54 protein-coding genes and 2 pseudogenes (1 of these 56 running past the window's edge) are annotated in these 57,671 nt (G+C 41.1%); 29 read left to right on the plus strand and 27 right to left on the minus strand.

What is annotated here, in order from left to right:
- Positions 1–115 precede the first annotated feature (115 nt).
- From V7K49_RS32625 to V7K49_RS32675, 11 genes are all read right to left on the minus strand, one after another.
- A complete protein-coding gene (locus V7K49_RS32625; RefSeq protein ID WP_335209359.1) occupies positions 116–1,126 on the minus strand; it encodes a flavin monoamine oxidase family protein in 1,011 nt (336 codons plus the stop codon).
- Between the two features lie 108 nt (positions 1,127–1,234).
- Positions 1,235–1,918: a class I SAM-dependent methyltransferase gene (locus V7K49_RS32630; RefSeq protein ID WP_335209361.1), complete on the minus strand. Its 684-nt coding sequence runs from the start codon at positions 1,916–1,918 to the stop codon at positions 1,235–1,237.
- The gene (locus V7K49_RS32635; protein WP_335209362.1) at positions 1,915–2,247 is read right to left on the minus strand and encodes a low molecular weight protein tyrosine phosphatase family protein; all 333 of its coding nucleotides are present in this window, start codon (positions 2,245–2,247) and stop codon (positions 1,915–1,917) included. The genes V7K49_RS32630 and V7K49_RS32635 overlap by 4 nt, the downstream gene beginning before the upstream one ends.
- Before the next feature lie 213 nt (positions 2,248–2,460).
- Positions 2,461–3,153, minus strand: coding sequence for a DUF3800 domain-containing protein (locus V7K49_RS32640; RefSeq protein WP_335209364.1), 693 nt, complete (start codon positions 3,151–3,153; stop codon positions 2,461–2,463).
- A 160-nt stretch (positions 3,154–3,313) separates the two neighbouring features.
- Positions 3,314–3,553, minus strand: coding sequence for a hypothetical protein (locus V7K49_RS32645; protein WP_335209365.1), 240 nt, complete (start codon positions 3,551–3,553; stop codon positions 3,314–3,316).
- Positions 3,554–3,623: 70 nt separating this feature from the next.
- A complete protein-coding gene (locus V7K49_RS32650) occupies positions 3,624–4,172 on the minus strand; it encodes an aspartyl protease (protein WP_335209366.1) in 549 nt (182 codons plus the stop codon).
- 14 nt (positions 4,173–4,186) lie between these two features.
- Positions 4,187–6,979 (minus strand): preprotein translocase subunit SecA, encoded by a 2,793-nt coding sequence (secA, locus tag V7K49_RS32655; RefSeq protein ID WP_335209367.1) that lies wholly within the window; start codon positions 6,977–6,979, stop codon positions 4,187–4,189.
- Between the two features lie 717 nt (positions 6,980–7,696).
- Entirely contained in the window at positions 7,697–8,314 is a 618-nt protein-coding gene (locus V7K49_RS32660) for a cytochrome C (RefSeq protein WP_334867999.1), read from the minus strand.
- A gap of 643 nt (positions 8,315–8,957) precedes the next feature.
- Positions 8,958–9,608, minus strand: coding sequence for a sigma-70 family RNA polymerase sigma factor (locus V7K49_RS32665; RefSeq protein ID WP_335209368.1), 651 nt, complete (start codon positions 9,606–9,608; stop codon positions 8,958–8,960).
- A gap of 101 nt (positions 9,609–9,709) precedes the next feature.
- Entirely contained in the window at positions 9,710–11,086 is a 1,377-nt protein-coding gene (locus V7K49_RS32670) for a DUF2330 domain-containing protein (RefSeq protein ID WP_335209369.1), read from the minus strand.
- A gap of 9 nt (positions 11,087–11,095) precedes the next feature.
- Positions 11,096–11,980, minus strand: a complete 885-nt coding sequence (locus V7K49_RS32675) for an RnfABCDGE type electron transport complex subunit D (protein WP_335209371.1) — start codon at positions 11,978–11,980, stop codon at positions 11,096–11,098.
- 413 nt (positions 11,981–12,393) lie between these two features.
- Here V7K49_RS32675 and V7K49_RS32680 point away from each other — a divergent pair, with 413 nt between their 5' ends.
- From V7K49_RS32680 to V7K49_RS32690, 3 genes are all read left to right on the plus strand, one after another.
- Positions 12,394–13,074 carry a polysaccharide deacetylase family protein gene (locus V7K49_RS32680; RefSeq protein ID WP_335209372.1) on the plus strand — a complete coding sequence of 227 codons (681 nt, stop codon included), beginning with the start codon at positions 12,394–12,396 and terminating at the stop codon, positions 13,072–13,074.
- 64 nt (positions 13,075–13,138) lie between these two features.
- Positions 13,139–14,050, plus strand: coding sequence for a HipA-like protein (locus tag V7K49_RS32685; RefSeq protein WP_335209373.1), 912 nt, complete (start codon positions 13,139–13,141; stop codon positions 14,048–14,050).
- Positions 14,047–14,811 carry an HIRAN domain-containing protein gene (locus V7K49_RS32690; protein ID WP_335209374.1) on the plus strand — a complete coding sequence of 255 codons (765 nt, stop codon included), beginning with the start codon at positions 14,047–14,049 and terminating at the stop codon, positions 14,809–14,811. The genes V7K49_RS32685 and V7K49_RS32690 overlap by 4 nt, the downstream gene beginning before the upstream one ends.
- On the opposite strand, the gene V7K49_RS32695 is transcribed toward V7K49_RS32690, so the two are convergent.
- The gene (locus V7K49_RS32695) at positions 14,808–15,785 is read right to left on the minus strand and encodes a carbohydrate kinase family protein (protein WP_335209375.1); all 978 of its coding nucleotides are present in this window, start codon (positions 15,783–15,785) and stop codon (positions 14,808–14,810) included. The two genes, V7K49_RS32690 and V7K49_RS32695, sit on opposite strands and share 4 nt — an antisense overlap.
- Before the next feature lie 363 nt (positions 15,786–16,148).
- Between V7K49_RS32695 and V7K49_RS32700 the strand changes: the two genes are divergently transcribed.
- From V7K49_RS32700 to rfbB, 5 genes are all read left to right on the plus strand, one after another.
- Positions 16,149–16,412, plus strand: coding sequence for a helix-turn-helix domain-containing protein (locus tag V7K49_RS32700; RefSeq protein WP_273766227.1), 264 nt, complete (start codon positions 16,149–16,151; stop codon positions 16,410–16,412).
- 198 nt (positions 16,413–16,610) lie between these two features.
- Positions 16,611–16,751, plus strand: a complete 141-nt coding sequence (locus tag V7K49_RS32705; RefSeq protein WP_335209376.1) for a hypothetical protein — start codon at positions 16,611–16,613, stop codon at positions 16,749–16,751.
- Positions 16,748–17,449, plus strand: a complete 702-nt coding sequence (locus tag V7K49_RS32710; protein ID WP_335209377.1) for a DUF6391 domain-containing protein — start codon at positions 16,748–16,750, stop codon at positions 17,447–17,449. The genes V7K49_RS32705 and V7K49_RS32710 overlap by 4 nt, the downstream gene beginning before the upstream one ends.
- Positions 17,450–17,718: 269 nt before the next feature.
- Positions 17,719–18,717 carry a glycosyltransferase gene (locus V7K49_RS32715; protein ID WP_335209378.1) on the plus strand — a complete coding sequence of 333 codons (999 nt, stop codon included), beginning with the start codon at positions 17,719–17,721 and terminating at the stop codon, positions 18,715–18,717.
- A gap of 144 nt (positions 18,718–18,861) precedes the next feature.
- Positions 18,862–19,923 (plus strand): dTDP-glucose 4,6-dehydratase, encoded by a 1,062-nt coding sequence (gene rfbB, locus V7K49_RS32720; RefSeq protein WP_335209379.1) that lies wholly within the window; start codon positions 18,862–18,864, stop codon positions 19,921–19,923.
- Positions 19,924–20,263: 340 nt separating this feature from the next.
- On the opposite strand, the gene V7K49_RS32725 is transcribed toward rfbB, so the two are convergent.
- Entirely contained in the window at positions 20,264–20,923 is a 660-nt protein-coding gene (locus V7K49_RS32725) for a hypothetical protein (RefSeq protein ID WP_334868024.1), read from the minus strand.
- 98 nt (positions 20,924–21,021) lie between these two features.
- Positions 21,022–21,228 (minus strand): HigA family addiction module antitoxin, encoded by a 207-nt coding sequence (locus V7K49_RS32730; protein WP_335209447.1) that lies wholly within the window; start codon positions 21,226–21,228, stop codon positions 21,022–21,024.
- A gap of 410 nt (positions 21,229–21,638) precedes the next feature.
- Here V7K49_RS32730 and V7K49_RS32735 point away from each other — a divergent pair, with 410 nt between their 5' ends.
- Entirely contained in the window at positions 21,639–22,832 is a 1,194-nt protein-coding gene (locus V7K49_RS32735; RefSeq protein WP_335209380.1) for a serine/threonine protein kinase, read from the plus strand.
- Between the two features lie 180 nt (positions 22,833–23,012).
- Here V7K49_RS32735 and msrA read toward each other — a convergent pair whose 3' ends face one another.
- Positions 23,013–23,681: a peptide-methionine (S)-S-oxide reductase MsrA gene (gene msrA / locus V7K49_RS32740; protein ID WP_335209381.1), complete on the minus strand. Its 669-nt coding sequence runs from the start codon at positions 23,679–23,681 to the stop codon at positions 23,013–23,015.
- A 184-nt stretch (positions 23,682–23,865) separates the two neighbouring features.
- Here msrA and V7K49_RS32745 point away from each other — a divergent pair.
- Positions 23,866–24,300: pseudogene (locus tag V7K49_RS32745) on the plus strand (YidH family protein); the annotation flags it as partial.
- Positions 24,301–24,601: 301 nt separating this feature from the next.
- Here V7K49_RS32745 and V7K49_RS32750 read toward each other — a convergent pair.
- A complete protein-coding gene (locus tag V7K49_RS32750; protein WP_335209382.1) occupies positions 24,602–25,435 on the minus strand; it encodes a hypothetical protein in 834 nt (277 codons plus the stop codon).
- 215 nt (positions 25,436–25,650) lie between these two features.
- A pseudogene (locus tag V7K49_RS34850) lies at positions 25,651–25,901 on the minus strand (IS4 family transposase); the annotation flags it as partial.
- A 332-nt stretch (positions 25,902–26,233) separates the two neighbouring features.
- Here V7K49_RS34850 and V7K49_RS32755 point away from each other — a divergent pair.
- Positions 26,234–27,139, plus strand: coding sequence for a beta-1,6-N-acetylglucosaminyltransferase (locus V7K49_RS32755; protein WP_335209383.1), 906 nt, complete (start codon positions 26,234–26,236; stop codon positions 27,137–27,139).
- A 440-nt stretch (positions 27,140–27,579) separates the two neighbouring features.
- On the opposite strand, the gene V7K49_RS32760 is transcribed toward V7K49_RS32755, so the two are convergent.
- A complete protein-coding gene (locus V7K49_RS32760; RefSeq protein WP_335209384.1) occupies positions 27,580–29,796 on the minus strand; it encodes a recombinase family protein in 2,217 nt (738 codons plus the stop codon).
- A gap of 78 nt (positions 29,797–29,874) precedes the next feature.
- Between V7K49_RS32760 and V7K49_RS32765 the strand changes: the two genes are divergently transcribed.
- Together V7K49_RS32765 and mltA are read left to right on the plus strand one after the other, a co-directional pair.
- Positions 29,875–31,227: a proton extrusion protein PcxA gene (locus tag V7K49_RS32765; protein WP_335209385.1), complete on the plus strand. Its 1,353-nt coding sequence runs from the start codon at positions 29,875–29,877 to the stop codon at positions 31,225–31,227.
- A 383-nt stretch (positions 31,228–31,610) separates the two neighbouring features.
- Positions 31,611–32,894 carry a murein transglycosylase A gene (gene mltA, locus V7K49_RS32770; protein ID WP_335209386.1) on the plus strand — a complete coding sequence of 428 codons (1,284 nt, stop codon included), beginning with the start codon at positions 31,611–31,613 and terminating at the stop codon, positions 32,892–32,894.
- A gap of 244 nt (positions 32,895–33,138) precedes the next feature.
- On the opposite strand, the gene V7K49_RS32775 is transcribed toward mltA, so the two are convergent.
- The 5 genes from V7K49_RS32775 to V7K49_RS32795 form a co-directional block, all read right to left on the minus strand.
- Positions 33,139–33,372 (minus strand): DUF3134 domain-containing protein, encoded by a 234-nt coding sequence (locus tag V7K49_RS32775; protein WP_179074150.1) that lies wholly within the window; start codon positions 33,370–33,372, stop codon positions 33,139–33,141.
- 202 nt (positions 33,373–33,574) lie between these two features.
- Positions 33,575–34,003 carry a hypothetical protein gene (locus V7K49_RS32780; RefSeq protein ID WP_273766245.1) on the minus strand — a complete coding sequence of 143 codons (429 nt, stop codon included), beginning with the start codon at positions 34,001–34,003 and terminating at the stop codon, positions 33,575–33,577.
- A gap of 684 nt (positions 34,004–34,687) precedes the next feature.
- The gene (locus tag V7K49_RS32785; RefSeq protein ID WP_335209448.1) at positions 34,688–34,897 is read right to left on the minus strand and encodes a DUF4114 domain-containing protein; all 210 of its coding nucleotides are present in this window, start codon (positions 34,895–34,897) and stop codon (positions 34,688–34,690) included.
- Complete coding sequence (locus tag V7K49_RS32790) at positions 34,798–35,076, minus strand: hypothetical protein (RefSeq protein WP_335209387.1); 279 nt, start codon at positions 35,074–35,076, stop codon at positions 34,798–34,800. Before V7K49_RS32790 ends, V7K49_RS32785 begins: the two co-directional genes overlap by 100 nt.
- 933 nt (positions 35,077–36,009) lie before the next feature.
- Complete coding sequence (locus tag V7K49_RS32795) at positions 36,010–37,035, minus strand: substrate-binding domain-containing protein (RefSeq protein WP_335209388.1); 1,026 nt, start codon at positions 37,033–37,035, stop codon at positions 36,010–36,012.
- 1,529 nt (positions 37,036–38,564) lie between these two features.
- On the opposite strand from V7K49_RS32795, the gene V7K49_RS32800 reads away from it, so the two are divergent.
- The 12 genes from V7K49_RS32800 (at position 38,565) to V7K49_RS32855 (ending at position 51,570) form a co-directional block, all read left to right on the plus strand.
- Positions 38,565–39,794 carry a choice-of-anchor tandem repeat GloVer-containing protein gene (locus V7K49_RS32800; protein WP_335209389.1) on the plus strand — a complete coding sequence of 410 codons (1,230 nt, stop codon included), beginning with the start codon at positions 38,565–38,567 and terminating at the stop codon, positions 39,792–39,794.
- 951 nt (positions 39,795–40,745) lie between these two features.
- Complete coding sequence (locus V7K49_RS32805; RefSeq protein WP_334868051.1) at positions 40,746–41,363, plus strand: hypothetical protein; 618 nt, start codon at positions 40,746–40,748, stop codon at positions 41,361–41,363.
- 18 nt (positions 41,364–41,381) lie between these two features.
- Entirely contained in the window at positions 41,382–41,753 is a 372-nt protein-coding gene (locus V7K49_RS32810) for a hypothetical protein (RefSeq protein ID WP_273766249.1), read from the plus strand.
- Complete coding sequence (locus V7K49_RS32815) at positions 41,707–44,454, plus strand: hypothetical protein (protein WP_335209390.1); 2,748 nt, start codon at positions 41,707–41,709, stop codon at positions 44,452–44,454. Before V7K49_RS32810 ends, V7K49_RS32815 begins: the two co-directional genes overlap by 47 nt.
- A gap of 109 nt (positions 44,455–44,563) precedes the next feature.
- Positions 44,564–45,415 carry a hypothetical protein gene (locus tag V7K49_RS32820; protein WP_335209391.1) on the plus strand — a complete coding sequence of 284 codons (852 nt, stop codon included), beginning with the start codon at positions 44,564–44,566 and terminating at the stop codon, positions 45,413–45,415.
- Positions 45,416–45,611: 196 nt separating this feature from the next.
- Complete coding sequence (locus V7K49_RS32825) at positions 45,612–46,673, plus strand: hypothetical protein (RefSeq protein WP_335209393.1); 1,062 nt, start codon at positions 45,612–45,614, stop codon at positions 46,671–46,673.
- 112 nt (positions 46,674–46,785) lie between these two features.
- Complete coding sequence (locus V7K49_RS32830) at positions 46,786–47,610, plus strand: hypothetical protein (protein WP_334868059.1); 825 nt, start codon at positions 46,786–46,788, stop codon at positions 47,608–47,610.
- A 50-nt stretch (positions 47,611–47,660) separates the two neighbouring features.
- The gene (locus V7K49_RS32835; RefSeq protein ID WP_335209395.1) at positions 47,661–48,365 is read left to right on the plus strand and encodes a hypothetical protein; all 705 of its coding nucleotides are present in this window, start codon (positions 47,661–47,663) and stop codon (positions 48,363–48,365) included.
- Positions 48,362–49,969, plus strand: coding sequence for a TrbI/VirB10 family protein (locus V7K49_RS32840; RefSeq protein WP_335209397.1), 1,608 nt, complete (start codon positions 48,362–48,364; stop codon positions 49,967–49,969). Before V7K49_RS32835 ends, V7K49_RS32840 begins: the two co-directional genes overlap by 4 nt.
- A gap of 119 nt (positions 49,970–50,088) precedes the next feature.
- The gene (locus tag V7K49_RS32845; RefSeq protein WP_335209399.1) at positions 50,089–50,661 is read left to right on the plus strand and encodes a hypothetical protein; all 573 of its coding nucleotides are present in this window, start codon (positions 50,089–50,091) and stop codon (positions 50,659–50,661) included.
- Positions 50,662–51,009: 348 nt separating this feature from the next.
- The gene (locus V7K49_RS32850) at positions 51,010–51,249 is read left to right on the plus strand and encodes a hypothetical protein (protein ID WP_334725213.1); all 240 of its coding nucleotides are present in this window, start codon (positions 51,010–51,012) and stop codon (positions 51,247–51,249) included.
- A 63-nt stretch (positions 51,250–51,312) separates the two neighbouring features.
- Positions 51,313–51,570 carry a hypothetical protein gene (locus tag V7K49_RS32855; protein ID WP_298914598.1) on the plus strand — a complete coding sequence of 86 codons (258 nt, stop codon included), beginning with the start codon at positions 51,313–51,315 and terminating at the stop codon, positions 51,568–51,570.
- A gap of 54 nt (positions 51,571–51,624) precedes the next feature.
- On the opposite strand, the gene plsY is transcribed toward V7K49_RS32855, so the two are convergent.
- Together plsY and V7K49_RS32865 are read right to left on the minus strand one after the other, a co-directional pair.
- A complete protein-coding gene (gene plsY, locus V7K49_RS32860) occupies positions 51,625–52,302 on the minus strand; it encodes a glycerol-3-phosphate 1-O-acyltransferase PlsY (protein WP_335209401.1) in 678 nt (225 codons plus the stop codon).
- Between the two features lie 77 nt (positions 52,303–52,379).
- Positions 52,380–53,654: a DUF3086 domain-containing protein gene (locus V7K49_RS32865; protein ID WP_334868070.1), complete on the minus strand. Its 1,275-nt coding sequence runs from the start codon at positions 53,652–53,654 to the stop codon at positions 52,380–52,382.
- Between the two features lie 94 nt (positions 53,655–53,748).
- Here V7K49_RS32865 and V7K49_RS32870 point away from each other — a divergent pair, with 94 nt between their 5' ends.
- Positions 53,749–53,874: a hypothetical protein gene (locus V7K49_RS32870; protein WP_334868072.1), complete on the plus strand. Its 126-nt coding sequence runs from the start codon at positions 53,749–53,751 to the stop codon at positions 53,872–53,874.
- A gap of 12 nt (positions 53,875–53,886) precedes the next feature.
- Here the strand turns inward: V7K49_RS32870 and V7K49_RS32875 are convergent, their stop codons facing one another.
- Together V7K49_RS32875 and V7K49_RS32880 are read right to left on the minus strand one after the other, a co-directional pair.
- Positions 53,887–54,303: a DUF3119 family protein gene (locus tag V7K49_RS32875; protein ID WP_334792739.1), complete on the minus strand. Its 417-nt coding sequence runs from the start codon at positions 54,301–54,303 to the stop codon at positions 53,887–53,889.
- Positions 54,304–54,390: 87 nt separating this feature from the next.
- Positions 54,391–55,188 (minus strand): MlaE family lipid ABC transporter permease subunit, encoded by a 798-nt coding sequence (locus tag V7K49_RS32880; protein WP_334792738.1) that lies wholly within the window; start codon positions 55,186–55,188, stop codon positions 54,391–54,393.
- Between the two features lie 410 nt (positions 55,189–55,598).
- Here V7K49_RS32880 and V7K49_RS32885 point away from each other — a divergent pair, with 410 nt between their 5' ends.
- The 3 genes from V7K49_RS32885 to aroH all read left to right on the plus strand — a co-directional run.
- A complete protein-coding gene (locus V7K49_RS32885) occupies positions 55,599–55,895 on the plus strand; it encodes a hypothetical protein (protein WP_334868074.1) in 297 nt (98 codons plus the stop codon).
- Between the two features lie 545 nt (positions 55,896–56,440).
- Positions 56,441–57,262 carry a signal peptide peptidase SppA gene (gene sppA, locus V7K49_RS32890; protein ID WP_298914614.1) on the plus strand — a complete coding sequence of 274 codons (822 nt, stop codon included), beginning with the start codon at positions 56,441–56,443 and terminating at the stop codon, positions 57,260–57,262.
- 127 nt (positions 57,263–57,389) lie between these two features.
- Positions 57,390–57,671: the 5' portion of a chorismate mutase gene (gene aroH, locus V7K49_RS32895; protein ID WP_335209403.1), read on the plus strand. Its footprint extends 132 nt past the window's final position; 282 of the gene's 414 nt are visible here — the first part of the coding sequence; the start codon lies at positions 57,390–57,392; the stop codon falls past the right edge of the window.

The following is a 57,671-nucleotide window of genomic DNA, read 5'->3' on the forward strand; positions in this document are numbered from 1 at the left end:
TTTAGAAAATGCGACCACTAAAATTCATCTCTGTTTTGTCAGACTTATGCTCCGAAGATTAGCTACTTTATAGATCCCAAATGGGTTCTATATTGATCACTGAGGACTAAGTACTTCACTTTTCGGTGTAATCGTCAGAAAAACGTTCGTCCCTTGGAATCCTGGGATGATGACGATTTAGTTGATTGGTATTAATTAGTTTTTTCTGTTGAACAGGCATATTTCGCCAACCTAAATCTTTGAGGATTCTCTGAGCTGCAACTTCACCTGTTCTACAACCCCCTTCCATATATCCTTGGTAGGAGGGAGAGCAGTGTTCACCAGCAAAAAATAGATTACCTACACGTTCTTGTTCAGATCCACTTATCCCTGTCCATTGTCCGACTAAATAGCAAGCATAGGAGGCTCTTGTGTATTGCTCTCCAGGCCAATAGGCGCGAATGGCTTGACCTTGACGCAGGTTTTTGATTCCGGGGAAAATCTGATTTAATTGTGGTAAAAGTATTTGGGCTTGAGATTCTGCTGAACCTTTGTCTAAAAATAAACCATGTTTACCACCAGTAAAGTTAGTAATCAAACCTTTGGGGCCTTTTTGGTAGCGACTGGGTTCCCAAGTGGTTTGAAAGTCTAAATCGGTAAATGTTGCTGCTGTTGAGTTATATTTAGTACGCCACAATTTTTGTTGATAGGCTGTAATTAATTTGGCATTTGTACTATATCCTAGTTGTGCGTTAGCGAAGCTCACCGAAGGTATCGCCTTCTTTTTAAATGCTGGTAAATTCACATCCAGCTTCACTAAACGCAAAGTGGTAAAGGGTAATGTCAGCAAAATTCTTTCATAAGTGCGATCAAAAGTTTTATAACCAGACCGTAAACTAACTCGATAGCGACCATCGGGACGGATACAGATAGCTTCCAATTCTGTTTCAGTTTGTATAGCATAAGCTAAGGAATTCGCTAGCAGACGGGGTACTTGGTCGTTACCACCACGAATAGTATAATGTTCATCGCTTTCACCGTACAGTGAGAACTTATCAGTGTTAGTACCAATCAAAAACAGTAGATTTAAACAGGATTGTTCTGCTGCTTCTCGGCCATATTCAGTAGTATAAGAAACATACAGCATTTGTTGCAGAATAGGATTAATTTTTGCTTGCTCTAAATACAGGGCATCATTTCAGGTTTTCGGTGCCCTGCGAAAACATCTTCTAATTATTTGTGCCTACTTACTTAGTTAAATAGTTGGTCGATAACCACCAAAAACAGCAAAGCTGAAATTTTTGTACCAGCAATCCACATTTTGAAACCCAGCCGCTTCTAGCCAGTGAAGTTGAATATCAAGGGTTGCCATGCGATCGTATTCCATGCGTTTTTGTGTCGCTTTTAAATCCTTTTCTAAGAGACCCTTACCACGCACACAATCTAGCCAGTGTTTACGGTAAAGTTGTTCTAAATCAGGGGTTTTGCCAAGAACTTGATCGGCGTTGACAAATATCCCTCCAGGATTGAGAACATTATAAATCCGTTGATAAAGAAGTTCTTTGTGAAAATCTGACAGATGATGAATCGATAAGGCAGAGATTATAAGGTCATAGGAACCACCTAAATCAGTCTCAACGTAGTTACCAATTAAGATTTTGGGAGATTTACCCATTTTGCTAAATCTAAACTTAGCTTTCTCTAACATCTCAGGGGCTAAGTCCAGCAAGGTGAACTCTGCATTGGGGAAGACGGACTGAACCATACCTGAGTAAAGTCCAGTACCAGCACCCAAATCTAGAACCTTTAGCGGTACAGTGCAATCGTCTGGTATGATTTCAACGGCTGTTTTGTAAAAATCATCAAAACAGGGAATTAGAATACGACGTAAGTTATCGTAATCGACTGCGGCAGAATTAAAAGCTTCTTGAATATTCATTTTTTAATTTTTAATAGCGTTAGAACTTTCTGTTTTAACAACTCAATTAAAGCTGGCTCCATGTATTCATATTCATCTGGTATATGTAAACAAATAATTTTTTTATCTTTAAGAAATGGCTGAAAATTTTTTGATAGCTTGTTTTTATGTGACTTCTCCATCACAAAGATAATATCAGCCGATGCGATCGCTTCAGTTGATAATGGTACTTGGGCATAGCGATCTAAACCTGCCGAGTCTGTTTCAAGTCCTTTATATTCAGAAAACACAGCCTCGGCGGTGGGGCTTCGTAGTTTATTCTGGCTACAGATGAATAAGAGCTTTTTCATTGGATGTATCCATTTTGCTCTCCTGTGCAGCATCCTAAACTTATTCTAATTGGGCTTAAGGTTAGCGTAGCTTTACAGTTTAACAGTTCAGATAAAGTACTTTACTTTGCGATCGCCCCACAGACAACCCTAAAACTACGCCAAGTATAAGTGATCGTATCTTGTTCACCTTCAGAAAGTTGCACTAGAGTGTGGTGTTAGATAAATATAGTTTTATTGCTGTATGTGTAATCCATGAACTATACCGCCTTCAGAATCAAATCTAGACTGAATGATAGAGAAAAACCTGCTATCTCCCTTTTCAAAATGTCTGAAAATTGCGTAAGCGAGTATATCAGCAAGTTGAATTAGTCTCGAAGCTTTTGAGTCTAAAAATAAAGGTACTTCAGAAAAGTTTCTGATAATACCCCAACTGTACCCAATAGTTCTAAAGTCAGTTGCTAAAGATTGAATTGTTGTCTCGTAAGTAGATTTGTCAAAAATTATGATGCCTCTCTGTGTATTATCATTTTTGTGCAGCCTGATCAAATACCTATCAAACCTACTAGCCAGTTGTTCAAATGCAACTTCAACAGGGTCTTTTGGTGATACTACAGTCTTCTTGATCACACTTGCGAATAGTCGATTAGTTGGGTGTGACTGTAGAAAAACCTGCAAAATATCTTCAATAGCTTTTTCTCTATCGCTCTTAGGATAGCTCCTCCACTTTCCTCTACCACTCAGCATTGGACTACCGTGCAATTCAACTGATACCGGATCAGCGGGATCAAATCTAGCAGCAATTTGGTCAAGCTGATCAGAAATCCAATATCCTTGGCGCTCAAATACACAAAATCCAGCCAGTACAAAATATTGTTGGTTTGAGTCGTGCGTTGTGCCAGACTCATCTGCGTACAGCAAATACATGGCTGTTCTATATTTTTAGACAATAAAAATCAGTCAAGGGAAGACTTAGCTTCCGCGATCTGAAAAGGTCAGACCTCTTGACTGCTATTTATATTGTATCAGCTACTTTATAGGCTAGCTTGTTTCTGGTTCACTAGTTATTAAAGTAAAATAGCTTAGTTTACTCGGTTCGACCAATAGATATACCAATTCCTTGAATCTGGTAGAAACTTTCAGCTTTGATCCTAAGTTTGTTGATAAGCTCGATACCGTCAATGACTTCTTTCTGAGGACGTTCGAGGTAAACATTGCCGTTACTGTCGATAAATCTATCTAAAGTCTGACCTTTTTCCTGTGTTACTACTTTCCAATTAACAATTGTCACTATACTTCCATTAGAGTCTGTGATTCTCGCATACATAAATAATACACCTAAGTCCTAAAAATGAATTTAAAAAAATTGCCCCATATTACTTAGTGTAGAGTAATACTTAATGAATTTTTGCATATCTTCGCTCAGAATTCATCGGCAAAACCCGCAACTTCCGATTTTTAAGGTCTGGTTCTAACCCTAAAACTTCCATAGGCGTCACACCCAAAAGGGCATAGGGTACTTCTGTGAGTTCCAAACAATCAAAAGTTCCTTGACGCTCTGCAATACTAAGTTCAACATCTCGGAAAATTCGCCCCTGCTTTACTCCAGCAGCATTCTCTACCTGGGCTTCTCCACCTTGAACTAAACCTAGTTGACTAATAATGCTAGCAGGTAAACACAGCAAATTTGCACCCATGTCAACTAAAACATCATCCAAAGTATAAGAGCGAACTTCCCCCGAAGAAATAAAGCCTCGTTGAGCCAAAACTTGATCAATTCGATTGGTGAGAGTAAGGGTAACTATTACTTGCTCCATTTGCTTACCCTGAAGATTTGGCAGTACCAGCTTACCCATTTCAGCAAACTCCTGAAAACAAAATATTTTTGAGAGATGCCTTAAAACACAAAGACGCAAAAACGCCTCTGCGCCTTTGCGTCTCTGCATAAGATATTCCTTATCTACACCATCTCTGATTCTGCCTGCATCATCTGCTGAGGCTGCGGTTGGAACATGAACAACGAATAAACCACATCTCGGCGGATGTTGACCATCATATCCAAGAAGAGTTCGTAACCCTCGCTCTTATACTCAATTAGCGGGTCTTTTTGACCGTAACCACGTAATCCCACCGATTCGCGTAAGGCATCCATTTGTTGCAGGTGTTCCCGCCACAGGGTATCAATGCGTTGCAAGATAAAAAAGCGTTCAGCTTGGCGCATCAGTCCGGGCTGAACTTGGTCAATCTGTGCTTCTTTGAGATCGTAAGCAATTCGCACCTGTTCATGGAGGAAAGCTTTAATCTCACTGACTGACATATCCTCTAATTGACTTGGCTGCAAATCCGCTAGCAGATAGACGAATTCTTTGACTTTCTCAACCAACTTTTCTAACTCCCACTCTTCCGAGGGTAAGTCTACGTTGATATAGTAGTCAACGATGTCATCCATCGTTTTTTCAGCGTACTTGATTACCTGTTCTTTCAAATCTTGACCTTCTAACACCCGGCGACGTTCAGCGTAAATAGCACGACGTTGATTATTCATCACCTCGTCATACTCAAATACCTGCTTCCGAATATCGTAGTAGTAGGTTTCAACTTTTTTCTGTGCGCCCTCCAAACTGCGGGTTAGCATCCCAGATTCGATGGGCATATCTTCTTCCACTTGGAAGGCATTCATTAACCCAGCAACGCGATCGCCACCAAAAATCCGCAGTAGGTTATCCTCTAAACTTAGGAAGAATCTCGTGGTTCCAGGGTCACCTTGTCTTCCTGCACGTCCGCGTAACTGGTTGTCAATCCGCCGTGATTCGTGGCGTTCTGTACCAATTACGTGCAAACCGCCGATTTCTACTACCTCATTATGTTCACGGGTAGTAAATTGTTCGTATTCCTGCTTAACGCGGTTGTAAGCTGACCGCAATTTCTGAATCACGGGGTCGTCGATGGGAGCTTTTTCTGCTGCTATAGCTACCTTGTCTTCAGCTTCCAATTCCGGTAAACTGCGATCGCCATACTCACGCACTGCAATTTCTACTGCGTCTTTGAGTAGTTTTTCTGTTTCTTTTGTTAACTGGGTGGGGAAAATTTCTGGTGAAGCCCGCCAAGTTTTGACTTTTTTGCCAGGGACAAAGCCTTGACCACCGCCGTGTCCTGTAGGCAATCCGGCTGGTCTTTGAACGCCAAAGGTGTCTTCATCTTCTGGCATGACGATCCGGGGCATGAAGTATTCCCGCAGCTTCAAACGTGCCATATATTCGGAGTTTCCACCCAGGATGATGTCTGTACCTCTACCAGCCATGTTAGTAGCAATAGTAACAGCACCTTTGCGTCCAGCTTGGGCGACGATTTCTGCCTCACGCTCGACGTTTTCCGGTCGGGCGTTGAGTAATTCGTGGGGAATCTCCAGCTGCTTCAGCAGTCGGCTGAGAAGTTCGGATTTTTCCACACTAGTGGTTCCTACTAATACAGGTCTGCCGAGTTCGTGCATTTCGGCACATTCTTTAGCGATCGCACCCCACTTGCCTGGTTCTGTCTTAAAGACCATATCAGACAAGTCTTCGCGTCTTCTGGTTTGATTGGTGGGAATTACGGCGACTTCCAGTTTGTAAATTTTTTCAAATTCTGGTTCTTCCGTTTTTGCCGTTCCGGTCATTCCACCGAGTTTTGGATACAGCAAAAACATATTTTGATAAGTAATTGTCGCTAGAGTTTGAGTTTCTGGCTGAATTTCTTCGTGTTCTTTGGCTTCAATAGCCTGGTGTAATCCATCACTCCAACGCCGTCCGGGTAGCACCCGACCAGTAAATTCATCCACAATTACCACTTCCCCATTGCGGACGATGTAATTTACGTCCTTGAGAAAAAGTTCTTTGGCTTTAATCGCATTGAAAACGAAGTGCGCCCAAGGATCTTCTGGGTCAAATAAATCTGTGACTCCCAAAAGATTTTCGGCTTCAGCAAAGCCTTCATCTGTCAATAGCACGTTACGAGCTTTTTCATCCACATCGTAATGCTCGTCTTTCTTGAGTGTGAATGCGATTTCAGCAGCTTGGAGATACTTTTCTGTAGGTCTTTCCACCTGCCCAGAAATAATCAGTGGTGTCCGCGCCTCATCAATTAAAATTGAGTCTACCTCGTCAATCACGCAATAATTGAACGGGCGTTGCACCACATCTGCCATTGATGTCGCCATGTTATCCCGCAGGTAGTCAAACCCTACTTCGCTGTTGGTGACATAGGTAATATCGCAATCGTAATTTTTCTGGCGTTCACTGGGAGTCATGCTTGACTGGATTAGCCCCACACTCAGCCCCAAGAACCGATGTACCTGTCCCATCCATTCCGCATCCCGACGAGCCAGGTAATCGTTCACGGTGACGACGTGTACACCTTTACCAGTAAGACCATTTAAATAACTCGGTAAGGTTGCCACGAGCGTTTTTCCCTCACCGGTTTTCATTTCGGCAATTTGCCCTATATGCAAAATGATCCCGCCAACGAGTTGGACATCAAAGTGCCGTAAGCCTAAGACTCGCCGTCCTGCTTCCCGGACAACGGCGTAAGCTTCTGGCAAAAGGTCATCCAGAGTTTCGTCTTTGGCAAGCCGTTGTTTAAATTCAGCGGTTTTACCTTTTAACTCCTCATCGGAAAGAACCTTAATTTCTTCCTCTAAAAGGTTAATTTCAGTAACAGAAGGTTGGTATTTTTTAAGCTTACGAGCGTTGGGGTCGCCCAACAAAAGTTTTAACATGGCAGGTTATAGAACTGAATCAAGGGGGATGGGGATTAAAGGTTCGGTATTGATTATAAACATTTAACCCAACCCAACCGTCTTGGTCGTGGATGGGTGTTAACCGAGAATTAACTCAAAAACAGGAGAAAAACTAGCCAATCATTTAGTAAACTGATTGGTTTTAACTCTTATCTTATATTTAGTCTTTCTTCATAGTATCATTTTGCCCCCAGATAGGGCCAGAGAGGGAGTGGGGGAATAGACTTATAAGATATGAATTATAAAATTTTTCAACTCCTAATACCGTTTCACTTTAATAATTAGGACTTACGCACAGTCCACGAATTCTTCTCTACGAGACGCTGCGCGTTGGCAGTTCGATAAATTAAGCTTTTGGGCGGTTTTCGCGTAAGTCCTAATAATGACACAAGTAGGTTAGTAGAAACACGGCAATGCCCATGCGTGTCAACTTAACGTGAAACCCTTGTCAAGACGTGATATTCAGTTCTCTGGCTTCTCATCACGATCCGTGTCACCCCACCCTAACCCTCCCCGATGGATTGGGGAGGGAACTAAATTTCCTATTTCCCCCCAATCCATCGGGGGGATTCAGGGGGGCAAAACGCCTGTGGGTCATGGATTTCAACTTAAGTTGACACCAATGGGCAATGCCGTGCCCCTACGAGAAATTTATATGTATCAGGGTTTGCGTGAAATACTACAATACCTCACTCTTCACTTCCACTCTGGTGTCAGGCGGCGGAAATTGTAATCACTAGCACTGGGATGACAGCTAACACAACTGCCAAGCTGGACGGGACGTGGTAACTTAACTCCTGGATGTAGAGCTTTGAAATAACGCGAGTTGTTGAGGCGATAGGGTGTTTCTTCGTCGTCTAGCTGCACACGGGAGAAAGTCGAAAGATATTTCCACACCAAGATGCGTGGCGGATCGACTAAAGGCTTTAGTTGTGCGCCGTAGTGCTGCGAGTCTTGCAGGAGATTTTTCCAAGTTTGGGTGGGTAAAACGGCTGGTGGTAAGGCGATGTGGCATGTGGAGCAGTTTTCCAAATACAGTTCTTGCCCTAGTTGGTACTGTGCAGGAACTACGTCAACTGTGCCAATTTCGGCGGGGGGAGTAGCACTGTGGGCATTAGTTGCCAAGGCTAGAAGCCAGCCCATAGCTAGGCTCCACGTTACAATTACCAAAAGTAAACCGAAAAATTGGCGCTTAAATTGGCGTTCGGCGCTTTGCTGTAGCACTTGGCGATCGCTTCGGGCGGGACGTAGCCCATCGCTGTTAGGCATGCGCTTTTCGCCATTGTGGGTTTTGCGCTTAACAAAAATTGACATTCCTCACATTCCCAGATATTTAGAAGTGGCACTAGTGCTAATCATAGGACTTACGCAGTCTTGGCAGTGTTTCACATTTTGCGTAAGTACTTTTAGTAATGTGGCGATGTTTATTGGCAAGCCGCTCTCCATGCATAACAGTAATAAAAATGTCTATTCAGCGCACTACTGATTAGACTCTTGCATAAATCAAAAATAAAAACCCTACCCCGCCAAAGCTACGCTTTGTCTCCCCTAAGAGCTTGGCTTGCTTTTAGGGGTTGGGGGTGGGGTGTTAGGGACTTTTGCAAGAGGTCTATTATTTGAATCACCGTTACGGCGAACTAGTGAAATAAGGCTTTAGGCACTGGGAGTCCCAAAAGGGCATTAGAACAGGGTGGTATGAAATTTTGATTTGACATACCTACGTCACCCAAAATCTCGGTGAAGAGATGACATCCTGACGGAACCAACAAATAGTTATGAGGAGCGAAGTAACCCAACCAATTACTCTCAAAGAGGCGAACACTGCGAGTAGTCAGCTAAGACAAAATATCTGGATAACCAGGTAACGGATAGGGAAGATTGCCTCTGTTGCCAATGACTTACTGTAACGGTGAGGATATGCTGACGGATTCAATCAACCTCTCCCCTTGTTCCTTATTTATAACAATCCCTCCAATTCAGCGAATTTACGCAAACGTGGTAGACACTGGCGCTGATAAAAACTGCTTAATGTCGGAATTGACAGCCCAAATTCCTCAGATAATTCTCTCCAGCTAACTTCCGGGGGTAGGCGGTTGAGAATTAACACCTGACAATTCACATCTGGACGCCCTTTAATGTAAGTACGGCGCAGTTCTCCTTCGGAATCTGTCTTAGCCCATATCTCCAAGTCTTCCAGAATGGGAGGTGCTTGGGGGGTAGCTGGGAGGTTATCTACAGGATCAATGGTTTCCCTGATTCCACCCGATGTAGACTGACGAACCCGAGGAGAGACTGTTGTGGCTTGTTCCCGGTTCTGGTTAGTGTAAAAGTCTTGTAGTCTCCGGTTTAGGTAAGCATTCAGCCAGGTAATGACACTGCCATAGGTGGGGTCATAGATTTTACCTGTCAAACCTTCACAAACATTGCGGCAGAAATATAACCAAGTTTGTTGTAGTGCATCTTGATAGTAGGGAGTACTTTCCCTCCAGAGTCTATTTGCTGTCAAGCGAATAATTTGCGTGAGCAGCTTCTGACGCTGAGGGCTTCCAGGTGGGTGTCCACAGGCTTCGCTAACTAAGCAGCGTAGCTGTTCATCGAATTGAACCATGACAATCTTGGGGCAGAAAGCAAGAATATCTTAGTATTGCTTATAACAACCCCCTAAAAAATTACCTTTAGTCAAGATGCGGTATTTTTTTTCAAATCCTTTCAATATAATCCCAGCCAGGAAAATAAATTTTCCCACCAGGAATATGTCAGATTACCAATACTCAGCTTCATTTTGTTGCGAATGTCTTGGATATTCCAGTTGGTTAGTTTAGCTAGAGTTTGCGCCTCTTGTTCAAAACGCTTGGGCAAAGACTGCTTATATTCTCTACCTGCCTGACATTTGAGTTCCCCTTGGAACGGATGTTGCAAAACATAACGCCCTTGGAAAGATTCACTGTTAGCAGTTTGTTGGAATATCAGGTCTTCAGGGAATTTGTCGCGGGTGTAGCGGACATGCAGCCGGGAGATGAAGACGTTACTTTTAGGAGAGGGACGACGAAAGCTGGGGGATGCTGGCAGATTACTTCCAGAATTATCATCTAGCCAAAATACGCCTGCTTGCTTTAGTTCCTCTTGGGTTAGGGGATCAGCAGAACAAGGATCGCAACTACTCATGTCCCAAGCGTATTCCAAAAAACCAACTTTCCTGTCTTCTTTGGTGTAGACGGTTTGAAACATGGATTTGTAGAATTCACCAAATTCATCTTTGACAAACAAAGGAATGTTCGTGTTAGAAGGGATTTTCACCGTCCGGTAGTTAGTGATTTCTGCCTGTCCTTGGGGCGAGAGGATGTAGACAATCAAATCCTGCTCTGTTGTAGCATTGATCATGCCTAAACGAATTGGCAGCATGAATTTGGGTGACTGGTAGGAAATTTGTAGCGGACGAAGGAACTGGTAGCCAGATTTCTCGAATTTATCCAAGTTGACTTTGGCAACAAAGAATTTCATTGAGGAGCGGATGTAAGGCTTTAGTAACTGTTTCGCACCTCTGGGGATTTTGTAGCCATTGCGTTTGAGCCAAGTTTCTAGTCCCCCAGATTCTTTGGCACTAAGGATCACGATGTCGTATTCGCCGACATTGAAACGTGCTTCGACTGTTACACCCAAACTGCGATCGCTCGTCTTTTCAGGTTCCTCATTGACTGCTCTGCTTCTAGGTGCAGCAGCAGGGCGATTTTCAAAATCAGTGACAGCACAAGGATCTGAGTCAAAATATTCTACTAATCGCGGTGCACTAAAAGCATCTAGGCGTTCGATAATCTTGGGTTCAGTCACATGAACTTGCTCTTTTTGCAGCACCGTTGGCACAGGTACTACTATTGCAAAATCTTTGACTTCGCCTTGAAAGTCGTTTGCCATTGTTAGGACAGTGTGTTCCTCATCCCGTGCTATCACCACCTGAGAAGCTTTGTTATACAGTTTTGTATCAGCCTTGGCTACATAAAATCCACAAAATGCCCAAGCTGCGGGTGCAAGGCATAAAACAGCTACAATTGTCAACAATAATGGCGTTAAGAGTCGAAAAAACTTCATTTTATACCTCTACTTTTTTAGTGCTGAATTAAGAGAGACGCGATTAATCGCGTCTGTACAGGAGTTAGGAGTAAGAAGTTCTCCCCCTGCTTCCCCTGCTCTCTCATCTCCCTCTTGCCAAGCAAACCGTGGAGCTACCCAGAGAATATCTAGCAGAATGGTCAATGGTGCAAGGGCAAACAGTGCCCAGAAAACTGCTGTGGAAATAAAGAAATAATTCCGCAGGATAAAAGTTAATCCGGCGATGCAAACTGCCCAAACTACACGCCCAATCCGAGAATTGGGGATCGATCGCGGATCTGTAATCATAAATAGGGCGAACAGCAGCAAAGACCCGCTCATCAATCGGTGCCAGTAAACATCCCAAGTCCAACCCAGCCAGAGATTGCGAATCGCCTCCAGCAAGGAGTAGCTACCCAAAAAAGCTGCTGTGGTGTCCCAGCGACCAACGCGCTGCAAAATCATGCCACCAGTTCCGGCAAATAATAGCCCATACCACCACTCTTCACCCCATTGTCCCGGTGAAACCCAAGCATCGGGGGTCAGAATCAAGGCAGAAATGATCCCAAAATTGGCGGGATTAAAGAAATGCTTATCACCGACTTGGAAGATAAATTTGCTGGCGATCGCACTTGCTGCGGCTATTGCCATTGTTGTCCAGTGGTCAGCCCGCAACAGCAGGGACAGTCCTAAAGATGTAATTAAAGCACTCCGAAGATTCGTCATTTGTTCTTTGCCAGTAACTAATGACAATATCCATTGGGTTGCAAGACTTGTGGTGATCGCTACCCCAATCAACTCTGGTCGCAGCGTCCAATCTCGTGTACCGATTCCCACGACTAGGAACAAGCCCAGAAATAGAATTTGATAATCTCGTATATCTTTGAGCAACATTACCCTTTCATTCAGGGATTCCCCGTAGATTTGTCACCAATGTAGACGAGTGCTAGCTCAAATAATGTTACTGTTACAGATTTTGTTACAAAATAAAGCGGTAAATCTAAGAACCCCTGAGGATATAGTCAGAGATAGAAATGTATTGAGGGTATGGGAGTAGAAGAAAGAGAGGCTTGGTGTTAGCTTTGTTTTTTCCTTTGTTGACCCTTATACACCCGTAGTCTTGCACCCTTATACCCTGGCTCAACAAAAAATCTTTTTGCGTAAATCCTACCCACTGACCTACCAGATGTAGATTACCATTTAAGCAAATATGCTTCATCGCCAGAAGTTGCAGCTACGCCCGTCGCAGACATCGCAGTTTCACAAGCAACACCGACAAAAAGTTGTCAGCAGCAGATAAACGCAAAATGCAGCTAGCTCCCCTGTTCCCAATTTTATACCGCATTCTCCAGCCAAGTTTTCCCAACTGCCTTTGGGCTGGAAATCCCCATTCTAAAGCGATCGCCCTCACATTCGATGATGGGCCCCATCCGCAATACACACCCGAAGTCTTGGCAGTGTTAGATCGTTACAACATTACAGCTAGTTTTTTTTGGTTGGGTGTTTGCGTCAACCGTTCACCAGCCATTGCTAAAGCCGTTAGCGATCGCGGACACTGGATCGGATTGCATGGCTACGATCATCGCTCTTTTCCAATGCTTTCCCCAAATGACCTGAAAGACAGTTTAGAAAAAACCCAAGCTGCCATCTACAATGCCTGCAACCTGCAACCTGAACAAGTGCGAGATGTCCGCCCCCCCAATGGTTTATTTACACCTGCTACTTTAAAATTATTTTTTCAGTGGAATTACCGGCCAGTTATGTGGAGTGTTGTACCAGAAGACTGGGTGCGACCAGGTGTCACCACCGTGGTAGAGCGAATTATGCAGCAGGTCAAAAATGGTTCAATAATCGTTTTGCATGATGGTGCTTGCGGTGGAGAAGATGTTGCTGCCACAATTCAAATCCTGATTCCGCAACTGCTACAACAAGGCTATGAGTTTGTGACTGTTGATACTCTGTGGCAACGAGCTAAGGCTAACCATTGACTGTTACACATTTAAGGATAGGTGAAGTTAATAATTTGCTTAAAATCAGGATTTCCCATAAATTATGCCAGAGCAATTTCCTATCATTGATGTTCCCCTAGATGCCCCAGAGGCTGATGAAGATTTGGGAACAAAAGAAAAGTTCTGGTTTCGTCATCATGATCTAGGTCGTTGTCTATTCAAGAAAGCTAGACCAAACACAGGAGAAGATTGGGCAGAGAAGATTGCAGCCCAGTTGTGTGAGTTGCTGGGTTTACCCCATGCTGGTTATGAACTAGCGACATTCAATGGGGAAAATGGCATTGTTTCACCCTCATTTTTGCCGCCTCAAGAAGGTGCAATTCTCACCCTTGGTAATGAAATTCTGGCTCGAATAGTATCGGATTATCCACAAGATTCTAAAGACCTATCCCGACACACAATAGATAATGTATTCAATGCTATCGGAGATGCTTCGCTAAATTTGCCCATCAACTGGACAGCACCAGGGGAAATTAGTCATGCGAGGGAAACTTTTGTTGGGTATTTACTCTTGGATGCTTGGATTGGAAATAGCGATCGACACCATGAAAATTGGGCATTCATCAGTTTACAAGAGAAGATTTATCTAGCACCAACTTATGACCACGCCTCTTGTCTCGGTAGGATCGAGTCTGATTTTAATAGGAAAAGCAGGTTAACCACAAAAGATGCTGGCTTTTCTGTCCAAGCCTATGTGCAAAAATGCAATTCTGCGTTGTATGCTAGAGTTGGTGATCAAAAAACCCTCAAGACTTTTAATGCATTTTGTGAAGCGCAACAACGGTGTCCAGATGCAGCGAAGGTATGGTTAAATAATCTAGCAAGGGTGTCAAGCAATGATACGTTAGAGCTTTTTGAGCGTATTCCATCTAATCGCATATCGCAAACAGCAATTGAATTTGCACAAAAGATATTGGAGTTAAATCAAAGTAAGCTGCTGGACACCCTACTATGAAAACACTTTTTTTAGCTTGGCAAGATCCTAAAAGTCGCGCTTGGCTTCCCATTGGTCGCTTGACATTTGACGGAAAAAAATATCAGTTTGTATATACACAAGGTGCTATTAAAGCTCAAGCTGAACATAATTTTCAGCTATTGTATTCCTTCCCAGACTTGAACAAAGAATACGCATCAGTTGAACTATTCCCTTTATTCTCTAATCGATTAATGCGACGCTCTCGCCCGAACTACAAAGATTATATTGAATCACTAAATATTTCTGAAGGTGAAGACGATCCAGTTAGCATTCTTTCTCGGAGTGGTGGACGCAAAGTAACAGATTATTTTGAAGTTTTCCCCTGCCCAGAACCAGATGAAAATGGTTTATACCACATCCATTTTTTTGTACATGGACTGCGGCATCTTCCTGCTTGTGCAACTGAGCGAATTAATCAATTACAAACAGGTGAAGTATTATATTTAGCTAACGAATTTCAAAATCCCTATGACTTGCAGGCATTGCTCTTATGTACTGAGGATCATTACATCGTAGGTTATTGCCCCCGGTATATTGTCGATGATGTTTTTAAACTCAAGAACAAAAATCCCGAACTTGTAAATGTAAAAGTTGAGCGGGTTAACCCAGTACCAACACCTCTCCAACTACGTTTATTGTGCAATATGACCGCAGAATGGCATGAGGATTTTCGTCCATTTTCTAGTCGGGAGTATCAGCCTGTGGTAGCTGATATCCCAGTGACTTATGCTAATTCCTAAAGTTGATGTGCGGCTAGAAAAGCTTCGACTTCAGCATTTGTAGGTTGGGAAGCGATCGCACCTGCTTTAATGGTAGTCAGCGCTCCAACAGCACTGGCATATGTGACAATGCGTTTTGCTGTTTCTGCATCTCGCAAACTGTGGATGCCGTGCTGACTCAGTTGGTGGATGAATCCTGCCAAAAAGCTATCACCTGCACCAGTTGTATCAACTACGGGGATGGAAAACGCAGATAATTTGCCTTCGTTCTCACCCAGACAGTAGGTGCAACCGTTTTCACCATCTGTCACTAATACTCCTTCAATTGAACCCAGACGGTAAGTGATGGCTCCGGGATCTGCGCTTTCAAATAGCCATTCAGCTTCTTCTTTGGAGAGTTTGAGGAAATCGACTTGCTTAAATAATTCTGGAATTTTTTGATGAGCGATGTTTGGCTCGTCCCAAAATACAGGACGCCAGTTGACATCTAGCACAATCTTCAAGTCGTAATGTTCTGCTAACTCTAGGGCGCGGTAAATTGCCTGTTCACTTTCAGGATAGGCTAATTCCAAAGTACCCAAAACCAGAAAATCTGCCTCTTGAAACAACGAATTTGGCAATTGTTTAGCTTGCAGACAAGTATCAGCAAATTCTGCGGTATCATACTGACCAAATCCGGCGAAGGTGCGATCGCCAGCCAGATCCCGTGTAACATAAACTTGCCGCGTTGGTGCTGTGGGATGGCGTTGTACCCCCGTCGTCTCTACACCTACATCTTGTAATAGCTTGAGCAGTACATTCCCTGGTTCATCTTCGCCAACGGCTCCGATAAAGCCGGCTGATGTTCCTAACTTGACTAAAGCACAGGCTACGTTAGCTGGTGCCCCTCCTGGGTAGGGAGTCCAAGATTTCACTTCTTCCAGCTTTAGCCCCAATTGATCGGCTAAACAATCAAACAAAATTTCACCAAGGCACAAAACACGGGGATTGCTCATCTCATTTTTAATTTTAGATTTCGATTTGGAATTAGGAATTTACAGTATAAAATCTACAATAATTTTTGCTAATCTGTCGCCAGTCCTTCATAGAATTAAATAGCAATTTTTACTACTCCATAACATCTATATGCTTCTGAACATCGCCTAAATTATCTAAATATTTTTACTAGCTTTTAAAAATAAATAAGTGTTATATAGTACTTATCTCTTGTCATGGTTTATATTCTTGCCAACTTGAAATCCAAAGAAAATATTGACAATGGTATTACTGCTAACACTTGAAACCCCTACCAACAAAAGAATCTTCTAGAATTAGAAAGAGCGATTAAGTACATATACCAAGCGAGGATAGAAATAGTCATGGCTGGTGGCAAGTCTGAGACCCCCGTTAGTCTGTCAGACAGAGAACTGCAAATTATCGACTTAGTGGCCACTGGCTTAACTAACCAAGAGATTGCAGGAAAACTGGAGATTAGCAAGCGTACAGTTGATAACCATATCAGTAATATTCTGACTAAGACGCAGACAGAAAATCGAGTAGCTCTTGTCCGCTGGGCTTTACAGTGGGGAAAAGTCTGTTTGAATGATGTTAATTGTTGTCTTCTGCCTAACCAGATCGAATAAACAATTTATTTGGTAGCAACGTAATTGCTCTGGTCTGGTATACTGACAAGCCAATTTTCAGGTTTACTGATTTTTCCCCTCCTCACGCCTAAGTTTTCAGTGTGAACACTCTACCAAAAGTTCCGAGTCCTTCACTCAGCCGGAGTTTATGTTAGTGGAGCCAGCTGACCCTCGGACTCGGAAACTATAAAGATCAGAATGGGCACAGCATTGCTCATGCGTGTCAATGCCCAAACTCAACAATCATCCACAAAAATTAGCAACAATTCAGTGGTGCAAGCGTTACATTTGAAAGAAATCTATGTTGCTCCATCGGCTTGGAGAGCAGTGTTCCAATGAATACTTCTGCTTCTTTTCAGAGTGGCTCGTCTCCCTTTGAATTTTTTAAGTTTGATCTTACAACACCTGTATCTGAGAAAGTTTCGACCCCAGAATACCGACCCTTAGACTTTCCACAACCCACACAAGATGCCGACTTACTCAGGCAGCTATCGTTTATTCCAGGATTAAAAGAAATTTTGATGATCCGGCAGGTTCACGCCTTAGAACACGCTACTGTTTGGGTTCTTAGCGAATCAAAAAGTGCCTATCCTGCCAAAAGAGAACCTACTAACGTTCAACTAGATAACGAACTATTAGGCGGTTTATCTACTGAGCAGGGATTCTACCTCTATGGTGAGATAAATATTAGTGATTTGCGGCGTGCGGTTACAATTGCTCGACATCGCCTCACCAGTGGAGAATCGGATTTGGCTGTACATCCCCGTTGCGGCACAAATTTATCAGTAGCAATGCTCTTAACAGCTGGACTAGCTGTCGGTGTACATCTGTTACTACCATTTCGACCAATCGAGCAAATTATAGGTTTGGGGTTAGCAGCGACGACAGCCGCTGAACTCGCACCTGATTTAGGTTCTATGGCACAGCGTTACCTAACAACTGCCATTCCTTTTAACCTAGCAATTGAAAATATTACGCGTACACGCGACGTTTGGGGGCGTCAGGCACATTTTGTTAAAGTGGGCTGGCAAGACTGAAGAGAGCAAGAGGCAGAGGAGCAGGGAGCATACTTCTCTACGAGAGGCTGCGCCAACGACTGCGCCCTTCGGCTACGCTTAGGACAAGCTCAGTAACCAGGGAGTAGAGGGGAAAGAAGTAATTATTTCTTCTTCCCCTTGCCCAATGCCCAATACAACTCTACCAGAGGCTGCGCCCTAAGCGTAGCTATGCCGCAGGCTTTACGGCAACGTCTCACAGTGAGCCTGTTGAACTGCTCAGTACAAGTACCCACTCCGCTAATAAAATTATGAGAAAACTTTACTTCTTACTCCCCGGTACAGATGGCAAATTTGCTTGTGGTGGTCTTTGGGCTGAGTTAAAAGCACTTAATCTAGTTCAGCAGTTCTGTAGTGCTGATGTTGTAACTTACCGTCAACGGGAAAAAGGTAAGCTTTTTATTGATGATTTGTTAAAAGAGAAAAATTTAAGTGATGTAATTTTTGTCATCAGTTGGGGATTTGATATAGCTCAACTCGTGGCCAAACTTAAGCAATACAATGTCGTTTACCATGCACATAGTGCAGGTTATCCATTTAGACTGCCTGCGAGTATTCCGATCATTACTGTTAGCCGCTATACAATGGGATATTGGGGAGAAAAATCACCCAATTCTCTCATTTATTATTTGCCCAATCAAATTTCTGATGAGTTTCAAAATTTAGGTCTTGAACGAGATATTGATGTTTTGGTTCAGGCTCGGAAATCTTCTGAGTATTTAATTAAAGAATTAATTCCAGCTTTGCAAAAACATTGTAAAGTATTGGTTGTTGACTCTTATGTAGAAGATTTACCTGGACTATTCAACCGAGCTAAGGTTTACCTTTATGATTCCGCTGAGTACTGGGCACAACAGCGCGTTAGTGAAGGATTTGGTCTGCAACCAATGGAAGCTCTTGCCTGTGGTTGTCAAGTATTTTCTAGTGTCAATGGTGGACTTGCAGATTACTTAGATCCTGGATTTAATTGCTATAAAATTGCTGGATATTCACAAGAATATGATGTCCAGCGGATTTTAAAGGTGATTGATATTTCAGTAGCTTTTAGTTTGTCTGAAGAGTTTTTAGCTGAGTATCGAACTGAAAATATTATTAATCGTTTCCGAGTTATTCTAAATGAGTTAAATGAATTCTTTGATCACACTATGCAGCAGCCATCTAATATTAAGAGTTTGACGGGAATACGTGTGGCAAAATTACTCGCTCAGAGGATATACGGAAAGCTGGAGAAAAAATACTTTAAGCAATAAAAACGTAGACGCGTAGCGGCTTGCCGCAGGCTACCGCAGAGGCAAGGCAGTGCGCCCTTGCGGTTCCCCGACTTGTCCCTTGCGCGTCTCCCTTAGGGGAAGCAACTGCCGCGCTGAGAACACAGAGAGAAGAGAGGTAATTGGATGAGTCGGCGGTTATTAGTTACGGGGGGTGCGGGGTTTATTGGGGCGAATTTTGTGCATCACTGGTGTCGAGCTTATCCAGATGACCGGGTGGTGGTGTTGGATGCTCTAACCTATGCGGGAAATCGTCTGAATTTGGCGCTGGTTGAGGGAGGAGAAAATTTTCGATTTGTCCAGGGGGATATTTGCGATCGCACCATTGTAGATCAGTTACTAGTATCTGAAAATATAGATACCATCGCCCATTTTGCCGCTGAATCTCATGTTGATCGTTCAATTCTTGGGCCAGCAGCTTTTGTGCAAACTAATGTGGTGGGAACTTTCACGCTGCTGGAAGCTTTTCGGCAACATTGGGAGGCAAAAGCACAGCCATCTGATTATCGTTTCCTGCACGTTTCTACGGATGAAGTCTACGGTAGTCTGGGCGCAGATGATGCGGCTTTTTGTGAAACTACACCCTACGCTCCCAATAGTCCCTATTCAGCCTCGAAAGCTGGTAGTGACCATTTAGTGCGTGCTTATTATCATACTTATAAATTTCCAACCATTATCACAAATTGCTCTAATAATTACGGTCCTTATCAGTTTCCCGAAAAACTAATTCCCCTGATGTGCATCAATACTTTGATAGGGAAACAATTACCTGTTTATGGTGATGGTAAAAATGTGCGGGATTGGCTTTATGTGGGCGATCATTGTCTGGCTCTAGATGCGGTAATTAATCATGGTAAATCAGGGGAAACATATAATATTGGTGGCAATAATGAGGTAGAAAATATTAACCTCGTGCAACTTTTGTGTCAGATGATGGATGAATTAGCACCTGATTTACCAGTACATCCGGCAAAGGAGTTGATTACTTTTGTCAAGGATAGACAGGGACATGATCGGAGATATGCAATTAATGCGAACAAGATTAAAACTCAACTTGGTTGGACACCTTCAGTAACGATTGTTGAGGGTTTACGTTTAACTGTTGAATGGTATCTCAATCATCGTGATTGGTGGGAACCTCTGCTGTCTGCGGAATATCAAGCCTACTATCGCAAAAATTATCTGTAGAATAATCTAAAATTGGGCTAACTCTAACGAATAACGTCCTCAAATTTTTATGGGGAACTAATTCATCATAATGTAAGCGGCCAAGAATTATGCTTGGATGTCTATTTTGATTTTGAGCAAATTCTTCAATCGCTTTCCAAGAAAAGGCTTTTTTACTACAGATTGATTAACAGGCATTATGGACGGAGTTTGTGCGATCGCAGAACTTTTTGTTCTACTAAAAATGTTGAATTAAAATTTTGGCATAAAAATTTTAATTCAACATTTGAGATAGTGCTGCTTGCCTTTTTTAAAGCCAGTGCCTTACACAGTTGTATTCGATATTGGGCATGATGACCTCTTAGCTACTGGGGATTACGTAACCTGCAATACCTTCAAACACATACCCATTCTTACCACCACGCAACTCATTAAAATTAGTAGTGTAGAAGTGGTCTGTAGCTGCGGAGCTGTAATATCGATATACAGGAAGAGTATTTGTAATAGGTCTAGGATAAACATAACCTGCAATACCTTCAAACACATACCCATTCTTACCAGTACCCAGCTCCTTCAAATTAGTAGTGTAGAAGTGGTCTGTAGCTGCGGAGCTGTAATATCGATATAGAGGAACTGTTCCAGGGTATGGTAGTTTAGAAATATAAGCGGCAATTCCTTCTGAGATATATCCGCCCTTACCATTTCCTAGTTCACCAAAATCAACCGTATAAAAGTGGTCAACAATTGATGAATTATAGTAACGGTAAAGTGGGTATGCCGTAACTACTGCACCATTAATTGTTCGAGTAATAGAAGGAATCTGAGCAACTAGTAGATTTTCTGAGCTACTTTTGCCTTTGCTAATAGTTAACTGATTGCTGTTCTGGAGTTTAGAAGAATTTGATGTCGCTAAAGCTAGATGGTTACTGGTTAAGTAATTAGCTGTACTAATACTTGCAATGCCGACAGCCAAACCACCAAAAGTTTTTAAGACTTTACCCCAAGACCAATTACTAAACATTAAGTATCTCCTTCGCTTGATATTAAACAAATGTACTTTATCATACTAGTCCTAGTAAAACAAGAGAGTAAGAGCAAAGGACTGTAATGCCTATCAGATCAAGTTTTTTGGGAAACCACTAGATGAACTTGATACTTTGCTTCAAGATTTGTCCAAAACTCAAAAGAAGTACTCAAGGCTTGGGAGAGTTCGATAGCTGTTTCAGGTGTAATTTGCTTGCTTCCCCGAATAATTTCATTGATGGTTTGAACTGGACACCCGATAATTTCTGCTAAATCTTTCTGTGTCCAGCCACGGGCTTCTATTTATCGACTTAAAATTTTTCCTGCTGTTGGTATTCTTGCTGATACTAGCTTCTGGCTCATATTGCTGTCTCCTCTGCTGACGCTTTTTGCAATCCCCTTCGTCCCATACTTATTTGTTCTGCTACCTATATACTTTCTTGTACACGGACAACAACGCGCAAGGATGCCAACAATGCACCAGAATCGTTGTTTTCTGAATATTCCTGAAAAATCTCGGTCAAATAATCGTCGATTTCTTCCGGGTGCTTAAGGAAGTACTCTTGTTCAAATTGATCGAGTGTTCTAAATTTTCTCACGCCTATAGGTACTCCTTTTTCAATAAATTATCTGGCTCACACAGTTTTCTTAGATAATGACTATCCTTAAATAATAAGGAAATCAGATCAGCGTAAATTGCCAGCAGGTGTCAGATGCTGCAACCAGAACAGATATTACAAGACCGTTATCAAATCCAGCGCCAACTTGGCAACAATGGAATTCGTCAAACCTGGCTAGCTAAGGATTTACAAGCCTCTGATGGCGAAAATTCGACCGTTGTGGTCAAACTTTTGGCCTTTGGCGGTACTGTACAGTGGGATGACCTGAAACTTTTTGAGAGGGAAGCACAAATTCTTAAACAGCTAAATCATCCCCGCATTCCTCGATATATAGATTATTTTTGTATCGACGATCGCACACTCTGGTTTGGCTTAATCCAAGAATATATTCCTGGTGAGTCGCTTAAGGAAAAACTTGCTATTGGCAAAAGGTTTACTGAAAAGCGAGCTAGAAAAATCGCCGATGAGATTTTAAATATTCTCATGTATCTACATGAGTTGAATCCAGGAGTGTTACATAGAGATATTAAACCGAGTAATTTAATCTGGGGTGAAGATAATCGGATTTATTTAGTTGATTTTGGCGCAGTTCAAGATAAAGCGGCAAGAGAGGGCGTTACTTTTACCGTTGTGGGTACTTATGGTTATGCCCCAATGGAACAATTTGGTGGTCGGGCGGTTCCAGGTTCAGACCTCTATGCACTGGGTGCAACTTTGATTCATTTGTTAACTGGGACTTCCCCCTCTGATTTACCCCAGCAGAATTTACGACTGCAATTTACAGACCGAGTTAACCTCAGTCCTAGTTTTGTCAGTTGGCTGCAAAAGTTGATAGAACCCGCTCCAGAACAACGATTTACTAGCGCCAGCCAAGCGCTAAGTAGTCTCAAATCTGGTTTAGCTGTCAAATCTGCAAATAAGAATCAGCTTTTACCGCTAAAAGAAATAATCAACAATTCTGGGTGCGGGATAAATAATCACAATGAAACAGTCCCAGAGGAAATTCTTGGTTGGAATTGGGGCGCGTTTCTCATGCCTTGGTTGTGGATGTGGCCGAATCAAGTATGGTATGGCCTATTCTGTTTTATACCCCAAATTTCGGGGTTCATGGCGATCGCCCTCGGTGCTAAAGGCAATGAATGGGCTTGGAAAAGTAGACGGTGGCACAGTATTGAACAATTCAAAGCTCATCAAAGAGGCTGGGCGATCGCTGGTATACTAATTGGAGCGCCTATTAGTATTGTATTGTGGGTCGCAGCGATCGCTTTGCTCAAAGCTGCACTGTAATTCAGGAGTCAGGAGAAAGTACTTATTCTCCCCCCTGCCGCCTTTTGCCTCGTTAAGAGTCGCTGACTGGGAATGCCTGACTCGCGGCACCGCAATGAAAGAGCATTTCCAGGTTGAACCCGGAAACGAGGTTTCAAAGGGATTTTCGCTTAAGTTGATCCCAATGACAGCTGGGCGCTCCTATCCACTCACTTGCGATTCAACTACGCCTACGGGACAAGATACGTTTGTCCCTCCTAAACCACAATACCCGTTGGGATTTTTAGCCAGGTATTGCTGATGGTAAGCTTCTGCGTAGTAGAATTCAGGCGTATCCAAGATTTCTGTAGTAATCTTGCCATAACCTGCACTGTTGAGAGCTTGCTGATAAGCTTCCCGCGATGCTTCTGCTAGCTGCTTTTGACTTTCAGAATATACATAAATTCCCGAACGATACTGAGTGCCAGCATCATTACCTTGGCGCATCCCTTGGGTAGGATTGTGGCTTTCCCAGAATACTTTGAGCAGTTCAGAATAACTAATCACTTTGGGATCAAACACAACCAACACCACTTCATTGTGACCAGTTCGCCCACTACATACCTCTTCATAGGTGGGGTTGGGTGTTAACCCAGCAGCGTAACCCACTGCGGTGGTGTAAACTCCTTTAAGTTGCCAGAATTTACGTTCTGCACCCCAAAAACAACCCAAGCCAAAGATTGCTTTCTCTAATCCATCGGGATAAGGAGGTTTCAGGGGATTTTTGTTGACATAATGAGCAGCGGGTACTGACATAGACTGTGCCCTTCCTGACAAAGCTTCCTCAGACGTGGGCATAACTTGCTTTTTGCCAAATCCAAATAACGCCATTAATTTTGACTCTGATATACATCTTTACCTTACTTACTATTGTAAAGATTCTAGCGATCGCTTGGGGTTTTCTGAAAGTCCTCACTGGATTGTCTTGACCCTTATAGATGCGTCTGGGTCTTTGTTTCACTAGTTAATGCTAGTTAATGGTATATCAAGGGGAACTTGGCGTCAGAAGATTCTTATGGATAAAATACCGAAAATTGACCGGCAAAGGGAGCATCAAGCGAACGAACGAACTTTTCTTGCTTGGCTACGCACTTCTATTGCATTGATTGGCTTTGGTTTTGCTATTGCGCGATTTGGTATATTTCTGCGCCAGTTGAATATTGCGATTACTCAACAAGAACCTCCGGTAAATCCATTATCCAACTCGGAAAATTTGGGTCTGGCTTTGGTAATTTTTGGAATTCTGGTTATTGCATTAGCTGCGTGGCGATACAACCAAGTTTTCTGGCAAATTGAACGAGCAGATTATAGACCAAATAGGTTAATGGTTTGGATAATGACCGGAGTAGTAATTATTTTGGGGTTTTTCAGTATTCCTTTGCTCTTAAGGCGTGATCAAGTCCCTTCTCATTCTCCTGTTCCAATTCAACCACAGTCCCGAAAGTTGCAAATATCAACCCCAAATCTCAATGTTAAAAAGGGGACAATTACTACTATATACAAACAAATATTTTTGTTTTTTAAATAGATCATTATGCTCCCTATTCGCAAATTATAGTAAATCTAGTGAAGATAAATTTGGATTTTCCCAGCTTGCTAATTCTTCTCTAAGCATCAAATCAAGTTTAGGATTCACCTAAGCTGCTGCTCTAACTTCTGGATTGCGATCATTAATTAACTTATCTAAAGATTGGACTTTGGACAAATAAAATGTAATTTTATGGTCTTCCACTTTAATTTGTAAGATCCAATCACGAATTATATTCCCTTTCTTTTATCTTCTTGGAAAATTCGGATGCTAGCGTACCTAAACCTAATTTCTTTAGTAATAAATATTTATATGTTTCCCAGGTAGACACACGAAATGTACTTTTGAATAACCATGCATCATTATCAACTGTAAAGGGAGTTTCAACCTTAGCTACAAGAAAGGAAGAAGTATCATCTGAAGTCGAGACTAACTCTTCCCAATTAGTAGGCTGTTCTTTGCCCCAATTAAAAATTGTTTTTAAACTCACGACTTCTAAAAGTTCCCTTCTAATTAAACTTGCTGAATTTCCAAAATATTGAATAGGATGAGAAAAAACATCACTTGCAAAATAATCTTTACTTGGACCCCACTGTCCCCCAGCACTTGCATCTACATGCATTAAATTTATTCCCAGAATATTTTTATCTTCATTAAGAATAGTCAGACCATGTTCCAAGATATCAATACAGTCTTGATGTGTTCCAACTATTTGAATATCGTCATCCAGATGTAAAATATAATCAGAATTACAAAGATTCAGACTAATAAGAATTCCAAAATTACTATGAGGGGGATGGCTCATAGTATTATATCTTACACAATCAAAATGATTGATTTGATTGGATGATTGAAGTAGCTTCATCCCATTTAAATCAGGGCTACTATCATCTAAAAAGATTTTTTCAGCAAAAGGAAGCTCTAGTACTTTAGCCCAGCTTTGTATAGCACGACAAGCAATGACTGCACGGTGATCGCGTAAAGACTTAATATATGAGCATGTAGAAAATGATGTTTTTTCCCACAAATCATTTCTGATATTTTGCATATTCTGCATTTATTTATACTTTCATACTGTATTTAGAGCAAAAGTTAGAGCATACACTATCAACATAATCTTTTCCTAAATTCGATTTTACTACCAATCTGCAAAACAATTGTGACGCTTCCGTCAGCCTTTTCGCTTAATTTAACAATACTCCGTACAGTTTTCGCCCCAAAGGATAAAAAAGCCACTTATTGTTATAGGCTGCAAATAGTTCAAAAAAAACAAGAATGTAGACCTCTACCCCACATTAGTAACATTTTCTCTATCACTGATCGTAGTAACTTTTTGATTTTGACTAGCTCACCTATTAGCTAAGGGCACAAGAGTGGATCAACAATTAAATGTGTTCCAGTTTCAATTTCCCTGTACCAGGCGCACTTTGGGGATTATGAGCTTGCGTACCCGGACGGCAGCCTGGGTATCCAAATATTCTGGCCTTAGCTTCAGAATCTGGCACGTCAAATACTGTTCCATCACTGTCGAAACCATAGGAGCGTTCCTTGGAGGATTAGCGTAAGTCCTAGTATTGATGAAAATAATAAAACTATCAGGTAAGCTCGACTTTATCCAAAATTAAGAACTCGCTTTTCTTTATCCAGCAAAAACTCTGGCTTTTTCGCAAATACTTTTTCCACGTCACAGATTATCGATGAAGTTAAAAAAGTAAAACTACTGTCCCACACAGATTTCAGCGATAGCGTAGACACTTTTTAGTGGCTTGCCGCAGGCATCGCGTTACGAAAAAAATGGATAAAGTCGAGGTAAGATAATATTCAAAAAGTTGATTTATCTAATAAGGCAGTTTTCATGAAAATAGCATATATAATTTTGGCGCATAAATATCCGGAACAATTATTACGTCTTATTTACAAACTAAACACAGATGATGTTTCATTTTTTATACATATAGATAAAAAAGCGGACTATAAAATTTATCATCATGTACTGACTCAACTCAAGGATTTTCCAAATGTCTCTTTCATAAAGAGATACCATTTAGCATGGGGAAGTTTTGATATTGTCAGAGCTAGTCTTGAAGGAATAAAATCAATAGTTGAAACAGGTATTTACTTCGATTATATTATACACTTATCGGGTCAAGACTATTTGATTAAGTCAAATGAACAGATTAAAAAGTTTTTTCAAGAGAATAAAGGTAAAGAATTTATAGAGTATTTCCCACTACCTTATGCTCTATGGCATGGGGGTTTAACAAGATTAGAATGTTGGTATATCCGTTGGAACAATAAGATTTATCGTATCCCTGAAAAGCGTGAGTTTAAATCTCGTATTAACTCTTTCTTATATTCATTGTTGCTTTCGCTTGTACCGAAAAGACGTAAATTGCCTGAAGGTTTTGCTCTTTATGGAGGTTCAGCATTTTGGTGCTTAACAGGAGAATGCATAAAATGGATAAATGATTTTGTGAAGCAAAACCCTAAGTTTGTTAACCGTTTTAATTACAGTTTTTGTCCAGATGAATTGTTTTACCAGATTCTAATTGTAAATTCACCTTTTCAGAAAAAAATTATTAACACTTCCTTAACATATTTAGAGTGGACTATTGATTATTCTGGTCACCCCAAAATTTTAGAAAAAAATGATTTTGATAAAATTAGAGAATCAGAAAAATTATTTGCCAGGAAGTTTGATATGACTATAGACCCGGATATATTAGATATGATTGATAAAATGATATTGAGTCAATCTTAACTTGCAAATAAATTTTGAATTTTGGTCGTAGAGAAGAAATAATAAATATTCTCGACTATTGAATTTTGGACAAAAAGGAGTGATTCGCGTAAAATATCCGCAAACCAAACGTTATTTAAAGAACACTCAGATGATTGCTCAACGTTGACGTTGAGCCAGCCGCCATTCTTCGGCGAACGGACAGTCCACCAGCATCAGTGAGAGGTGAAGATAAAGTGCCTTTTATCAATCATTTGAAATACTCAAAAAATTGATAATCGCTACTTTTGAGGAGGAGAGAGGGCGAGAGTCGCTCGCCCTCTTTACTGATTTTTTATGATCATTATTATTCAAGAATTGGACAACCTCAAATAATAGTGATATTACTTATAATAATTGAGACGAAACTGCTAAAATAGCGGATTAATTATTATGCGAATTTACAGAACTTTGGATAAGCTTTATATAACGGAATGCGTTACACAGGCATTCACTAAAGGTAATAGCGGCCCTAGTTGTTCTTGTCCATTCACTGCTAAATCGCTGTGACACAAATAAACTCTCTCGGATACACGAGATAGTAAATCGGTCAAAATCCTTCGCAGTCGTTGTTCTTCTGCCAATTTCTCATCTTCTGCTGTCCAAGGTTCGCCTAACCTGTCTCGCAGGAAAAACGGCGCACCAAACAAAGTCGCCGCCCCACCTTTGGCCCACAGGGGTGAACCAGCATCCAGCCAAAAATGCCAGCGGTGCGATCGCCTACTAGATCGATATTGAAATATAGTTGCTAAGGTAACAGCCCTTCTGGCTCCACCGATGGGGCGCACAGGGTAAGGGTTGGCGGTAATAGTACCACGTCGCAGTAATTGAATGAATTCGATAATAGTTGTGTAAGGCGTTGTCTCATCTGGGGCAATTTGCCGTAACCTGGTGTCAATTTCCCAGTAGTGTTGGGCGGTTTCTAATAATTCCCGTAATGCTGCTAGTTGTTCGTATGGGAGATTGCTACCATTCCACAAAAAGCGCTGAATTGCTCTGTCTAAGAGGGAAATGGGACTGGGAATTAAACGCAGTTCTTGTTGCGATCGCTGCTGTTCTAACCACTGTAATATCTCACCATAGGCTGTAGTCGCCGCATAGCCGATTCTATCCCAGCGCTCGAAGGTTGACACTGGTAGCAAGTTGGGGCGATCAGGATGCGGTACAAAGCAGTAATCTGCAATTAAACCAGCCCGTACCGGGTCAATATCAGTAGAGACGCGATTAATCGCGTCTGTTAGGAGTAAGGAGTTTTCTAGTGCTTGTTGTTTCCTGCTCAATACAACCAGCATTTCTGCCACAGCATCCCGATCTACCAGGCGTCCCAAGCCGGGATAAACTAGTGCCAGCATGGTGAGTAAGGCGCGAATGACAGGTGAACTAACTAAGGGACGTTGGTCATTGAGCGATTCTACTTGGATGTTTTGCTTGATCAGGATTTCTACTAGAGTATAACGAGCGATCGCATCTAAACCTGGTGCAATAATTGCCACTTCTTCTGCTTGCACTTGCTGTGATTGGATGGTATTAGCAATTACCTCTGCTGTTTGCCGCAATAATTGGGCGCGGGAGGTGGTTTGAATTGAATGCACCATTTTTGGTAAACTCAACAGTACCATCGGTTCTGTGACTAATTCCACCATCTGTTTAGTAAGTTCCTCTCCAAGGGACTCTGAAGGCGGCCCGGTTAAGATTTCTACTCGACAACGCTCTGCTAACCCTTCTAGATGGTTGGGATCTGCTCCCAATCCCAATCGCACTGCGCCATCGGGATTGTAGCTAAACGCCCCGACTGCGCCTTGATCCAACAGCAATTCAAACAAAAGACGCGCTACGCTAGGATAATCATCTACATCATCCGCCAGTACCGCCTGATAGCGTTTAGTTAGGTGCTGCTGGTAATTGCGATCGCTTAACAAATATTGACTATAAAGTTCGGTAATAATCCCATAAGTTAGTAACCCCCTCTCTAAACACCAGTTACGCCAATCTAGGAGCAAAGAGGCTAGAAATTCCGGCTCTAAAGTTGTAGTATTATCCCCCAGACCCTTTGCCAAAATCTGGGCAATATCTTCGCAATGTACACCACTGTAAGCTGCTAATTGCAATAAGTCTAGAATGCGACGCACTAATCGAGACTCATTCACTCCCGCAATCCGTAAAATTTCTTCGTCTAATTGGGGACGCCAGAGTTTGGTTGCTAACTCTTGTTCCGTTTCTGGTCGCAATCTTACCGGAAACTGTGCCTTCAGGCTCAACGAGTTAATTAGCAACGGCCAAAATAAAATAACTTCATCCTGGAAAAAACCTAGCGGTGTCTTGGCACGAACCGGATATTTTCCTAAGGTAGATGTAACAATTATATCTCCCAATTCTCGACGATTATCATCATTGGCAGCTAAGACTAAAACTCCTGGCTCTGTTTGTTTAAGATATAAAAATTCCGGTATGCGTTCGCCCTTGGCGTTGGCGAAGCCTCTCGTAGAGAAGCCATCGCCTTTTTTTTGTCCCGGTTTTTTAGTATAAAATGATTCAGTAAGCTGTTTTTCAGGTTGTACCCAATTACAAAATTGCTCTACCAAGCGAGCCGTCTTACCACTGCGGCTAGTGCCAACAATCCAAACCGAATGAGAAACCACAAACTTTCTCCTTGTAGATTTGCTAGTATACCTCGTGCGTTAACTTAAGGTTAAGAATCACCAAATAATGCTGGATGATTGTCTGCAATGAAAAATTCTGTTTTTAGCCAAAAAATCTATTCTTTCTTACTTGCTGCTTATCGACGGTACTTACAAACTCCTGAACGTTCTTTACATGAAGCTTACGATGCAGCATTAAAGATTCAGGAAATAGAAAATAAGCATTTCAATGGTAATAAAATAGACACTGACTCAGCCATGTACAGTAACAGTGTGATGGATTATTTTGAGTCAGACCTCAAGAAGCTATTAAAAATTGTCAGAATGCGGCTGACGGAGTTTAGAGCAAGCCGTTGGTTTCTAAATGAAGAAAATCAAAAAGCTGCTCAGAAAGCAGGTATAGAGCATCCAAGTCCTTCTTTGATTTTGGAAAAGCTAAACTTTATCGATCAAGTTATATCCAAATACACAACAAATTCTGATCAAATAACTTCTAAAGCTTTAGTAGTCAAACCTGCAAATCTACCAGTTAACTCTGTAATATCGGACAACAAGTCGTTGCTCGTCAATACTCCAACGTTACCACCCAAAATACCAACTCAAGACTCGCATAAAAAACCAAAACTGCGTAAAGTCGATACAACAGGCGTTTTACCGCGCTCTATTTTAAGTACTATCACTCGTCTGCAAGTTGAATTAGATCCTAATTCTGAAAAAGAAGTAATTCAGAATTTTCGTCAGGCTCAAAGAAGAACAATAATATCTATCAGATTTATTTTACTATTAATTATCGTACCACTTTTGACGCATCAGATAGCAAAAGCTTTCGTAGTCGGCCCATCTGTTGAGCGGTTTAGAAGCAGTGAGCAAATGCAGATATTCCTCAATTCAGAAATGGAAGAGGAAGCCCTTGCAGAATTACAAAAATTTGAAGAAAAGCTCAAGTTTGAAAATTTCATTAGAAATGCCCCTCCACTGTCGTCTGAACAGATGGAAATTGAAATGACAAATAAGGCTGTAGAGCTTGCTGAAGAATTTCGTCACGAAAGCTCTAATGCTATCAAAAATGTTTTTGCAGATATTTTTTCGGTGGGTGCTTTTATCTGGCTTTTGGTTATCAGCAAGTCTTCTATTGCTGTACTCAAAGATTTCTTTGATAATATTGTCTATGGACTTAGTGATAGTGCCAAGGCATTTATCATCATTTTGTTTACCGATATATTTGTAGGATTCCACTCTCCTCATGGGTGGGAAGTACTTCTAGAAGGTGTATCGCGTCATTGGGGATTACCAGCAAATCGAGATTTTATCTTCTTATTTATTGCCACATTTCCAGTGATTTTAGATACCATTTTCAAATACTGGATATTCCGATATTTGAACCGCATATCGCCTTCAGCAGTTGCCACTTACCGTAATATGAATGAATAAGGTATTGGGAATTGTAAATTGTTGAGCTAGTGGCTTGAGAGTTTTTCTCAGTTGTAGCAACTGGCGTCAAAAACAAACAACAAATAATCTTTGATTATGTTTTGCTTTCTTGCCATCTATCTAGTAAACTGTGGCAGTATTTTGCCTACCTTTAACAAGGGATTTTGCCCCTTGTTAAGTCTGGTTAATTGAGATAATAGCTGGATCTACGCGCCCACTGTATTAGTAGTCTGTGTGATTAATTTTGAGAGGTTCGTAGTAAGTGATAAATCGCTCAATTTCAAGGGCTATATCTGCTGAGTGCGAACTTTCACAACCCATTAACACTAATGACATAAACCACAATTTGGTGGAGTATGGGAAGGCAAAAATTTTGAATTTTGATGAAAAATACACTTGCTAGGTTAAGAAAGTTTAATAAAGTTATCTGGCTCAGCTTACCTGTGGTTTTGTCGATTTTGCTGATACGGATGCAATCTTTCGCGCATCAAGAACTCAGTCCGCCAGAATGTCGTGTGAAAAAGTGGGATATACCAGTTTCCTTGACTGCTGAAAATCAAAATGCATTTATACAAAAGCAAAAAGCAGTATTAATCCAAAGACTACCAGTTACTTGTTGTCAGGGTGATACCTCTTGTTTAGATGAAGTTCTGTATGGAGAAATACCAGACAAAAAGGCACTGGTGAGTGCGATCGCTCGCAGTCTCCAATATTTGCAAACAGCTAATGCTGTGGCTGCTTATCAAAACTATCAGGTAGCTGAGATTAAACGCGATCACGTGTTCAAAAGCTTGAAAAGATTCCGCGAACTCCTATTAAAAACTAATTCTGCAACAGAATTACATCAAGCCATCGAGCGGGAATTTGTTCTTTACCAGTCAGTTGGTAAAGACAATAAAGGTTCCGTTTTATTCACCGCCTATTATGAACCGCTTTACGCAGCCAGTCGCGTCCCTACACCAGAATATCGTTATCCTGTTTATCGATTACCTCCTGATTTAAACTTCTGGTCTAAGCCTCATCCGACACGCCTGGAATTAGAAGGAGCAGATGGTTTACAAGGCGCAAAAGGGAAATTGCGAGGATTAGAGTTATTTTGGTTTCGCGATCGCCTCGAACCATATCTAGCTCAAATTGAAGGTTCAGCAAGACTTCAGCTTCCCAATGGGACTCAAACAACAATCGGCTATGCTGGTAATAACGCTTATAACTACAAAAGCATCGGGCGAGAATTAGTGAATGATGGCAAATTACCGCTAGAAGGTATAACTATGCCAATTATTCTCAACTATTTCCAAAAGCATCCCCAAGAATTAAATATTTATATTCCGCGCGATCGCAGTTTTGTTTTTTTTCAAGAAAACCACGGTGAGCCAGCCCAAGGTTTTATCAATGTACCACTAACAGCAGAGCGTTCTATCGCTACAGATAAATCCCTCATGCCTCCTGGTGCTTTAGCGTTGATTCGCACTTCTATTCCCTTTGTTAATCCTACTGGAAAAATGGAGGAGCGCATCGTTAGTCGCTATGTTCTTGATCAAGATACCGGAGGTGCAATTAAAGGCGCAGGTAGGGTAGATTATTTTTTAGGGACTGGGAAATTAGCAGGCGATCGCGCTGGTGTCACAGTTAGCAATGGACAATTATTTTATCTATTACTCAAATAGTTAATTTAACCTGAAATCTGCGGTTTAGGGACTGACAAAAAATAAATTATCTAAAATTATTTGTACATTTGTAAGGGCGCAAGGCCTTGCGCCCCTACGATAGGATATTTTTTTAACTGGAAGTCTTTTATAGCCGCATCTACACAGTCAAAACCCGCCTGCGCGGGTTTCAAACTCTTAATTTTCCATTAGCCCAGGTCGGTGTAGCTCTCGTTTGTATAGCCACAAATTTCATTCGCCAGGGCTAGGCTTCAATATCCATATCAGCATCATCATCGTCATGATCGTAAGGGATATCGTCAAGGTCGATCATTTCTGAAATTTCTTCTACTTCATTTAGATACTCAGATTCTTGATGTTCACGCTCGATTAGACGACCAGTTGACTTTAGCCATTCCAAGAGAATAAACTCATTACTTGTACGAATTACAGGCGCTCGCTGATTACGAGGTTCTTCACGTAAAGGACTTATAGGCATAAAAAAAACTCACTTTGAATTATGGGTCACTGTACAAAAACAGGAAAATTGTACATTCAGGTTAAAAGGCTTGTTATACAAGACTTTTCTGAATAGATGAAATATGAACTATTGAGTTTTTTATCTCTAGTCCGTCTAGTTACTTACCATTAAAATGTCTTTGTGTCAGTCTTAAATAATAAATATTCAAGCGGACGCGATATCACAAGGCATTTGGCAGCTTGGCAAGAGTTTCATACATATTAGAGGGTAATGCAGACAATCTGTTCGCAACAGCGACTGCATCAGCTAAGTTGCTAAATTGACACCGGACAATCTCTTGTCCATTTCCTGAGGGGAATCGCTTCCTAGCTTTGTTAGATACAGCACAAATAATCGCTAAAGCTTTGGCGAACCCATCTTTTGTCAATATTGTTTCTTTAGCGAACCCTTCAACAGGGATAAGGCAAACCTCAAACCGATAGCCAGGTCTGGGAGAAACAGCTATGTCAATATACGGTTTATCTTCTTTCCTGATTCTGCGTAAATATTGGGCTGTCGAATTAGCATCGTGTAAATCAGTCCCAAGGGCGTAAGTAAAGAAACAATCTTCTGTTAGGGATTCAGGACGGGTAATTATATCCGTTGCCATAAGTTCAAGTACTAACCGTATATTATTTGGGCTTGTGACACATTAAACTTGTCCGTTCTTCTTAGCACATTTTTGGACAGTGAGATATACCAGTTTTACACGAGGTATTCCAATACAGTTTGGCTAACTAAAAATTTTCATTTTTGCAATGCTGAAGACTCTCATCTTTAAAAGGATAGATTGCCAATATCAACTAACATAAAACACCTCCACAATCTAAGGGTGTAGAGATTTAGATTCGGAGAGGCGTCTATTATAGTCAGTTACATGACCGTAAAATATTTCTCAACTATCTAATTATAACATTATAACATAGTTGACGGTTGAACTTTTTTCAACTACTCTGATCCATAGATATTAGGCTACTAACAACAGTAAGGTTGTATTAAATTCCGACTTTTAGATAACTAAATACGTTGATTAATTAGTTCTAATTATTACTAAAATTAATTAAAACTTAAGAATAAATACTTAGTGCGCTCGCCTTATCTTATAAAGTAAACTAGGCACTGTTTTCGGTTTGCTCAAATCCTTATTTTTAGATTGTAGTCAGTGCCCAACCCCAGATTACCATGCGGGTTCTCCAAAGGAGTACAAGCCCACAGCAGTTGGGAGATTCATCCATTCGGTTATCCCAAGACTGCCTTCTTCACCTTTTTTGGTGGTTATAAACTCCTAAAATTACTAGACAGCACTCAAATTAGCTCGCACAAAAACATTGTTAAAATCTTTGTCACCAGCACTTGTTAAATCCTCAAAGCCAAAGGTGCTATTCCCTAACAGACAAATATGATCTACCTGATCAGCATTAGCACCCAAGAATGAGGAGTAAACTGCTGGAGCATTATTATGATTGCTATCATTAATGGCAGACCAGATGCCATTAATGATAATAAATGGTGCGAAGATGGAACCAAACCAGGCTTGAAAGTGCCAGTAGAAGTTGCCTTATCTTGGTTGTTCGCCGACAGGTCAATTCCTGCAACGCTCTGATGCACTGCGGCTTGGGCATAACCAGCTTGGACAACAAGAATTATCTGCCTTACCATCACTGTTGGTGACAATATCACCATTCCCGCATTTCGTGCCGCAACTCTTAGAGAGGCTCTTGCGTTCGCCAACGCTAACATAGGGAAGGGGGCTAGGTGGGTTAGATTTCGAGGGTTTTGATATTAATAACGATACTTTTCAAACATCCTTTAAGAGCGATCGCAATCACAAACTCTCTGATATTTATTTATACCCATTTATTTATTGCCTTATATTTTCTAAAAATTAAGAGCATCTTTACGAATTATTGACATAAATAATCGCCTAAATAAATCCCCAGGATTGTAAATATAATCCTGGGGCATCATCTTTATATCCTGTCTAAGATATTTATAAATCTAAAGAAGACAAAGGCGGTTAAAACCAAAAACGGTATTCACGCAATTATGGATTCAAGACATCATTCACGTAAGTATTGACAACACCTTTAGACAGAGTTTTAATCGCAGCTGGAAGAGGAGCATAGCCAGGATCTCTAGCTATATCGTCCGCGCCGGTGGTTCCTAAAGCCCAGGCGATGAATCCTTTAATCCCATTTGCTACCTTAATGTCTGCGTATTTGTCATAAAATAGCAGGTAAGTTGCGTTAACAATGGGATAAGCATTTGCAGCTGTTGGATCAATGACTACGAGTTTAATCCGCCGAGGACTTCCATCTTGGTCAGTCGTACCAACAAAAGCATTTCCAATTGAAGTTGGTGAGATGGGATTGTAAGTACCTGCCTTGTTCTGTAAGACAGCAGCTCCAAATCAACGAGTTTAAAACCCTAGCAAATCGTTGGGTAAAATATAGTCCTTTCATAGGGGCGTAACGTCTTGCGCCCCTACAGCGTGTTGTATGCAAACGAGAATTGCTATGAATAAAACCCCAGGATTGTAAATATAATCCTGAGGCAGAATTTTCATATTTTTGTCAACACCTTTTCTCTGATAGTCTGCTAGGTTAATTTATAAACCTACGGAACAGAACCATATCCGAGAGATGGAGCTGAAGCTTTTGCAGCTGTAATGAACCCTTTAAAGTCTAAGTCTGAGTAATACAACAAATAAGTTGCTCCGGAAATGGGATAAGCACTTGCACTCTTGGGATCGGTCAAATTATCAATCCTAGTCAGCTGCTTATTAGTACCGTATGTTACAACAGTCCCATCTTTAATAGCCGCTGTAATTGAAGCTGGTGAAACAGCAATATAGTTACCTGCCTTGTTACGTAAGAGTGCAGCAGGTAGCTTTTTAGTTAAACGGGTTGCATTATCCACATAACCAATTGCACCTTTAGTACTTGCGATCACATCGCCTACCTTTCCGCCACCAGTAGCGCTAAGGAAAGTGCTTGTCCAATTAACAGTTGTACCCACTCCTCCCTTCCATATATTAGCTGCTGGAACACCTGGAGTCTTACATGCAGCATTGAGATGACTGCTTAAAACAAAAGTGCTACCACTTGAGTCAGCACGATGTACAACTTTGATGGGTAGATTGAGTGCTATTTGGCGACCGTTATCTGCACTAATGCTCTTATCGTTCCAATTTTTGATGCTACCGTTCAAAATACCACAGTAACTAGCTCGTGAAAGCTTAAGTCCTGCTGGTAGACCAATAGTGTTAAAAGCTAATGTGATTCCGACACTTACCACAGGCACTTGGACGTAACCACGACCCCCAGTAACTTTTTCTGTTCCTGCTACGGGGTCGTCACTAGCTGCAAAAGCGAGTGGGCGAGGAGTACCAGCTGGTGGGGTTTGAGTGAAAAAAGCTTTTAACCCTGCGCCACTACCATTTGCAGTATATGTGAATGCGAACTTCGATTTTAGAGCTGCAAATAAAGCACTTACAGTACTTGCACCTGCACCATTACCTATAGAGGTCACAGCTAGAGATTTCTGAGTAGTAGTTTGACCTACTACTAAACCAGTTGCTATAGCAAGTACAGAAATTGAACTTGCCAAATAGGTCAATGGACGATTAGGATAAAAAGCCATGTCAAGCTCCTTCAAATTAATTTCCGGTTCAACACCTTATCAAATCAAAATCAAGTGTCAAACTGGTGATTAGAAATAACCTTATATAATGACAAAAGATTTGCCTTATAAAGGTTATCAGTAAATCAAAAGTTTTCACAAAGCTCTGAAGAATGTAGAGTAAACTCAAGGTAAAGCTTTCAAAGATTTAGAGGGCATTTAGCTATTGCTAATTGACCCTATCACATGATTCTTTGCTACTTAAAAACTCTCCATTTATAAGTAAGTTTGTAGAAATAAATATTGAGGGGCTTTATTATCGGGGAGTGTGGTTAATAGGTATTATGAGTCATACCTCAATTCCCATTCTCAGTCTCTTATTCCCTTTTAAAAAGCCATGTTTAATTCTACCTACTTACTTATTTGGGATGGCAATTTTATCTAAGATTATGAAAATCACTATCTTTAAATGTACATGCCCAGCAGTTTGCCATAAGCTACCGCTAAGGTGCTAAGTAAAGAAAGTCAGTATTTCACAAATCTGTTAGGTAGCTAATAGCTGTTAAAATTTGCCAACGAAATCAACAGTATAATCTCAAGGTAAAGTTAAAGTAATGATTGCATTATGAAATGATTAAAAAACTTAAATATATTTCTGGAATTTAGAGGTGTTTTAAAAGTGGTTTTTGTCGCACTTTTTTATTCTCTCTCCAGAGTAAAATCTAAAATTTTCGCTTATATATGGTTTTCCTTAATTAAGCTTTTTTTAGAGGTGTTAATAAGTATTTAATAGAGTTTATGCAGTTGACAAATTAATCAGCGCGTGTATTAACAAAAATACGTTGTTTTAGCATTTTATCAATCATCCTTTTATTAGTTGCATAGGCGTAGCCCAACCCAGACGTCGCAAAAAAATAGCTGAAAAATCTAGTTATTATACCAGAAACCTATGTTTCATATTTAGTGTTTTATGTCAATGGGTAAGTTATAGTATTAGCCCTTTCAAAGTGGATAAAAATTTTGCTCAAGAAACTCCTCTTTAAGCTCTTGATGTGGTTAAATAAGATGCTTTTGTGTCCCAGCAGTAAACAGGGCTGGATGCAATACTTTTGGGTTAAGGATTTTTGATATTGATTTTAGGTATGTAGAGACGTTGCAAGGCAACGAACGTCTCTACAAAAGATTTCGGGCTTAACCCAAGCGTATTGGGGCTGGATGGGTTGGATGTCTGTTTTGGACACCTTTAATTTGACGAGGGGTTAATTTAATAGCCAAGCGATCGCTTGGCTATCTATACCAATTAGAGTAATCATTAAATATTTTTCGTAAAAGTATTGTTTTAAAAGCATTTGAGATTATCCTCTCACCAAAGTCATAAAAAAGCTTTATTTTGTCAGAATTTAGGGTTTTTTCCCATTTTTTGTGTTGATCACGACATCTAAAAAAAAAATAGTTATCTATGCTACTAAACGAAGTCATCAACGAGGTCAATTTTACGTTATTGACTTAAGCGCTATATCCAGTCTCATCAAATTTTTTCTAGGTTTTAAATGAACAAGACTAATCTGGACAAACAACGTCAAAACAAAAACAGGGTATCAATTTTAACTTCCCTGGCTGTTTTGGCTTCTCCATTGGTATTGCCTTTGCATCAAGCTGTTGCTGCATCATTGACTACTGTTGCAAATTTCAACGGTGCTAATGGATCTGCGCCAAGAGCTGGTGTATTTCAGGGTAAGGATCTCAATCTTTATGGAACCACTTCTGCTGGTGGCTCATCTAACAACGGAAGTGCATTCAAGTTGAGTGGTACCGGTTTCAGTACTCTGACCACACTGATCAACTTTACGGGAACAGCCCTACCCAACAGAGGGACTAATCCAATCGCTAGATTATTCCAGGCAAGCAATGGCAATTTATATGGGGCGACCTTTACAGGTGGCGCAAGTAACCTCGGCACATTGTTTAGCTTGGCATCACCAGCTTTTACAGGTCTGACAACTCTTGTAAATTTTACTGGCATCAGTAATGGAGCTAACCCAGCAGGCCGACTGATTGCGGATAGCACTGGCAAGGTTTTGTGGGGGACAACCTCGGCAGGTGGGGCCAGTAGTAAAGGAACTATATTCAATGTTGTGCTGAGTGGCAGTCCAGTCACCACTGTAATCAGCTTCACCGGTACTAATGGAGCAACCCCATTAGCAAGATTGCAACTGGTGACTACCAATGGAAGCTACTATGGCACTGCCTCTTTAGGTGGAGCAAGTAATAAAGGAGTTGTATTCAAGTACACTCCTACTAATCCTATTGCTACTAGGTATAGTTTTTCTAGCTTTACTGGCGCTAATGGGGCAAGTCCAGAGTCTGGATTAATTGTATCTAGCGGATTCCTCTACGGTACTACTAGGTTAGGTGGAGCCAGCAATGTAGGTGCTATATTCAAAGTTCCAATTGGAACAGCCACTAATCCTATCGGTGCACCCGTTTTAGTTGCCAGTTTTAATGGCGCTAATGGGGCCAACCCAAAGGCTGCGCTTACACCAGGAGCAAGCAGTGGTATCTTCTATGGCACAGCTTCTACTGGCGGGGCAAATAACAAAGGAGTTGTTTATCGATTGAATGTTGGAACTACTTCAACTATCACCCAGTTGATTAGTTTTAATACCACTAATGGGGCAACGCCAGAGTCAACGCTAATTCCGGTCGGTACTGATTTTTACGGTACTGCCTCTGCTGGTGGCGGTTCTGGTAAAGGAACTGTATTTAAATTTACACCTTAAGAGCGAGATAATCTGCGTGTAAAATAAATAGTAGAGCGTAGATTTGAAAAATGTTGATTTATTACTTCCAGATAGTCAGGAAGCGTGGCTATCTGAAAGTAATTATAGACAGTCGGAGAAACTAAATTTCCTAAAATGGAAAGAAAATTGCTGCAATCAGTGCTATTGTAATAATTTATACATAATTAATCTGAGATTATCTCCGTTTAATTGCCCATAATTAAGAGAACCTCACCCCGGCTATAGCTAAAGCTATAGGCTCCATACCTCTAATCCCCACTTCGTAGGGGCCCGAGTTTCCCTACTAGGGGAAGGGCTGCTCTTGAGAGGTCACCCACGAATCACAAGTAATTTGCCAGACATCATATGAAATGCCTAATAATGCCCAATCGGCTTTAAGAGGTCATCAGTGATAGCATAGATGGTAATAATTTAATTCAACATAAACCCCTTCTAATTTTTCTCTGGAGGGGACTTTATTCCTTAAATGATCTCGTTAAATAATCTCGTTGCGATCGCCTGAATCAATAACTGGCAACCCTGAATCAATAACTGGCAACTTGGGTTAGTAGTACATCCTATCAGGATAATATCTTACAAAACGGTTGCTTGGAGAGAATAAAATGTTTTTCTATAGAAGCTGTAACTATCGTTATTGTATGACTCTGGTGAGATAATAACGAGTTTTAACGAGCTTAAACGATGAAGTCAGATTTGTCAGGGAATTAGCGATGCCTGGCGGCAAGCCCTACGGGTGACGCTCGTACCTTCATACTTATTAAATAAATATTAATGCTTTCTTAACTTAACTTAATACGAATTTATGTATAGTATAGAACTTTGCTAAACTTTATAAGTTGAGGAAAAATGAGTATTCAATCATGTTAAATTGGAAATAATTGTAAAATTTTAGACAACCAACACTCAAGTACATTATAGGAAAATTAGCAAATGTCTAGACAAAGTTCTCACAAGAGAAACTTTTTCAAAGCTTTAACTGGTAGCGCTGTCAAAGGATCTCAGAAGTTAAGACCGGGACTGGAATCCAGCTTGATGATTCTGGTTGAATCTATACCTTTTTTGATTGCTTGTGCTGTATTTATAAGCGTTATCAGCCTAAAAAGTCCTATCCTGCTTTTTTGTTTACTAGTTGGTAGTTTAATTGCAGTCATTACCCAGCAAATTGGGCAGCAGGTGAATTTACCAAGGCGATCGCTAATATTATTACAAATTTTAGCAGCAGCGATTATTCTGAGTTTATATTGGTTAGACTGTTTTGCAGCCCCCGCACAAGCACAGTTTTTTGGGGAAGCTGAAAAGTTTTTCAAAAGAAACTTAGGTGGTGCAGCAACAAATGGTGGTGGTAGTGAGGTACCAATAAGTTTGATATTTAATGTGTTGCGGGCGATTTACTTACTCTATATTGCAATTTCTCTGGTTGGTGTGATTAACGCAGTGCGTAAAGATGAAGATTGGCAAAGCATTGCCAGAACTCCCCTATTAGTCGTTGTTGCTGTTACCATTGCTGATGTACTCACACGCTTTGTAATTGGTCCACAAGGGCAGTAAATAATTCAGATATTTCAAATGTCTCAAGAGCGGGAACAAGAATTTCGTCCAGTCAATCAGGTTCTGGGAAGCCAACCTTCATTAGGACCAATCCCTGCTGATCAAATTCTTCCTTGGACGGTAATTGCCTTAGCCTCCTACTTTATTATCAATGGAATTTTTGGGGGGATTTTCCAAGAAGAGTTTCAAAAATGGTTGTGGACAATACTCATGACTGGTTGGGGAATCGGAACTTGGTGGATCTTAACTGGTGGTAGGAGTTGGAGTTTTTTAAGTAAATTTATTGGTGTTCCCGCTTGGACAAGAGGCTTTGCTCGTTATCAAAGCTTACTGGAAGTTAACCATGAAGCAAAAAATCGGAAAACAAAGCGTCAGCGTCGCCGGAAATGAAAGTAGATTAACACCATTTGAAGATGCCTTACACTTGGCGACAATGCTACGTGTCGCAATGAATGGACGTGATATTGGCGCTTACCTTTTGACAAAAGGCACTCAAAAAGATAGGTTCTGCTTTGTTTTTGGTTTTGACTGTAAGGGAATTCATACCACTTTAAGACCTGAACAAATAGATACACTTTTTAATAACATTGAAGCAGGATTGAAAGATATCCCTAGCGGTGAAAGAATGACACTGCATTTGGGATCTTTTAGTTCCGACAAAGAGCGCCAAAAAGAATTAGCAACATTAATCAGAAATGCGCCATCACGAGATATCAAATATTTGTTGATGGCGGAAAGAGCTAGAGTTAAAGAACTTACTATTTCTGGTGTTCGGAAGCCGAAATTTTTACGAATTTACGTCACTTACACCATTGAATCTAACTCGCAACATGCAGACGATTGGATAGAGAAGCTTTTAGTTAAAGCTGAATCATGGTGGCTGAAATTCAAAGGGGATCTCTCAGAAGTAGAAAACCAACGCATTGAAACCTTGATCACAAATGCTTACAAACAGGGTTTTTTGCGCTGGGAACAAATTTTATCTAACCAAATGGGATTGGATGTCAAGCCTTTGACAGCTGATGAACTCTGGAAGGAGATATGGAAAAGGTTTAATGATACAGAGCCAATAGAGATTCCCCAGTTGATGACTTTAGATGAACAAGGACTACATGAGCAAGTTAATTCAGATTTAGCTAGTACTAAATTGCTAATAGACAATATCCACGGCACAACTTTGCTGATGGAGTCTAGCGTACCTTGTGCCGATCGCCGCTGGGTTAATGTTAACAATCGTTATATTGGCGCACTGTCATTTCTGGAAAAACCCGGAGGTTGGCCAAATAAATCTGCTCAACTGCGCTATTTATGGGAACTGTTGGCCAGAGAAAGAGTAGTAGATACAGAGATTTTTTGTGAGTTGACGGCGGCAAATCCAGCATTGGTGAAAACTACTTTGCAACGAGTCTTGAAACAGTCAAACATGACGACAATCATGGCTCAAGAAAAAAGTAAAACTATTGATGTCAACGCTCAATTAAAGTTGAAGAAATCGGTAGCAGCACAAGAACAATTATTTGAAGGTGCAGTACCGATTTATACGAGCATAGCCATTTTGGTACATCGTCCAACTGTAGAAAAATTAGATGAGGCAACAAGATATATTGAAAACTGTTTTCAACGTCCAGCAAGGGTAATTAGGGAAACTGAGTATGCCTGGAAAATTTGGCTGCAAACTCTACCAATAGTTTGGGAAGGTTTGTTGGCAACACCCTTCAACCGTCGCCAGCTATATTTAACAAGTGAAGTTCCTGGATTAATGCCTTTAGTTTTAACTAAACAGGGGGATAAACAAGGCTTTGAGTTGATTGCTGAAGAAGGCGGAACACCCGTACATTTAGATTTATTTAATCAACACAAAAATTTAGCTTTGTTTGCCACAACTCGTGCTGGTAAATCGGTGTTGGTATCAGGGATTTTAACTCAGGCTTTGGCGCATGGCATTCCTGTAGTGGCGTTAGATTTCCCTAAACCCGATGGTACATCTACTTTCACTGACTACACAGAGTTTATGGAGGGGAATGGAGCCTATTTTGATATCTCGAAACAATCGAATAACTTATTTGAACAACCAGACTTACGATCGCTAGAACCAGAACAACAGCGCGATCGCTTTAACGATTATACCGCCTTCCTAGAATCAGCTTTAATGACAATGGTTTTAGGATCATCGACTGAAAGTCAAATTCTATCGCAAACAGTGCGATCGCTGCTCAACTTAGCATTAGAAGCCTTCTTTGCTGATCAGGGCATAAAAGAGCGATATATACAGGCGATGGCAGGGGGATTTGGCACTCAGGCTTGGCTGAAAACTCCTACCTTAAAAGATTTTCTGTTTTTCTGTTCATCAGAACATTTGCAGCTAAGTTCTTTAACTGGCAGAGTAGAAGACGCCCTCAGTCAAATTCAGCTACGCTTGCGGTTTTGGCTTTCTAGCCGCGTGGGACAAGCTATTTCTGCACCATCCAGCTTTCCTACCGATGCACAACTTTTAGTTTTTGCTCTCAGAAACCTATCAGATAGTGAAGATGCAGCCGTACTATCTTTGAGTGCCTATTCAGCAGCATTACGACGCGCACTCAGCAGCCCAGCTTCTATATTCTTCATTGATGAAGCACCAATTTTATTTGAATTCGAGCAAATTTCTGACTTAGTTGGCAGAATTTGTGCGAACGGTGCTAAAGCCGGTATCAGAGTCATCTTATCAGGACAAGATCCTGATACTATTGCCAAATCTAAAGCTGCATCTAAAATTTTGCAAAACCTGACAACACGATTGATTGGACGCATTCAGCCAGTTGCAGTGGATAGTTTTGCAGACATCTTAAAGTATCCCCGCCAAATTATTTCTCGTAATGCGTCGGAAAGCTTTTTTCCCCGCAAAGAAGGCGTTTATAGCCAATGGCTGCTAGATGATAACGGTATTTATACATTCTGTCGTTACTATCCAGGTTACGAACAATTGGCAGCAGTTGCTAATAACCCCTCTGAACAAACTGCACGCAGTAAAATGATGCAACTTCACAGCAATAAATATGAAGCAATTTCTGCATTTGCACGTCAGTTAGTGGCTACTCTACGTAGTAGTTAATCGGGTTATGTAAGCAGTTAACAGTGTTTCAAAAAGTTATAAATCATAGTTAAAAAGCTAAATTTCTGACTTACTACTTAATTTCATCTACTTTTTCAGGCACAAATGTATGCGAAAAACTACCATTTTTACTTTTACGTTGCTATCCCTGGCAATCCTACCAGCAATGGCACAAGTTGAGACGGGATTAGGCCAGGTTTGGACTGATTTTCAATCATATTCCACAGATTTGCAACAGTACCTTCAAGATAATCTGAGCGAAAACTCAAATCCTCTAGAAGTACAGAGTCAAAATGCTGCTCTTAATAGTGCCAACGGAGAATTGAAAATACCTAACCCCGTCGCGGCGGGACAACAGGTTCGTAATGATTTGATTAACTACTCTTATAGATCAGACTCTAAATCAAGCCGCTTTGAAAATAATTCAGCAGTCCGGGGAAATTTAGTTAGTAATGAACTTAATCGTCTAATTACTCGTGGAATAGCGGTAGGTGTTCTTGGTAAAAATGGACAAACTCGGACAAAACTAAAGTTAGATAATATTCAAAATACTCTTAGTAATGTTGCAGATTCAAATGATGAAAATCAATTAAACAAAGAGATACAGAAATTTAAGGGAAATATTCCACAATCTCCTCTTAATAATAATGATAATAGGAATGCTATAGCAATGGCAAGCGGAGTAGTAGCAGGATTAGGCCCTGCTTTAGCAGTATTGCTAGAGGCTAACCAAGAAACACTTCAAATCCAAAAAGAGCAGATAAAAATTGTCGGAGAATCATATGCCAAGTCTACACAATTGGAGCAGACTTTGCAATATTCTAATTTAAATTTGGCAAATATTTCTCAACAGGCAGAAGAGGCGAATCGCGCTCAGAGAGTAGATACATCCACAGAAGCTGCGCGACTTTTACGAGCTACTTCTCAACTAGATTTATTTGGTAGAAAAGTTGATAAGTAGGATTTTAGGATAATAAAACTCTAATTTTCCATCCAATTTTTAAAATCCTTAAACTTCTTACAAACCAACAGGAAATCTAAAAAACCGTTTTGTAGGGTGCGTTAGCGACAGCGTAACGCACCTAAAGCATCCGGGATGGTGCGTTACGTTCCTAATGCACCCTACGAAATCTAAAAAAACAGCCCATAAACTGAAAATGCAACTTGCTATTCAACTAATTTTTGCCCAAGTAGGCGCCCAAGTAGGCATTGATCAGATTCTCGATAATGGTGCCGCAACTTCCCAAAGCATTGCCGAAGGTTGGGACAAACAATGGCTGGATTTATTACAAAATAATACCAGTAATAACTTGTATGGAGCGCTGACCAATCTGGGTATTTTTTTTGCAGTAGGAACCCTGTTATTTTTTATGATACAATTCCTCAAAGACTTATTATCCTACGAATATACCCGTCCCATATCAGCTTTAATTTGGCCTTTTATTGTGGTGATCCTCTTAAGTAATTCAGGCAAGGGAAGTATCCTTTCTAATCTGACACTAGGATTGCGGAATTTTTTAAACACTGTGAATCAGCAAGTATTGGTGACAGCAGATGCGAATAAAATGTATCAGCAAGCACTGAATATGAGTGTTGCCGAAGAAGTAGCTGGTTCTTTTCTGCGTCCTTGCCAGTCACTTACTGGTGAACAACAAAGTCAATGCTTTGAGAAAGCTGCCGAAAAAGTCAATATTCTCTGGCAGAAATATAGAGATACATACGGAAATAAAAGCTGGATAATTAGACTACAAAATAAAATAAATAATATTAGATATGGCACTGGCATTGTATCAGAAACTTCATTTAATTCTTTGTTAGGTTCTACAGTCCAAACGAGCATCAAAAACTTTTTAGTTTCCTTACAATATGCCTTCCAGAATTTGATAGAAGCGACTATGTTGCTGATAGCAGCTTTAGGTCCACTGGCTGTAGGTGGCTCTTTACTCCCTGTAGCTGGTAAACCAATTTTTGCATGGCTGACTGGATTTTTATCTATTGGAATCGCCAAGATTTCATTCAATATTATTGCTGTGCTGACTGCCGCAGTTATTGTAAATGGGCCAGGTCAAGATGCTAATGTTGATCCAGACTTAATGTGGTTCATAATTTTTCTGGGAATTTTAGCACCAATTTTATCGTTACTTGTGGCTGCTGCTGGCGGTTTTGCAGTCTTCAGTGCGATCAGCAATACGGCTTCTTTAGTAAAGGAAAGGATATAATAAATTCAAAATTAAAAAAGATAAATCTTATATTGGCAAGTGTCCTGACTGCTGACTAGATGCAAATCATCATATATAATATCTGAAGTTTTTTGCAGGAGGAGATAAGTAAATGGTAAGTTTATTAGAAAAAAGACAAAGAACGGCAAGTGTTTTAACAATTTTTGCGATCGCTACCTTCAGTTTACATATATTAGTTTTACTTTTATTCATATTCCAAGGGCTAAATATTCGCCAACTCAGTCTGAGAAAACCTCCTAATTTTGTGCAATTAATAGACGGTAAACCAGTAACTAATATTGATGATTTAGCAAGAGAACCAGAAGCAATTCGCCAATTTATCAGCAAAACGATGATATCAATGTTTAGCTGGTCTGGAACTTTACCACCACAAACTATCGAAGAAGTTGCAAACCCCAGATCAGATTTAGGAATTCTTATTAGAACACCTCAAGGTGGTAGTCAAAAGATTAGTACCAGCAGTTGGATAGCTAGTTTTGCCTTATCCGAAGACTTTCGCAAAGGTTTCTTAAGCACAGTTGCAGAAATGACACCACCAGAAGTTTTCTCTGAAAATCCCAGCCTTGTTATGACATCACAATTAGTTATTAAGCGGGTTTATCCGCCAAAACAAATTGCACCAGGTAAGTGGCGAGTGGGGATGGTAGCCGACTTAATTCAAAAAAACCGAGTTGGTGGTGCAAAACTCATAACTCCTTTTAACAAAGATTTCCTTGTCCGTGCAGCAGATTATTTTGGTAATCCCCAAGCCAATAATGGTACAGACTTGCAAAAAGCAATTTATAGTGTCCGCGCTGATAGATTAGAAATTTATGAAATTCGTAACTTATGTTTACTAGATGGCTACAACAACCTTAATGAAGATAAATTAAAGCAATGCGGGAGTGGACAAACATCTGATAGCTTTATAAGATAATCGATTTATAATTCATTGGTTCATAGTTAAATTTATATAATTAATTATTAATGCAATTACTCAAACCAGAAAACAAAAAAAATAGCCCCTTACCACTGTTGGTAGTAGGAACATTTGGTTTACATCTGTTTACCTTGCTTTTGCTAATATTTCACGGGTCTATGTTACAACAGTTAAGTCGGCAACTTACACCTCAAAGCTTAGTGCAGCTTGTTGATGGTCGCACTATAACCATAGACCCCCAACCAAATTTAAAGCGACAGCCAGAGGCTATTCGGCGCTTTGTGGGTGAAACTATGAGCTTAATGCTTACCTGGTCACAACAACAGCCGCCAACACAAGTTTGGGAAATTACCTCCCAACTGGTAGCTGATGATTTTAAACAAAAACTTAAGTCAGAACTTACTAATTTAAATCCAGATAACCAATTTGAAAATGTTAATAGAGGAACTGAGAATGTATTAGTAATCCAAAAAATTTATCAACCTACAGAAATAGGCGATGGAAAGTGGAAAGTAGAGATGTTTGCCAATCAATTAGTTTTTAGCAGTTATGATAAGTTGGGAAAATCAATTTCGTTTAATAAACAAATTTTAGTTAGAGCAATAGATGAACCAGCAACTTCGCTACCAAATGCACCACTACCGTTGCACTTCGCAGCTTACCGCCTTGGTGAAGCCAGACTAGAAATTTACAATGTATGTGAAATCAAAGATAAAAATTGTTCTGGAAATCCTAACCAAGCTTTACCATGACTCGATACTCAATTCCTGCAAAAACGCCTCCCCAAAATGGATTTACTCTAACTACCGACGATCGCCAACCAGAAGTAGAATCTTTAGATTGGGAATCAGAGATGTCAAGGTTGGTCGGCTTTGAAGAAGAATCTTCTACCGATACCCAAGGATCAGAAGACTCTGCAACGCCGCAAGAGTCGCTTTCTCAACCACAAGAAGTTCAGACTAAGCAACCCATCTCATCTAATCCCTTTGCAAAGTTAGGCTTGGTAGGCGCTGCTACCTTAGCGATAGTTTTGGTGGGTGGTGTGTTTTTGTCCCAGTTGATGAGTTCCAGCAATCAAAAGCCAAAAAATATTGTTTCTCCACAAGTACAAAAGCAGCCAACTAATGAATCTAGCTCTCAACAGCTAGAAAGCGATCTAGATACTTACAAAACGAAATTAGCCCTGACTGAACAAGCAGAGTCAGTGAAAGCCGCCCAACAACAGCTCAGAATTGCCAAATCAACGCCGACAGTAGCCTTAAAAGCAGAACCGTCAGTTTCTCCCAGAGGTAGAGAGAAAGTGATCCCAACACCCGCACCAACATACATACCTCGGACAGTGACAGTTGAGCGCATCGTTAAAGTACCTGCTTCTCAACCTTTGCCATCACCCCAGATACCAGTTGTGCAGCCAAACACTCAACCCGTAGTCAATATAACTCCACCATCTCCACCAAGCCCATTACAAGAGTGGGCAAGGTTAGCAAAGTTAGGTAGCTACGGTCAAGTAAGCGTCACTGATCAACCTAATAACATCGCAGCTGCTCCTGAACCTGCAAACAATACGCAGCCGCAGGAACAGACACCAAACCCCAATCCTGACCAAACCACCCCACAACAGGAAACTCCTGCTCCTGTGGTGAGCCAAGCGCAAGCGAAGGGAGATAAATCTGTAGCAGTAGGAAGTAGTGCTAAAGCTGTGTTAGCAACAGCGATATTTGGGGAAACTAATACTAAATCAGGCGGTGGTGATGAAGCAGGTGGAGAGAAAAACGTATTTGTGATCCGATTGAAAGAACCATTAAAATCTACGGATGGTTCGATCGCTTTACCTGCAAACACCGAATTCCTCACTGAAATTGGTTCCCTTTCTGAACAAGGTCTTTTGCAGATGAACGTAGTCAAAGTTATCTCGCATAATGATGGCAACCCTACAGAACTAAGCTTACCCAACAATGCAATTATTCTTCGCGGTACCCAAGGTAAACCTTTAATTGCAAATAAATTTCCCAGTTCAAGTTCGTCCATAGCATCAATGGATGCAGGACTATTCATTTTGGGAGGTATTGGTAAAGCGGCAGAGTTAATAAACCGTAGTGATACTGAACTCCAACCACTTACTACACAAAGTACCGTTGACGGCAACACCAGTAGCAGCACAAGTCTTACTACTGTTACTAAGAACAGACGCAACCTTGCAGCTGGAGTTGTGGAAGGTGGTATGAACTCTGTAGTTCCCCAAATTGCCCAACGTAATCAACAGGCGATCGCCCAAATGTCACAACAAACTAATGTTTGGTTTTTGCCAGCCGGTACAAATATTGAAATATACGTTAATCAAGTAACCCAGTTTTAGGAGGTAGGATTTATACTAATTTTAGATTTTGGATTGGGTAATGGTAATTGGTAATTAGTTTTCCTTCCATCCTTCCCATCTCCCCTTATTCTATCTACCAATCTACCCCATTTGCAACCATGAAAAATAATACTAACTTGTCAGGAAATACCTCAAATAATTATTATTTCCTACCTATAGCTTCCTTGATTTTCTCGGTTGCTATGTTCTTGTTAGTAGGTCGTGCTATAGCTAATAATGCTGTTCTGCGTTCCGTATTTTCTTGCCAAGCACAGGGTTTAGGGGGACTAATACCTACTATTAAGGTTTGGTATCAACAAGGAACAAACTTAAGTTTTATTCCGGCTGGAGAAGTAATTAAAAAAGTTTGGTTAAACGATCCGTCACAGGTAACTATAGATTTTGATGGACCGGTATGTATGCAGTTTGGTCAAGATCCTAATACTAGTGGAGGAGATTGTAAAAACTCAGCAGCGAATGTCATTCAACTCAGACGAATTAAAAAACTGGACATTCCTGGACTTCCTCCTACTAGCAATACACTTTTAACAGTTGTTACCGAAGCGCAAGGTAAAAATAAGTTGTATACTTTCCGAGTGTTATATGGAACAGATAACCCTGAATATCACACTTTAGCAATTTTTTCCGATCCTTCTGGTCAAGAAGGATCTTGTGCGAAAGTTTCACAATAAACTTCTAGCAAAAGTACCAGACGACAACGACTGAAGTTTCCCTCCACAAAAAGCGCTGATGCATACGTATATCTGCATTGTGGCTTTTCAAAAGCCTTGCTCTAATTCCCTCCTTAGAAAGAAGGGTTAGGGAGGATCTAAGTCTTTTAGCAGTTTTTTTCTTTATAGAGTACGGTTTAAGATAGGAAATAGTAAGTGGTGTACAATCAATTAAAAAATTCTATTACTTAACCCTCTTAACTGACTCAGGCGTTTTCAGCCTACATCTTTATAAGTCTTTAGATAAAAACTAACTATAAATTCTAAATCTGTGCAAATATAAAGAAAAGCTTAAGAGGTTACAGGCTCATGGTGACTGCTAAAATGATGCAACAGCTCTGGGCTGTAATCGAATCTACCCAGGTCAGCACCCTGCTCCAGTTTGACGATGCTGCCTTAGTACAATTGCTCCTCCAGCAGTTAAAAGTTAAGCAGGGGATTGATGCCCAGGCAGATAGCACCCTCAATACTTATATAAAATCTAAACTGCCCCTGATTCGCGATACAGCGGAAGGTCGATTATCCTTCGGCCAAGGCGGCAATGATTAGCACGAGAAATCAAATAATTGCTCACTGCCAAGCATACGCTCATAGTTCAAACAGTGGAATATTATGAATCACTGGCTAGTAATTGCCCTGGTAGCTTATCTAATTGGAGCAGCGATTGAAGGGGTGAGTACAGCCAGTCAGTTATCTCATTCAGTGCCAGAACTAGCTAAAAGTACACAAGCTCATCCTTCAGATTCTGCCACTCCGCCTAGTTCGAGTTGGCGAGTTGTGGCCGCCATCGCCTCAGTAAGTATCTGTGGAGCTTTTTTGTGGCCTTGCCGTCTTTTCCACCGTTTAATTAAAGGGAACGTTCATTCATAAGCCTAACCCGGCTGAAGCATGGGGCAAAAAATACAGCGTATTGCGGTTGGTTAATTATCCAGTTTGTTCTGGTGTCGCTACATTTTGCCCAATTTTTGGCTCCGTTCCCGCAAGCAGTCGTTCAATATTAGTGAGATGGCGCAAAATCACATACAATCCACCGGCAATCCCAAATAGAACATAGGGTAACGGTTGATGCAAAAGGATCATGAAAATGGAAACAGCGATCGCACCTGCAATTGAACTCAAAGAGACAAGCCGCGATATCGCCACAACGACGGCAAACACACCCGCTGTTGCTAAACCTACCTGCCAACTCATTACCAACAAAATCCCCAAGCTGATAGCAACAGATTTACCACCGGTAAAGCCCAAAAAAATCGATTTACTATGTCCCAGGATGGCAGCTAACCCAACTAAAGTTACCAACCAGGGTTGCCACACTTGTGCATCTACCGTTGAGGGGATAAAATTTTGACTGGGTGCAAAATTGAACAACCAATAAACCAGAGCGATCGCTAATACTCCCTTTAAGGAATCAAGTACTAAAACCAATGCTCCTGGCCCTTTCCCCAAGGTTCTTAGTACATTAGTTGCACCAGTGGAACCTGAACCAACTTCCCGAATATCAATACCTTTTAACTGCTTTACAGCAATGTACCCAGTGGGAAAAGAACCCAGCAGGTAGGCTATGACCACAATTGCCCCACATCCGGTTAACCAAATAGCCATAATAAAATTTAAAATTCACTCATTCAAAATTCAAAAAAGTCCAGAGAAATAGCTTTTAACTCTGGACTATTGACTAATTAAAAGTCATCATCATAGTTTCTCACGGTTTTGGGATCAGGGGCAAAGGCTAACCACAGAGGAAATTGCAGTAGTGACAAACTGATTTGCTCCTCTGAATCGTCAATTATAATTAAGGGCAGTTGATCGGCCTTCGTCAATCGGTCTGCTTTCTGAGCCAGAGCATCAGACGCCTCAAATAATACCACACCTCGGTCTGGGCCAAAATCCGGACGACCGATTCCCAGACAGTCTTGCAAGCCGCGCCGCCATTCACCTAATCGCTCCGGTGTATTAGCTAAAACTAAAGTACGGACGCGATCGCCATACAGCTTGTGTAATATCGAAATTGCGGCTGAGGCAATTAGGATATTCTGTAAGCGGCTACCCATTGTCCGCAAACCACCCCGTCCCCCTTGGGTAAAAAACCAGTTGGAGACTCGTTCTGCGTGGATTGGTTCAAAGGTTCGGCGTAGTTGCCACGCTGGCCCGTAGTAATCTGGTTTGTTGCGGTATTGGTCAATTAGGCGGCGAATTTGCTTTGTAGTATCTTGAAATTGCTGTTGGGCAAATTGGGGTATTCCAGGTTGGGGTTCAACTGGTTTAGCCTCTTTTACAGATGGTTTTTCTCGTTCCACTACACTTGGTGTCAGTTGCAACTGTTCAGCGGCTGCGGCCAAATCCTGTAAGCTACCTGTGAGATAGTCTTTAAAACCCTGCACCCGAATTGCTAAGTCTTGGGATGCTCCAGCAAAAGTGGTTCGCATCTCGTTGCGGATACGTTCTTGACGGCGTTCTAGCTGTTCTACAGAAATTTGCAGCGCTTGTTTGCGTTGTTCTAATTGCACCAGTGACTCTTGCACGAGCCGTCCCAGTGAGGTTTGAGTTTCAGTCACTTGTGACTGAAGGTTTTTGTAAGAAGCTTGCAGCTTAGCTATTTCTTCCTTGAGGGCAGCTTCAGCGCTCTGCAACTCTGCCACTCGCTGCTCTGCCTCTGCATATAATGAATTATTTTCTGATCCGATTTTTGACCCCAGTCCGACATTTCCCGCTTCTAACTGCGCTACAAACTCGCCATTTGAATTTTCTGTTAGCTCTACTGTCGAATCTACCACTTCTGCATTGGAGATGAGTGGCTCAAAAGTTGCGTAGTCTGGTGATGAGCTAATGGCTGCTGTTTCTACCACTAACTCAACAGATGGATTTACTGGATGTTCTACTGCATTGTTCTGTTCTTGTTTTTCTGCCAACCGCTCATCAATTGGTTCTGGGGTTTGAGATTCCTCTGGGTTCATAAACAATAGTGTAATTCCTATGACGCGAATAAATAGCTTTCAGAAATATTACAATTGACCTGCCATAAAAGTTTTGAGTCATGAGTGCTGAGTTATGAGTCTAGAGCAAAACGACTCAGCACAGATGGTACTCATACCAATTATTTATGAAGCTGCACAAAATCAAGCTTGGTCAGACTTGGGGATTTTGCCCCAAGTTCTGGAGCAACCTCATAGGTAATCAATATCAGCACTAAATACGTGGACAACGTTGTTCTAAGCAATTTTTCAAGGTATTGGGGTCAAATAAAATCGGCAAAAAGTGAATGCTTTTAATTTCTTTAAAGTAAAACAGGATGGGGACTCCACTCCAAAATATCCGCCAGTTTTGCCATTCCTGGTAGGGAAAGCGCCGAATCAATTTTTCGCCTCTGTAAATATCTAAGTCGGTGGCGGTAAATTGTAAACGCAGCGTTAACGCCTGAAACATGAGAAACAAACCAAACAGTGTGAAAACGGAACCTACCAACGGTTGTACCAACAGTAGTGGAATGGCGGCAATCACCAACACTATAGGTATATTGTAACTAGGCTTGAGTTCCACAGTTGATGTGGAGTTAGGAGCAAATGAACTGGTCACAGTCTTAAATCCTGCTTTATTACTAGGCATCTCTCCTATTTTAAGAGTTAGGAGTAAGGAGTTTTAACTCATAACTCCTAACCGGAGGCTGAGCGTCTCCGGCTTTGCTCCTAACTTTTATAGGCCTTGCAAGAATGCACTGCCAGTCCCCTGAAACATTAACCAAGAAAGAAAGAAGTTACTAACAAATATAATCAGTAAGGCAGTCACAACAGCAGTTGTGGTTGACTGTCCTACACCTTTGGCTCCTCCTGTTGTCGTCAACCCCCAACTGCAACCAATTACGGCGATTAAAATGCCAAAGCAACACGCCTTAATCATGGCGCTCAAAATATCCCAGATCCCAAGAAAGTTACGGGCTGAGTCTAGAAATACCGTATCAGACAGGCTGTAGATATTTGTCGCAATTATTAATCCCCCGAACATCCCTGTTACCAAAGACAAGAGGGTTAAAATTGGTAGCATTAAACAGCAAGCAAGGACGCGGGGGATAACCAGGTAATCGATTGGATCTGTTCTTAACATCAACATGGCATCGATTTGTTCTGTGACCCGCATGGTACCGATTTCGGCTGCAAAGGCAGAACCGACTCGCCCCGCCAAAACCACTGCTGTCAACACGGGAGCGAGTTCTCGTGTCAACGCGACAGAAAGCACTCCGCCGATAATGTTTCCTGCGCCAAAGTTGATAAATTCCCGCGCCACCTGAATGGTAAACACTGCGCCAACGAAAATAGCCGTCAATAGAGCAATAAATAGGGAATCTGGCCCAACTGCTGCCATTTGTTGCAAGGTGTTGCGCCGATGGATTTTGCCCTTCAATAGGTGAACTAGTACTTGCCCACCCAGAAAAATCGCTGCCAGCAGCCGCTGACTCCATTCTCCTAAACTGGATTTGGATGTAGTCTGGTTCAATGTTCTCTAGCTAACTCGGTAACTGCCTTAAGAATAGCGGAAGTCGTTGAGAATAGGGAATGGGAACTGATGACTGGGGCATTGGTTATTTCCCCTATCTCCCCATACCCCCAACGGGGCTGAATATTAACTTAGATTAAAGATGCTCTCAGAAAATGAAGCTGTTGTTAAACATACTGCAAACCAATAAATAGGTGCTAGCCTTGGCTATAACCTTGATTTTACAAGGTTTTCGTAGATTTAAGTCATTTATTTATATCCCCAGCATGTGCTGTAACTGGTAGCCGTTTCTTTTAATGAAAACTTAAGATTTTTGACAGATTGTCTGCTCTGAAGCGATCGCACGTATTGTAGAAAATGACAAACCGCTATCTAGCTCTTGTCATCTCTACTCACGGAGTTTGTCCTAAATGACTATTTTCATTAACTTTCTCCGCTCTTTACTACTTACGATCATTTTTAGTTTTGTCGCTCCCATGTTACTTGTTGGCGGCGGACTGTTCCTTTTATCCCTCATCGGTCACTTCCCCGGTTTACAAGAGTTTACTGAGGCGATCGCTACTCAGATTATGCATTTTCTCGCCACCTTTGGCAGTGGAACTCCCCTTCGGGGATTATTTGTGATTAGCTTGACCTGGAGTTTCGTCGGGGCACTGTTTGATATGTACGCTTATTATCGGTGTCAAATTTTACGAATTGATTCATAAATAGTGCAAATTCCTTCGTCAGGTGCTCATAGGCTGTACAACAAAGGAAAAAGTGATATTTCCAAAAGTGAAAGTACTACTGGTCTTAACCTAAATAGGGATTAGTGTTGCTGAATGAATTTTTATTGATTAATATTGAGTACCAAAATTCTTGATTAAATACTTATTATTCATTAGTTATTAGTTATTAATTACTGACGACTAGTACAGGTGCGCGACCGTAGCAAACTAATTATCAAGAGGTCAAAAAGATAAATTATCAAAGGTTTTAGAATTTTTAATTCTGCAAACCAGCTAAAAAAGTCTGTGCTAAATCACCACGTTTGACGCTAAACTAGAGTTTGGCATTTTGTGTTAGCTACAATCTTTAAGGACTTGATTAGCATTTCTTGAGAATATCAAAAAAAACTCACTGCAAAATATAAAAATTTCCTTAAAATCTTGAACAGCACAGTGCCTGCTCATGTTTCTTAACAGAGCAAAGCAAGTCGTCTGACCTCTGGGCATCTTATATTGAATTATATTACGAGGTATGTTGACAACTCATGATTTGGCCGTTTAAGCCCAAGTTTAGAAAACAAATTGCGCGGATTGAAATTACTGGTGCGATCGCCGGTGCTACTCGCAAACGCGTCCTAGAAGCCCTGAAAACGATAGAAGAAAAAAAGTTTCCCGCATTATTGCTACGTATTGATAGTCCTGGCGGTACAGTCGGAGATTCCCAAGAAATCTACAGCGCCCTGAAGCGTTTGCGCGAAAAAATTAAAATCGTCGCTAGCTTTGGCAATATTTCGGCTTCTGGAGGAGTCTACATCGGCATGGGAGCCGAACACATCGTAGCTAACCCAGGTACAATTACGGGTAGTATCGGTGTGATTTTGCGTGGGAATAACTTGGAACGCTTGCTAGAAAAAATCGGTGTTTCCTTCATGGTAATTAAGTCTGGCCCTTACAAAGACATTTTGGCTTTTGACCGGGAACTGACTCAACCAGAAGCAAACATCCTGCAAGAGTTGATTGACACAAGTTATCAGCAGTTTGTCCAAACGGTAGCTGATGGCCGTTCTTTAGCAGTAGAAACTGTGAAAAGCTTCGCCGATGGTCGGATTTTTACCGGACAGCAAGCCCTAGAGTTGGGTGTTGTAGACCGCCTGGGTACAGAAGAAGATGCCCGTCGCTGGACAGCAGAACTGGTCGGTCTTGATCCGGAAAAAACTCTCTGCTATACCCTAGAAGAACGTAAACCTTTATTGAGTCGCCTTTTACCAGGGAGTCGTCAGGTTTCATCAGGAATTGGGGCTGGTATTGATTGGCTCGAATTTGAAATGTCTACCAGTGGTTTACCGTTGTGGTTATATCGACCCTAGTATGAGTTAGGAGCGGAGCCAAAGACGCTCCGCCTCCGGTTATGAGTGAGGAGTTATGAGTTAAAAATCTTACTTCTCATTCTTAACTCCTAACTTCTCACTTTTGTGTTTTAAGGAGGATTTTGGCGTGGACTGGCAAATGCGGGCTATTCGCGGAGCAACAACTGCTTCAGAAAATACTGTTGAGGCAATCCGAGAGGTGGTGACAGAACTACTAGATGAGCTGGAAAACCGGAATCAATTCCAGCCGAGCGACATGATTAGTGTGACTTTCTCTGTGACACGTGATTTAGACGTAGTTTTTCCAGCTGCAATCGCCAGAGCGCGGACTGGTTGGGATAATGTGGCAATGTTGGATGTGCAGCAAATGCACGTCGAAGGTAGCTTACAGCGCTGCATTCGGTTCTTA

The organism is Nostoc sp., assembly GCF_036919675.1.
Taxonomy (GTDB): Bacteria; Cyanobacteriota; Cyanobacteriia; order Cyanobacteriales; family Nostocaceae; genus Nostoc.

Coding starts and splice junctions, on each gene's coding strand:
- V7K49_RS32625 (WP_335209359.1), bottom strand. CDS start 1,126: ATGCTGTATGTTTCTTATACTACTGAATATGGCCGAGAAGCAGCAGAA.
- V7K49_RS32630 (WP_335209361.1), bottom strand. CDS start 1,918: ATGAATATTCAAGAAGCTTTTAATTCTGCCGCAGTCGATTACGATAAC.
- V7K49_RS32635 (WP_335209362.1), bottom strand. CDS start 2,247: ATGAAAAAGCTCTTATTCATCTGTAGCCAGAATAAACTACGAAGCCCC.
- V7K49_RS32640 (WP_335209364.1), bottom strand. CDS start 3,153: ATGTATTTGCTGTACGCAGATGAGTCTGGCACAACGCACGACTCAAAC.
- V7K49_RS32645 (WP_335209365.1), bottom strand. CDS start 3,553: ATGTATGCGAGAATCACAGACTCTAATGGAAGTATAGTGACAATTGTT.
- V7K49_RS32650 (WP_335209366.1), bottom strand. CDS start 4,172: ATGCAGAGACGCAAAGGCGCAGAGGCGTTTTTGCGTCTTTGTGTTTTA.
- secA (WP_335209367.1), bottom strand. CDS start 6,979: ATGTTAAAACTTTTGTTGGGCGACCCCAACGCTCGTAAGCTTAAAAAA.
- V7K49_RS32660 (WP_334867999.1), bottom strand. CDS start 8,314: ATGTCAATTTTTGTTAAGCGCAAAACCCACAATGGCGAAAAGCGCATG.
- V7K49_RS32665 (WP_335209368.1), bottom strand. CDS start 9,608: ATGGTTCAATTCGATGAACAGCTACGCTGCTTAGTTAGCGAAGCCTGT.
- V7K49_RS32670 (WP_335209369.1), bottom strand. CDS start 11,086: ATGAAGTTTTTTCGACTCTTAACGCCATTATTGTTGACAATTGTAGCT.
- V7K49_RS32675 (WP_335209371.1), bottom strand. CDS start 11,980: ATGTTGCTCAAAGATATACGAGATTATCAAATTCTATTTCTGGGCTTG.
- V7K49_RS32680 (WP_335209372.1), top strand. CDS start 12,394: ATGCAGCTAGCTCCCCTGTTCCCAATTTTATACCGCATTCTCCAGCCA.
- V7K49_RS32685 (WP_335209373.1), top strand. CDS start 13,139: ATGCCAGAGCAATTTCCTATCATTGATGTTCCCCTAGATGCCCCAGAG.
- V7K49_RS32690 (WP_335209374.1), top strand. CDS start 14,047: ATGAAAACACTTTTTTTAGCTTGGCAAGATCCTAAAAGTCGCGCTTGG.
- V7K49_RS32695 (WP_335209375.1), bottom strand. CDS start 15,785: ATGAGCAATCCCCGTGTTTTGTGCCTTGGTGAAATTTTGTTTGATTGT.
- V7K49_RS32700 (WP_273766227.1), top strand. CDS start 16,149: ATGGCTGGTGGCAAGTCTGAGACCCCCGTTAGTCTGTCAGACAGAGAA.
- V7K49_RS32705 (WP_335209376.1), top strand. CDS start 16,611: ATGGGCACAGCATTGCTCATGCGTGTCAATGCCCAAACTCAACAATCA.
- V7K49_RS32710 (WP_335209377.1), top strand. CDS start 16,748: ATGAATACTTCTGCTTCTTTTCAGAGTGGCTCGTCTCCCTTTGAATTT.
- V7K49_RS32715 (WP_335209378.1), top strand. CDS start 17,719: ATGAGAAAACTTTACTTCTTACTCCCCGGTACAGATGGCAAATTTGCT.
- rfbB (WP_335209379.1), top strand. CDS start 18,862: ATGAGTCGGCGGTTATTAGTTACGGGGGGTGCGGGGTTTATTGGGGCG.
- V7K49_RS32725 (WP_334868024.1), bottom strand. CDS start 20,923: ATGTTTAGTAATTGGTCTTGGGGTAAAGTCTTAAAAACTTTTGGTGGT.
- V7K49_RS32735 (WP_335209380.1), top strand. CDS start 21,639: ATGCTGCAACCAGAACAGATATTACAAGACCGTTATCAAATCCAGCGC.
- msrA (WP_335209381.1), bottom strand. CDS start 23,681: ATGGCGTTATTTGGATTTGGCAAAAAGCAAGTTATGCCCACGTCTGAG.
- V7K49_RS32750 (WP_335209382.1), bottom strand. CDS start 25,435: ATGCAGAATATGCAAAATATCAGAAATGATTTGTGGGAAAAAACATCA.
- V7K49_RS32755 (WP_335209383.1), top strand. CDS start 26,234: ATGAAAATAGCATATATAATTTTGGCGCATAAATATCCGGAACAATTA.
- mltA (WP_335209386.1), top strand. CDS start 31,611: ATGAAAAATACACTTGCTAGGTTAAGAAAGTTTAATAAAGTTATCTGG.
- V7K49_RS32775 (WP_179074150.1), bottom strand. CDS start 33,372: ATGCCTATAAGTCCTTTACGTGAAGAACCTCGTAATCAGCGAGCGCCT.
- V7K49_RS32780 (WP_273766245.1), bottom strand. CDS start 34,003: ATGGCAACGGATATAATTACCCGTCCTGAATCCCTAACAGAAGATTGT.
- V7K49_RS32790 (WP_335209387.1), bottom strand. CDS start 35,076: ATGGTGATATTGTCACCAACAGTGATGGTAAGGCAGATAATTCTTGTT.
- V7K49_RS32795 (WP_335209388.1), bottom strand. CDS start 37,035: ATGGCTTTTTATCCTAATCGTCCATTGACCTATTTGGCAAGTTCAATT.
- V7K49_RS32800 (WP_335209389.1), top strand. CDS start 38,565: ATGAACAAGACTAATCTGGACAAACAACGTCAAAACAAAAACAGGGTA.
- V7K49_RS32805 (WP_334868051.1), top strand. CDS start 40,746: ATGTCTAGACAAAGTTCTCACAAGAGAAACTTTTTCAAAGCTTTAACT.
- V7K49_RS32810 (WP_273766249.1), top strand. CDS start 41,382: ATGTCTCAAGAGCGGGAACAAGAATTTCGTCCAGTCAATCAGGTTCTG.
- V7K49_RS32815 (WP_335209390.1), top strand. CDS start 41,707: ATGAAGCAAAAAATCGGAAAACAAAGCGTCAGCGTCGCCGGAAATGAA.
- V7K49_RS32820 (WP_335209391.1), top strand. CDS start 44,564: ATGCGAAAAACTACCATTTTTACTTTTACGTTGCTATCCCTGGCAATC.
- V7K49_RS32825 (WP_335209393.1), top strand. CDS start 45,612: ATGCAACTTGCTATTCAACTAATTTTTGCCCAAGTAGGCGCCCAAGTA.
- V7K49_RS32830 (WP_334868059.1), top strand. CDS start 46,786: ATGGTAAGTTTATTAGAAAAAAGACAAAGAACGGCAAGTGTTTTAACA.
- V7K49_RS32835 (WP_335209395.1), top strand. CDS start 47,661: ATGCAATTACTCAAACCAGAAAACAAAAAAAATAGCCCCTTACCACTG.
- V7K49_RS32840 (WP_335209397.1), top strand. CDS start 48,362: ATGACTCGATACTCAATTCCTGCAAAAACGCCTCCCCAAAATGGATTT.
- V7K49_RS32845 (WP_335209399.1), top strand. CDS start 50,089: ATGAAAAATAATACTAACTTGTCAGGAAATACCTCAAATAATTATTAT.
- V7K49_RS32850 (WP_334725213.1), top strand. CDS start 51,010: ATGGTGACTGCTAAAATGATGCAACAGCTCTGGGCTGTAATCGAATCT.
- V7K49_RS32855 (WP_298914598.1), top strand. CDS start 51,313: ATGAATCACTGGCTAGTAATTGCCCTGGTAGCTTATCTAATTGGAGCA.
- plsY (WP_335209401.1), bottom strand. CDS start 52,302: ATGGCTATTTGGTTAACCGGATGTGGGGCAATTGTGGTCATAGCCTAC.
- V7K49_RS32865 (WP_334868070.1), bottom strand. CDS start 53,654: ATGAACCCAGAGGAATCTCAAACCCCAGAACCAATTGATGAGCGGTTG.
- V7K49_RS32870 (WP_334868072.1), top strand. CDS start 53,749: ATGAGTCTAGAGCAAAACGACTCAGCACAGATGGTACTCATACCAATT.
- V7K49_RS32875 (WP_334792739.1), bottom strand. CDS start 54,303: ATGCCTAGTAATAAAGCAGGATTTAAGACTGTGACCAGTTCATTTGCT.
- V7K49_RS32885 (WP_334868074.1), top strand. CDS start 55,599: ATGACTATTTTCATTAACTTTCTCCGCTCTTTACTACTTACGATCATT.
- sppA (WP_298914614.1), top strand. CDS start 56,441: ATGATTTGGCCGTTTAAGCCCAAGTTTAGAAAACAAATTGCGCGGATT.